This is a genomic window from Archangium lipolyticum, from assembly GCF_024623785.1.
Classification (GTDB): domain Bacteria; phylum Myxococcota; class Myxococcia; order Myxococcales; family Myxococcaceae; genus Archangium; species Archangium lipolyticum.
The window spans coordinates 57,672-115,342 of record NZ_JANKBZ010000013.1 but is presented as its reverse complement, the minus strand read 5'-3'; the positions used below and the strand labels follow the sequence as shown (position 1 = coordinate 115,342).

Here is a 57,671-nt window from a genome sequence, read left to right as displayed (position 1 = left end):
GATCCTTGGAGTTCAGGCCGCGCCCGTGGACGATGAGCACGCAGCGCTTGCGGGCACGGCGGCTCTCGGAGAGGAAGCGGTCCACGGCCTCCCTGGCCTCGGTCTGGGTCATGCCGTGGAGGTCCAGGCGCGCCTGCACGGAGAAGTCACCGCGGCGCAGCGAGCGCAGCAGCCGGGCATCGATGCCGGGGGCGGCGCCCTCGATGAACTCGTTGGAGTCGGCGACGTCGAAGGAGCCCTGTCCAGCGACCATCTCGGCCAGCTCGGCGAGGGCCTCGGCGTTCTCGTCGATGATCTCCGGGAGGCGGGGATTGGGAGTGGGGGCCTCGCCGCGCTCGGTGATCTGCTCCACGCCGTCCATGGCGGAGAGGAAGAGGGACAGGTCGTCCTCCTCCTGGGAACGCTTGGGCCTGGCCGGTTTGGGGGGCGGGGGAGGCGCCTGGGGCTTCTTGGGCGGCTCGGCCTGCTTCTTCTTGAGGTCCGCGAGAGCCGACTTGAAGGGGTTGTTGAAGCTCTCGCTCTTCTTCTTGGGGGAGCCGCGGTCGCTCATGATGCGTTTGTAATGCGTCAGGACGGGCCGTAGTTCAACCCGGTTAGCGCCCGGACAGCCAATCCCGGATGTGTTGGGCGACGGGCGGGAGCTGCTCCACGCGGCACCAGTCGATGAGCAGCAGCTGGCTCCGGGTGGCGATCGAGGCCAGCAGGCGGGCATCCCCCTCGACGTCCGTGGTGCTCTCCCTGCCGCGCAGGGCCAGGACGCTGATCCTTCCGCCCCGTTGCGTGCCGTACAGCATGAGCCCCGAGGCCAACTTCACGGCGAAGCCCCCCGCGATCAGCCCCGGCGCGCCCTGGAACGAGAGGCCGTCGAACCACGACGCGGACGGGCCCAGCGTGCTCCGCAGCTCATCCAGGGTGAGCCAGGTGCCCTCCAGCGGAGAGGGCACTGCCTTGCGGATGTGGATGGCGTCGAAGCCGGCACCCTTGAAGTGCTTGTTGTGGATCCGCGCGACGGCCCGCAGGTCGATCTCGGCGGAGGACTCGAGCGTGAGCGCCACGAACTCGATCTGCCGCCAGTCGTCCTCGTGCAGCTCGAGCACGTTCAGGCCCTGCTTCGTCGAGCCCTCTTCCATGGCGGGAATCGGATCGCAGAGGGTAGGCAGGGAGTAGAGGATGTCGCGCGGATTCACGGTGGCCGGGAGGCTCTTGGCCCGGAGCATGAGCCGCACGGTTCCCGTCTCGCGGAACTCGGCGGCCGTCCTGGGCTCGGCGGAGACGACCTCGTATGACTTGTCGTCGATCTGAAGGGCAGCGACGTCGTCGAAGCTCGGGGGCAGCTTATCGGCGGGCATCGCCGTCTCGCCGAGCGACTGTCCCGTGTTCGCGTCGATGAACCGGACCTGGATGGTGGAGTGCGTAGGCATCGGGAGACAGCGTAACCGCTGTCGCAGCCGGGCCCCATCGCTGTTGGCTACGCGAAAGTCACGAATCACGGCATTGACAGCATGCGGGGCTTGTTGTTACCTCCTGCCACACGTCTGGAGATTCTCTTGTCCTGTCCTGTCACCCGAATGCCGATGTCCATGGAGGCCATGCTCATGCGTGGCCCGGGCATGCGCGCGCTCGCGGGAGGATGGGTTTCCAGCCGTTTCTGAGCTGACCTCTCGTACCGAAGAGCCGCGGGTGCCCGGGTTTCCGACCTGAACAGCGCCCCGCGGCACGGCTACGTCCCGAGCTCCCCTCGATCGTCTGCCTTCCGCCGTGGGCCCCGGCTCTCCGACCCACGCAGTTCGCCGAAAGGAAGACATCCATGGGCAGTGAACACTCGCAACGCGCCGAGAGCAGTGGCTGGCGTGTGTATAAGTTTGGCGGTTCCTCGCTCGGCACGCCCGGACGGCTGCCGCGCGTCCTCTCCCTCATCACCGAGGCGCACCGTCCGCTCGCGGTCGTCGTGTCCGCGCTCGGCGATACCACCGACTGGCTGATCTCCGCGGCCCAGGCCGCCGCCAGGGGAGACACGGCGGGCACCGACGCGGACCTGGCGCGCGTGCGGAGCCTGGCCAGGAGCATCGCGGGTACGGTCCTGGAGGGCTCCGTCCTCTCCGCGCAGGATCTCACGGTGGAGCAGCTCCTGGCGCCCATCGAGCGGCTGCTCACGGGCGTGGGGCTGACGCGGGAGTGCACGCCGGCCACGCTCGACGAGGTGGTGTCCGTGGGAGAGCGCATCTCCTCGGAGCTGGTGGCGCGGGCGCTGACGGCGCGTGGAGTGCCCGCCCAGGCGGTGGACGCACGCACCTTCTTCGTCACCGACGAGACGGCGGGCGCGGCCCGGGTGGACATCGAGGCGAGCCGCGCGAAGCTCGCGTCCCTGGCTCCCGGGTGGAAGGGCGTGGTGCCCGTCATCACCGGCTTCATCGCCCGCTCGCACCAGGGGCGGACCACCACGCTGGGCCGCAATGGCTCCGACTACACGGCCACGCTGCTCTCGTGGCTGCTTGGGGCCCGGCAGGTGACGGTGTGGACGGACGTGCCCGGCGTCATGACGGCCGACCCGGCGCTGGTGGGCGATGCCTACCCCGTGCCGCGCATGACCTATGCGGAGGCGCTCGAGCTGGCCCACTTCGGCACCCGCATGTTCCACCCGCGCACGATGATTCCGCTGCTGGAGAGCGGGGCGGCGCTGCACATCCGCAGCACCACCGAGCCGGAGGCGCCGGGCACGTGCATCGACGCCGAGGGCAATCCGGATCCCCACCGGCCCACCAGCGTGACGAGCCTGGAGCGGCTGGCCCTGCTCCATGTCGAGTCTTTGCGCCCCACGCTCAGCGAGCCGCTGGGGCATCGCGTGTTGCAGGCGCTCGAGGCGGCGCGGATCACCGTCTGGGGAGGCACGCTGTCGGCGCTGGCGCCGTCGATCTCCCTGGTGGTGCCGCAGGCCCAGGCGCAGCGGGCGCATGCGGTGCTCGAGGCCGCATTGCAGGGCGAGCGAGACCGGCAGGAGGTGAGGGTGCCTCCTCCGCACGCGCCGGTCACGCTGGTGACCCTGGTCGCCGAGTCCATGGGCCACCGGCCGAACGTGGCGGGCCGGTTCTTCCACGCGCTGGGGAGCGTGGGGGTGAACGTGCGCGCCATCCTGCAAGGGGCGAGCTCGCGCAGCGTGTCGTGCGCGGTGGACGCGGAGGACACGGCGGTGGCGGTGCGCACCGTGCACAGCGCCTTCAACCTCACGGAGACGGAGATCAACGTCCTCCTGGTCGGCAAGGGCACGGTGGGCGGACGGCTGCTCGCGCAGCTGGCGGAGAACGCGAAGGCGCTCAAGGCCCGGCATGGTGTGGCCCTGCGGCTGGTGGGGCTGGTGGACAGCCAGCGTGCGCTCTTCGAGCCCGCGGGCGTGCCCCCCGCCGAGGCCCTCGAGAGGCTCGCGGAGGTCTCTCCGAGCCGGGGCGCTCCTCCGGACGTGGTGCCGCTGCTGGAGCGGCTGTCGCGCCTGTCCGTGCCCGTGCTGGTGGACTGCACCGCGGCGGACGGGATGGAGACGCTCTACGCGGCGGCGTTTCGACGTGGCATCCATGTGGTGGCGGCCAACAAGAAACCGCTCGCGCGTCCCTGGAAGGAGCGCGAGTCCCTGCTCACCCAGGCCCGCGAGCACTTCCGCGCCTGGCACTACGAGACCACGGTGGGAGCGAGCCTCCCGGTCATCGAGACGCTGAAGAACCTGGTGCGCACCGGGGACCACGTGGAGCGCATCGAGGGGTGCTTCTCCGGCTCGCTCGGCTCCATCTGCCACGCCCTGACGGAGGGCGTTCCCCTGTCCCAGGCGGTGCGGACGGCCCGTGCGAACGGCTACACCGAGCCCCACCCGCGAGATGACCTGTCCGGCCTGGACGTGGCGCGCAAGGCCCTCATCCTCGCGCGGGAGCTGGGGCTGGAGCTCGAGCTGGAGGACGTGGCCGTGGAGCCGCTCGTCCCGCGCGAGTACCTCCGCGAGGACGATCCGGATGCCTTCCTGCGAGCCCTGTCCTCGCTGGATACGGACGTGAGCGCGCAGGTGTCGCGCTACCGGGCGGCGGGCCGGAGTCTGCGCTACCTGGCGCAGATCCTCCCGAATGCCCCCGGGGGTCCCCGCGTGAAGGTGGGTCCCGTGGCGGTGGAGGCGACGCACCCGGCCACCGGGTTGAAGGGCGCGGAGGCGATGGTGTCGTTCTTCACCGAGCGCTACCGGGAGTACCCGCTCATCGTCCGAGGCGCGGGCGCGGGCGGCGACGTCACGGCGGCGGGCGTGTTGGCCGACATCCTGCGGCTCGCGCAGAACGTCCGAGGGAGGAGATGAACATGAAGATCGAAAGTCAGCTGGCGCAGATTGGTTCCGTTTCAGACTCGGTGACGGGCGCGGTCAGCGTCCCCGTCCATCACGCCACCGCCTTCCGGCATCCCCGCCTGGGGCAGAGCACGGGGTTCGACTACTCGCGGACGAAGAGCCCCACGCGGGCCGTCCTGGAGGAGGCGATCGCCCGGCTCGAGTCGGGGGACGCCGGCTTCGCCTGTAGCTCGGGCATGGCGGCACTCCAGCTCGTCTTCTCCCTGTTCGGCCAGGGCTCGCACCTGCTCGTCTCGCACGACCTGTATGGGGGAACGTACCGGCTGCTGGAGAAGGTGCTGTCCCGCTACGGAATCTCCGCGACCTACGTCGACACCAATGACCTGGACGAGCTCCAGGCGAACCTCCGGCCCCAGACGAAGGCGGTGTTGATCGAAACGCCCAGCAACCCGCTGATGCGGCTCACGGACCTCGACAAGGTCTGCCGCTGGGCCAGGGCGCGCGAGCTGACCTCCATCGTGGACAACACGCTGATGACCCCCTTCTTCCAGCGTCCCATCGAGCTGGGAGCGGACATCGTCGTCCACAGCGCCACCAAGTACCTGGGTGGACACAACGACGTGCTGGCGGGGCTCGTGGTGACGCGGGTCAAGGCGCTGTCCGAGCAGATCGCCTTCCTGCACAACTCCATCGGGGCCGTGCTGGGGCCGCAGGACTGCTGGCTGCTCATGCGCGGGATGAAGACGCTGGCGCTGAGGATGGAGCGCCACCAGGAGAACGCCCTCCGCATCGCCACCTGGCTGGCGGCGCATCCGCTCGTCGAGAGCGTCTTCCACCCGGGCCTCGAGAGCCATCCGGGTTACGCGCTCCAGAAGCGGCAGGCCTCGGGGAACACGGGCATCTTCTCCTTCAAGTTGAAGGACGCCCGCCTCGTCGAGCCGCTCCTGCGCCACGTCCGGCTGATCGCCTTCGCGGAGAGCCTCGGCGGGGTGGAGTCCCTGATGACCTATCCCTCGGTGCAGACCCACGCGGACATTCCGGAGGAGCTGCGCCGGCGCGTGGGCGTGGATGACCGGCTGCTCCGGTACTCGGTGGGAATCGAGCACGTGGACGACCTGATCTCCGACCTGTCCCAGTCACTCGACGCGGCCCGCCGGGAGGTCGACGGCGGCGCCTGTACCCGGTGAGGCAACCATGATCCAACTCAAAGAGACCCCTCGTCCCCGCCAGAAGCTGGCCACCCGGGTACTCCACTCCGCCTCGGGGGTGGATCCGCGCACGGGCGCTTCCAGCATCCCGCTGTACCAGGCCTCCACCTTCCACCACGCCTCGCTCGAGAACCCTCCGGAGTACGACTACACCCGCTCCGGCAACCCGACCCGCCAGGCGCTCGAGGACACCATCGCCGAGCTGGAGGGCGGTGTCCGGGGCTTCGCCTTCTCCTCGGGGATGGCGGCGATCTCCTGCGCCTTCATGCTGCTCTCCAAGGGCGACCACGTCATCTGCTCCGAGGACGTGTATGGCGGGACGTACCGGCTGCTGACGGCCATCCTCGGACGGATGGGCATCGAGACGACCTTCGTCGATACGACGGACCTGGACAGGCTCGAGGCCGCGCGCCAGCCGAACACGCGGGCGGTGTTCCTGGAGACTCCGTCCAACCCGACCCTGAAGATCACCGACATCGCCGCGGTGGCGGAGTGGGCCCGGAAGCAGGGCCTGCTGACGATGCTGGACAACACCTTCATGACGCCCTGTCTCCAGCGTCCCCTGGAGCTGGGCATCGACATCGTGCTGCACAGCGCGACCAAGTTCCTCGGGGGACACAGCGACGTGCTGGCCGGGCTGGCGGTGGTGGGCAACGAGAAGCTGGGCCAGGAGCTCAAGTACCTCCAGAACGCCCTGGGCGGCGTGCTGGGAGTCCAGGACTCGTGGCTGCTGATGCGCGGGATGAAGACGCTCCTGGCCCGGATGGAGTTCGCCGAGCGGAGCGCGCGGACGCTCGCGGATTGGCTGACCCGTCAGTCCTCGGTGACGCGGGTCTACTACCCCGGGTTGCCGGAGCACCCCGGCCGGGCCATCCACGAGCGGCAGTCCCAGGGCTACGGGGCCATCGTGTCCTTCGACGTCGGCTCCGGGGAGCGCGCGAGACAGGTGCTCGATCGCGTCTCGGTCCCCCTGGTGGCGGTCAGCCTGGGCGCGGTGGAGAGCATCCTGTCCTACCCGGCGATGATGTCGCACGCGGCCATGCCACGCGAGGTCCGGCTCCAGCGGGGAATCGGGGATGGGTTGCTGCGCTACTCCGTGGGCCTGGAGGCGGTCGAGGATCTCATCGCGGACCTTGAGCAGGCGCTCGACGCGGGATGATCACAACCCGCGCAGACGGCGGAGCTCCTCATAGGCTTCCTTGATCTCCTGGAAGCGGCGCGACGCCTGCTGGACGGCTCCCTGGCCGAGGTGGGCGACGCGATCCGGGTGGTGGGCGGCGGCGAGCTGGCGGTAGGCCTTCTTGATGTCCGCGTCGCTGGCCTCGGGGGTGAGGCCGAGCCGGGAGTAGTGGACGTCACCGTCGCCGAAGTGGCGCGCGGTGACGGAGCGGAAGTCCTCCTCGGAGAGCCCAAGTCCCTGGGAGACACGGCGAAGGGTGTCCTGCTCGGCGCGATGGAGGCTCCCGTCGACGAGCGCGAGGGTGTAGAGGGCATCGAGCAGCAGGAGGCGCTCGGCGGTGGGCAGCTCCTCGCGGCAGGCGGCGGCGGAGTCCTCCAGCGAGGGCGGCCGGGCGAGGTGCTCCTTGAGGTAGCGGCGGACGAGGCCGAGGGCCTCGGGGCCATACTTGAGCTCATCGGCGAAGTACTCGCGGACCACGCGCACCTCGTCGCGCACGACGTCCCCATCGGCGCGGGCCACCTCGATGAAGAGGGCGCACAGGTGGCGGGCGAAGTGGTCCTGCGCGGCGGTGTTGAGGACGGAACGGGAGAGGGGCTCACCTTCCCCGGCGGACTCGGAGGGCAGAAGGTGCAGCTCGTCGACCTGGTGGCCGAGGAAGATGCCAACGATGATGAGCAGGACGATGGGCAGGGGTCCGCCGATCAACATGCCGATGGCCAGCCCGAGCATCGCTCCGAGAACTTTTCCTGGTGCCACGTGTGCTTCACTCCCTTGACGGGAGTCAGTTTGACATAGAGTCCGCCGCGCTATGGCCCAGTTGATCGACGGAAAAGCGGTGGCGGCGCGGGTGCGGGCGGAGGTGAAGGCGGAAGTGGAGCAGCTCAAGGCCTCGCGAGGCCTGGTGCCGGGACTGACGGTGGTCCGGGTGGGGGAGGATCCCGCCTCGAAGATCTACGTCACCGGCAAGAAGAAGGCCGCCGAGGAGGTGGGCTTCAACTCGTGGGAGGAGCACCCGGACGAGAGCATCACCGAGGACGCGCTGTTGGCGATCATCGACAGGCTCAACAAGGATCCGGCGGTGCACGGCATCCTGGTGCAGTTGCCGCTGCCCAAGCACATCGACTCGGAGCGGATCATCTCGGCGGTGAGGCCGGAGAAGGACGCGGACGGCTTCCACCCGATGAACGCGGGCAAGCTGTCGCTGGGCAAGCCGGCGCTCAGGCCGTGCACGCCATTCGGGGTGATGCGGCTGCTGCAGGAGGTGGGGTGCAACCCCGCCGGCAAGCGGGCGGTGGTGGTGGGGCGCAGCAACATCGTGGGCAAGCCGATGGCGCTGATGCTGCTTCAGGCGGACGCCACCGTGACGGTGTGCCACCGCAAGAGCGACCTGAAGTTCGAGGTTGGGATGGCGGACATCGTGGTGGCGGCGGTGGGCGTGCCGGAGCTGATCAAGGGCGAGTGGATCAAGCCCGGGGCGGTGGTGATCGACGTCGGCATGAACAGGATGCCGGACGGCAAGCTCAAGGGCGACGTGGAGTTCGAGAAGGCCAAGGAGCGCGCGTCCTTCATCACGCCGGTGCCCGGAGGCGTGGGGCCGATGACGATCGCCATGCTGATGCGCAACACCCTGGACGCGGCCAAGGCTACGTGACCGGGTGGGCCGGGGCCTTGCACCCGGCCAGCCTTCCGGAGATCAGCTCCCGGACGAGCGCGGCTTTCTCCAGCTCCCGCCAGGCATCCAGCAGCCGCTCGGCGGGAGTTGGACTCGACGAGGTGCCGGGCCGTCTCCACGGTGCTGCTCTCTTGTTCTATGAGCTGGTGGTGGGATGCCTGGGAATTCCAGTCCCTTCACAGCCTTCCATCCATTGACAGACTTCAAGCGCGTGGGCGGGTGCTCTCTGGGATTGTATTGACTCATCCTCCACTTTCACTACGCTCCCCGTACGATTGACCCCCCCGCAATCGTAAAACCGCACAAAGCCCAAGTGTCAGTCCTTGGACACTTCAGTGAGGAAAAATGCGCCTTTGGAAGAATCTCGCCATGGCCGGTGCCCTGGCCGTGCTCGTGGTGTCGGCCGCCGCCACCGCCGCGGATGTCAAGATTGGCTTCGTGATCAAGCAGCCCGAGGAGCCCTGGTTCCAGGACGAGTGGAAGTTCGCGGACATCGCGGCCAAGGAGAAGGGCTTCACCCTCGTCAAGATTGGCGCGGAGGACGGTGAGAAGGCCCTGTCCGCCCTCGACAACCTGGGCGCGCAGGGCGCGCAGGGTGTCATCATCTGCACCCCCGACGTCAAGCTGGGGCCGGGCCTGGTGGCTCGCGCCAAGGCCAATCAGCTCAAGCTCATGACGGTCGATGACCGCCTGGTGAACAGCAAGGGGAAGCCGCTCGAGGACGTGCCGCACATGGGCATCTCGGCCACCAAGATTGGCGAGGCCGTCGGCCAGGCCATCGTGGATCAGATCAAGGCGCGTGGCTGGAACATGAAGGAGGTCGGTGCGATCCGCGTCTCCTACGACCAGCTGCCCACCGCGAAGGACCGCGTCGAGGGCGCCATCTCCGTGCTGAAGCAGAATGGCTTCGTGGCGCAGAACGTCTTCGACGCGCCGCAGGCCAAGACCGACACCGAGGCGGCGCTCAACGCCGCCACCGTGGTCCTCAACAAGAACCCCACCATCAAGAAGTGGGTGGCCTTCGGCCTCAACGACGAGGCCGTGCTCGGCGCCGTCCGCGCGACCGAGGCGGCCGGCCTCAAGGCCGGGGACGTGGTGGCCGTGGGCATCGGCGGCTCGGACGCGGCCATCAACGAGTTCAAGAAGCCCTCGCCGACCGGCTTCTACGGCAGCGTGATCATCTCGCCGAAGCGTCACGGCTATGAGACCGCGATCAACATGTACAACTGGGTGACCGCCAACAAGGAGCCGGAGAAGCTCATCCTCACCTCCGGCAAGCTCGCCACCCGCGACACGTACAAGGCCGTCCGCAAGGAACTGGGCCTCGAGTAGGAGTGGTCCCGGAGCGTGGCGCGGTGCTCCGGCGCCGCGTCACGTTTCCTGTCCGGCGAGCGGCGAGGGCGCATGACGGCCTTTCTCGAATTCAAGAGCATCTCCAAGAATTTTCCCGGCGTCCGTGCCCTCCATGAGCTGAGCTTCGCCGTCCCGGCCGGGCGGGTCATTGGCCTGCTGGGCGAGAACGGCGCGGGCAAGTCCACGCTCATCAAGATCCTCGGTGGTGACTACGTTCCCGATTCCGGGGAGATCCTCATCGCTGGCAAGGCGCACCGTTTCTCCTCGACGCGCGCGTCGATCGCGGCCGGGGTCACGGTCGTGCATCAGGAGTTGCAACTCGTCCCCGAGCTGACGGTGGCCGAGAACCTCATGCTGGGCCGCATCCCGTCGCGGTTCGGCGTCGTCAACTACCGGGAGCTGTTCGCCCAGGTGGGCAAGGTGTTGCACGACATCGGCATCGACGTGGATCCCCAGGCCAAGGTCGTGGATCTGTCGATCGGCGCCCGCCAGATGGTGGAGATCGCCAAGGCCGCCATCTTCGACGCCTCGGTCATCGCCCTGGACGAGCCCACGTCGTCGCTCTCCGCGCACGAGAGCGAGATCCTCTTCCGACTGGTCGACCGCCTGCGAAAGGCGGGCAAGGTCATCCTCTACGTCTCGCACCGCCTGGACGAGCTCTTCCGCCTGTGCGACGGCTGCGTCGTGCTGCGCGACGGCAGGCGGGTCGCCTGGCACGACACCATGGAGGGCCTGACGCGCGAGACGCTGGTGCGCGAGATGGTGGGGCGGGAGATCCAGAACATCTGGGGCTGGCGGCCCCGGCAGCAGGGTCCGGTGCGGCTCTCCGTCTCCGGGGTGAGCGGCCCGCGTCTGGCGGCCCCGGCCAGCTTCGAGGTCCGCGCCGGGGAGATCCTCGGCTTCTTCGGGCTGGTGGGCGCGGGACGCAGCGAGCTGGCGCGCATCCTCTACGGCGCGGATCGGCGCCATACGGGCGAGCTGCGGATCGACGGGAAGGCGGTCCGGATCGACCATCCCCGGCAGGCGGTGCGCGCCGGGCTGGTCCTCTGCCCCGAGGACCGGAAGACGGACGGCATCCTCCAGGGCCGGTCGGTGGAGGAGAACATCAACATCTCCTGCCGGCGCCACTTCTCGCCCTTCGGCGTGCTGAACATGGGCCGGGAGGCCGAGACGGCCAATGACTTCATCAAACGGCTGGGGGTGCGGACGCCTTCGCGCCTTCAGGACATCGTCAACCTGTCGGGCGGAAACCAGCAGAAGGTCATCCTGTCCCGCTGGCTGGCCGAGCGCGGCGTCAAGGTCCTCATCGTGGACGAGCCGACCCGTGGCATCGACGTCGGCGCCAAGAGCGAGATCTACGACGTGCTCTACCGACTGGCGGAGCAGGGTATCGCCCTCATCGTCATCTCGAGCGAGCTGCCCGAGGTCATGGGCATCAGCGACCGCGTCCTCGTGATGTGTGGTGGCCGCATCGCCGCGGAATTCCAGAGACCCGACTTCTCCGAGGAGAAGCTCCTCGCGGCGGCACTGCCCGACCGCTCAGTGGCTTGAGAGGATTTGAAATGGATCGCCTGAAACGCGTCGTGCTCGGGGAGCAGGGGCTGGTCATCCTGTTCCTGCTGGCCCTCGCGATCGTCTCCGTCACCGTCCCCAACTTCATGACCCAGCGCAACATCCTGGGTCTGCTGCAATCGGTGGTGACCATCGGCATCGTCGCCTGCACGATGATGCTCTGTCTGGCCTCGCGCGACTTCGACCTGTCCGTCGGCTCCACGGTGGCCTTCTCCGGCATGATCGCCGTGATGGTCTCCAACCATACCGAGAGCATCGGTCTCGGTCTCCTGGCCGCCCTGCTGGCCGGTGTGTTGGTCGGGGCCGTCAACGGCGTGGTGATCGCCCGGCTGCGGATCAACGCCCTCATCACGACTCTGGCGACGATGCAGATCGTCCGCGGTCTGGCGTTGATCTCCTCCGATGGGCGTGCCGTCGGCGTCGATGACCCGGCCTACTTCGACATCGCGCAGACGGACCTGTTCGGCGTCCCGGTGCCGATCATCGTCATGGTGCTCGTCTTCCTGATCTTCGGCTTCGTGCTGAACCGCACGGTCTTCGGGCGCAACACGCTGGCCATCGGTGGCAATCCGGATGCCTCGCGCCTGGCCGGCGTCAATGTAGGCACCATTCGCATCTGGATCTTCACCCTGCAGGGGCTGGTCTGCGCGGTCGCGGGCATCCTGCTGTCGTCGCGCATCACCAGTGGTCAGCCGAACGCGGCGCAGGGGCTCGAGCTGTCGGTCATTTCCGCCTGTGTCCTGGGCGGCGTGTCGCTGGCCGGTGGACGGGCCGCCATCTCCGGCGTGTTGGTGGGCGTCCTCATCATGGGCATCGCGGAGAACGTGATGAACCTGATGAACATCCAGGCATTCTACCAATACGTGGTTCGTGGCGTGATTCTGTTACTCGCCGTGCTGCTCGACAATTTGCGCACACGCTCCTCGGGGCGGCGCGTCTGAATTTGAGCTGTCGTGCGAAATCCATTGCGATAACCCTGTTTCTTCCTCAACTAATACCTGTTCCATGGTGCGGCCTCTCTATCGAGGCGTGAACGTGGGTCCAGGTGGTTGAGGAGGATCTGTGAAAGCTCGAGCACAGTGGAGGAGTGGGACGGAGTACCGGGCCACGGCTCTCAAGTGGTTCGCGGGCCTGGTTGTCGTCATGGCCCTTCCAGCCTTCGCGGCGAATCCCGCCGTGACTGTAAATATAGACGTAGGCTCCGGAAGGCATGACATCAGCCCCTTCATCTATGGCGTGGCGCATGCAAGCCAGGCCGAGCTGAATGAGCTCAATGCACCGCTCAATCGCAGCGGTGGCAATGCCACATCCCGTTACAATTGGCGATTGAATGCCACCAACCGGGGCAGGGATTGGTATTTCCAGAGCCTTCCCTATTCCAGCCCGGAGCCGGGTGGGGAAATGGATGCCTTCATCGCCAATTCCAAGGCCGGTGGTGCCGAACCCCTCATCACCCTGCCGATGTCGGGGTGGGTGGCAAAGCTCGGTCTCCTGCGGACACGTCTGGCCAGTTTCTCGATTCTCAAGTACGGCCTGCAGCTGGATCGCGATCTGCAGTGGTTCCCTGACGCGGGCAATGGCATCCGGCTCGATGGCCAATTCATCATCAATGATCCCAACGACGCCAACATGCCGGTGGATCCCTCCTTCCAGAGAGGCTGGGTGCTCCACCTCCTCGAGCGCTGGGGCCAGCCCTCGGCGGGTGGGGTGCGGTTCTACCTGATGGACAACGAACCGAGCCTCTGGCACGTCAACCACCGCGACGTCCATCCCACGGGCGCCACCATGCAGGAGGTGAGGGATCGGCTCCTGGGCCATGCGGCCGTGGTGAAGGACGCGGCTCCGGGGGCGCTCGTGTTCGGGCCGGAGGAGTGGGGGTGGAGCGGCTATTTCTATAGCGGGTATGACCAGCAATACGCCGCCGCGCACGAGTGGAGCGAGTTTCCGGATCGCGACGCGAACGGAGGCTGGGACTTCCTGCCGTGGTTGCTCGATCAGATGCGCCGGAACGAGCAGGCCACCGGGCGGCGGTTGTTGGATGTCCTCACCGTTCACTACTACCCGCAGGGCGACGAGTTCAGCAGCGACGTCTCCCAGGCCATGCAGCTCCGGCGCAACCGCTCGACGCGGGCGCTGTGGGACCCGGGCTACACGGACGAGTCGTGGATCCAGGACGAGGTCATGCTGATTCCCCGGTTGAAGGACTGGGTCGAGAGCTACTACCCGGGGACCCAGGTGGGCATCACTGAATACAACTGGGGCGCGGAATCCCACATCAACGGGGCCACCGCGCAGGCCGACATCCTGGGCCTCTTCGGACGCGAGGGGCTCGACTATGGCATCCGGTGGGAGTCACCGGCTGCCTCCACGCCCACCTTCAAGGCGATGAAGCTGTACCGCAACTATGACGGCCGGAAATCCACCTTCGGGGATGTGAGCGTTTCGTGCACCGTGCCGGACCCGGACTCCCTGTCGGCCTTCGCGGCCGAGCGCTCCAGCGACGGAGCCCTCACCGTCATGGTCATCAACAAGGTGTTGTCGGGAGAGACCCCCGTCACGCTGCGCCTGGCGGGCTTCCCGAAGGCGGGGAGTACGCAGCTGTGGCAGCTCACGTCGGCCAACACGATCACCCGGCTGGCGGATGTCCGTGCCTCGAATGGGCTCGTGACCGCCACTGTGCCCCCGCAGAGCATCACGCTCTTCGTCGTCGCGCCCAACGGGGGCGTCGACCCGGTCCCGCCGCCGGCACCGTCCAACTTCTATGCCCAGGCCTCCGGCCAGAGCGTGACGCTTCGCTGGACGGACAACTCGCGGACGGAGGACGGCTTCATCATCGAGCGGTCGCCAGAGTCCTGGCCGCTCCAGTTCGTCCAGGTCGGGCAGGTGGGCGCCAATGTCACGGCCTATGTGGACACCCAGGTCCCACCGGGCCGTTACATGTACCGGGTCAAGGCCTTCCTGGGGACGGCGTCCTCCGCGTACTCGAACATGGACGGTGTCCGGGTGAGGTAGGCGCTCCAGGGCGCACGGCTCCCGGAGCGGCCTTCCTCCTCATCCCGGCCAGTCCGTGCGCGACCGGCCGGGCAATGGCCCCCTTGCATGCAGGACCGCGGGGGGCCGTTTTTATAGAGCCGTGAGAAGCCAGAAAAACAGTGGTAACCTCCAATCCGAATGGAGTGTCCCAGCGAGACGACTCTGAGCGACTTCCTCGGGGGGGTTCTTCGGGAGGAGCGGCGGGCTCAGGTTCTCACGCACATGGAAGGGTGCGCGGACTGCCAGAGGGCCCTGGCCGCGGGAGCCAGCTCCCTGCCGGCTTCGCGGGCCCCTGGCGAGCCGGGCGCGGAGCTGGCGCCTGGAGCCACCTTGTCGCGCTACGTGGTGCTCGAGCGGATTGGCCAGGGCTCCATGGGCGTGGTGTACGCGGCGAGAGATCCCGAACTGGAGCGGCGCGTGGCCATCAAGGTGCTGCGCCCCGAGGGCCGCCAGGTGGAGGAGCTGCGGCGGAGGTTGTTGCGCGAGGCGCAGGCGCTGGCCCGGCTGTCGGATCCCCACGTCGTCGCCGTGCATGACGTGGGGACGTGTGGGGACGGCATCTTCGTGGCGATGGATCTGGTGGAGGGCACCACGCTGGCGGAGTGGCTGCGCCAGCCGCGCTCCTGGCGGGAGGTGCTGCACGTCTTCGTGGAGGCGGGGCGGGGGCTGGTGGCCGCGCACAGGGCGGGGCTGGTGCACCGGGACTTCAAGCCCGCCAACGTCCTCGTCGGCCGGGATGGGCGGGTCCGGGTGACGGACTTCGGGTTGGCCTGCTCCGTGGAGCAGTCGGAGGTTTCCGGCGAGGTCCCTTCGCCGGGAGCGCCCCTTTCCTCGGGGGGAAACGCGGAGCTCACCCGGACGGGCGCGCTGCTGGGGACGCCGGCCTACATGGCTCCGGAGCAGCTCCAGGGCCACAAGGCGGATGCCCTCTCGGATCAGTTCAGCTTCTGCGTGGCCCTCTACGAAGCCCTGTATGGAGAGAGGCCCTTCCAGGGCACCAGCTTCGAGGAGCTCGGACGGGCCGCTCGCGAGGGGCAGGTGCGTCCGGCCCGGCGTGACACCCGGGTGCCCGCCTGGGTGAGGCGCGTGGTGCTGCGAGGGCTGCGGCCCGGGCCCGAGGAGCGCTTCCCCTCCATGGAGGCCCTGCTGGAGGCCCTCACCTCGTGTCCCCGGCGCGTGTGGGGCTGGGTGGCCGGCTCCGTCCTCGCCGCCGCCTTGCTGGGCCTGGGGGTGTATTACGGAGGGGTCCATCGCCGGGAGGTGCGCTGCGAGCAGGAGGTGGAGCGGCTCGGCGCGGCCTGGAGCCCCGAGCGGCGGGAGAGGGCACACGCCGCCTTCCTCGCCACCGGCAAGCCCTTCGCCACCTCCGCGTGGGAGCGGAGCTCCTCGGCGCTGGACGCCTATGCCGCGCAGTGGCGCACGCTGCGCGCCGAGGCGTGTCTGGCGGCCGATGAAGGTGACACCTCGACGAGCGCCTCGCAGACGGCCGTGTGTCTCGACGCCCGGCTCTGGCAGCTCGCCGCCGTCACGGATGTCCTGGAGCGCGCGGACGCGGAGACGATCCAGCGCGCACAGCATCTGGTGGCCTCGCTCGAGGGGTTGGCCGCGTGCAAGGACGCTCCCGCGAGCGCGCTCCGTCCGCAGCCACCGGACGCGCTCCGCCCCCGAGTGGACGCGGTGCGACGCAAGCTGGCCGAGGCCAAGGTCCGCCTGGAGGCGGGCCGGTACTCCGAGGGGCTCTCGGTGACGGGCTCGCTCCTCCAGGAGATCCAGGGGCTGGACTACCGCCCGCTGGAGGCGGAGGTGCTCGTCACCCATGCCCAGCTCCAGGGCCTGGGCGGCAAGCTCAAGGACGCGGAGGAGAGCTTCTACCGCGCCCTGTGGGCCGCCGAGGCCGGGCGCGACGATGAGATGGCCGCGCGCGTGTGGATCTTCCTCATCTGGGCGGTGGGAGATCAGGCGGGACGTGCGGAGGACACGGAGCGGGTGGCCCAGCACGCCCGGGCCGCGGTGGAGCGGCTGGGGCGGGAGCGCTTCCCGGCCATGGCCGCGGACCTGAGTCTGCGCCTGGGCGTGATGATGCTGGGCCAGGACAGGCTGGAGCAGGCGGACGCGGAGTTCTCGCGGGGCCTGGAGCTCTCCAGGCAGTCGCGGGGCCCGGACAGCGTGCGCACCTCCTACTTCGTCTCCAGCCTCGGCCGGGTCCGCACCCGCCAGCACCGCCACCAGGAGGCGCTGGAGCTGTTCCGTCAGGCCCAGGAGCTGCGCGAGCGCCTCTGGGGACCCGAGCATCCCGCCCTGGCCCTCAACCTCAACAACATCGCCATCTCGCTGCTGGAGCTGGGGCGGCGCGAGGAAGCGGTCGACACGTGGCGCCGCTCCCTGGCCCTGCTGGAGGCCACCCGTCCTCCGGATCATCCCAGCTTCGCCGCTCCCCTCAACAACCTCGCCTCGGTCCAGCGCAGCCTGGGCCGGCTCGACGAGGCGCGGCGCGATCTGGAGCGGGCGCTCGCCATCTTCGAGCACAGCAAGGGGAAGGACCATCCCCATACGGCGACCGCGCTCAACGAGCTGGGAATGGTGGCCCAGGACTCCCAGCGGTGGGACGAGGCGCGCGCCTATCATGAGGAGGCCCTGCGGCGCGTCCAGCGGGCGCTGGGCCCGGACACGCCGCGAGCCGCCACGGCGCTGGCCAGCCTGGGGGAAGTCCACCTCCAGGCGGGCCGCTACGACGAGGCACGGCGTGACCTGACGCGCGCCCTGCGGCTGTGGGAGAAGGAGAGTGGCCCGGAGGGTGCTTCCATCACCACCGCGCTGCGTCCCCTGGCGCGGCTCGAGCTGGCCACCGGCTCGCCGGGCAAGGCGCTCGAGGCCTGCGCGCGCGCATTGGAGGTGGACGAGCGGGTGCTGGGCGCGGAGGCCCCGGATGTCGCGTTGGATCTGGCCTGCCTGGCGGAAGTGCACCTGGCGAGGGGGACCCCGGAGCAGGCCGTGCCGCTGCTCGAGCGGGCCCGGCTGCTCCATGGGAGCGCCCCGAAGGAGCCGTTGGATGCGGCGTGGGCCTCCTTTCTGCTGGCGCGTGCGCTCACGGAGCAGCGAGGGAGTCCAGACAGTGCCCGCGCCACCGCGCTGGCCGAGGAGGCCCAGACGCGGATGGAGGGACTGGGCCTCCGGGCCCGCGTGAAGCTGCGGCAGGTGGTGGCCTGGCGGCGAGGGGAGACACGATGAGAGAGGCAAGAGAACCGGAGTCCCTCTCGGCGCTGCTGCGAGCCCACGCGCCGCCGGAGCGGAGCGCCGCGCTGGAGCAGGTGGAAGGGCTGGAGACGCTCCTGCGTGAGCACTGGGCGGCGGCCCGGGCGCAGTGGCCCTCCATCCCGCTGGCGGCGGAGCGCTTCGTGCGGCACCTGGCCCGCCATCTGCCGGAAGGCTCCGGGGAGGCGCTGCGCCAGCTCCATGCCGCGGACCTGTACATGGCGTGCGCCTGCGCGGAGGGGGAGCGGCTGGCCCTTCACGCCTTCGAGGAGCATGTCCTCCGCAAGGTTCCCTCGCGCCTCGGCTCGCTCCCGGAGTCCACCGTGGACGAGGTGTTGCAGGTGCTCCGCGAGCGGTTGCTGCTGGGGCGCGGGGACACCCTTCCGCGCATCGCCGACTACTCGGGCCGGGGCCCGCTGCTGGCATGGGTGCGCATCATCGCCTCGCGCATCGCCGGAGAGCTGGCGAGCCAGCAGGGGCGCCAGGCGCTCTTCGACGAGCCGCCCGAGGTGCTCGCGAAGATGCTGGCCGCGGATGATCCGGAGCGGGAGCTGCTCCGGGAGGACTCACGTCAGGCGCTCGCCCAGGCCCTGCGCAAGGCGCTGGGGGCACTGCCCGAGCGGGAGCGGGCCCTGCTGCGCCTGCACCACCTCCATGGCCTCACCATGGACCGGCTCTCGACGATGTATGGAGAGTCCCGCTCGGGCGTGGCACGCCGGATCGCCCAGGCGCGCGAGCGGCTGTTGAAGCTCACCCGCGCGGAGCTGGCCTTCCGGTTGAACCTCGCGGGCTCCGAGGTGGAGAGCCTGCTGGGTCTGGTGCGGAGCCGTCTGGACTTCAGCCTCCACCGCTTCATGGACTGAGCGGGGAGGCGGAGGCTCAAGGGCAGACCGCGTCGTTGTCGTTGGTGGCCAGGCGCAGCTCGGTGAAGGTCAGGGCCAGGGCACCCGAAGTCGTCAGGGCGAGAGGAGACGTCACCGACGACATGTCCGCCCCCGCATCGCGGAAGCAGCTGAGCTTCACCTTGAGGGTGCGGAACTCCTTCGGCGGGACCTGGGTCAGCAGCTTCGTGATGTCGAGCGAGGCCGAACGGTTGCCGCCCGTCAGCGTCATCATCACCGGAGCCGTCGGCGCGCGGTCGAGGCGGTAGCGGATGGCGACGGCCATGTCACCGTTGGTCTGACGGACGAGGTCGACGGGCAGGCCGATGATGGCCGCGGTGGCCTGCTGCGTTCCGGACCACGTCAGGGTGCGGCCGTTCTCCTGGGCGCCAGCGTCGACCACCTGGACGGTGACGGCGCGGCTCGCGGTCTCGCCGTTGCCCATCAACGCGGGGCTGGAGCCGCCCGCCTCCGACAGCACCAGCGACCAGGGGGTGGCCACCTTGCCCGAGCCGAAGAACAGGTCCGTGTTCGAGGCGCTGATGGTGGGGCCCGGATCCTCCGACAGCATCCCCACCCGGGCGGGCTGGGCGTACGACAGGCCGTAGCCGTAGGGGAACTGCGGATCGTAGTTCGCGTCGCCCCGGTTCAGCGGCGTCTGCATGGCCTTCTTGGGCCAGGAGAAGGACAGCTTGCCGGTGAAGTCGCGCCGGGGCTTGCCGTTCTCGTCGCCGATCAGGACATCGGCCACGCCCTCACCCTGGGAGCCGGGCAGCCACGCGGCCACGAAGGCCTCCGAGGCGTTGATCTCGGGGTTGGTCCACAGGGGCCGTCCCGACAGGAACACGGACACCACGGGGATGCCCTGGGCCTTGAGCTTCTTGAGCAGGGCGAGGTCGGTCTTGCCAGCCGGCTGGTACTCGACCGTGGCGACGTCACCCTGGAACTCGGCGTAGGGATTCTCGCCGTAGACCACGATGGCGACGTCGGGCTTCTTCGTGAACGAGCCGTCCACGCTCAGCTCGGCCGTGCCGCCACCGGCCTTCAACGCGTCACGGATGCCGGCGTAGATGGAGTGCCCGTTCGGGAAGTCGCTGTTCGTGTTGCCGGTGCCCTGCCAGCTGATGGTCCAGCCGCCGCACTGCTTGCCGATGTCGTCGGCGGCGTCACCGGCCACCAGGACGTGGGCGGACGATTTGATGGGCAGCACGCCCTCGTTCTTCAGCAGGACGAGCGACCTGGCCACGGCCTCGCGCGCGACGGCCCGGTGCTCGGGCGCGCCGAGCAGCTCGAGCTTGCCCTCCAGCGGGCGCTCCGCCTCGAACAGTCCGGTCTTGATCTTGGCGCGGAGGATGCGGCGCACGGCGTCGTCCAGGCGCGCCAGGGAAATCTCTCCGCTGCGCACCTGGGCGAGCGTGTTGGTGTACAGCCCCTTCCAGCTGTCGGGGGCCATGTACATGTCGAGCCCGGCGTTGATCGCCTGCGGGCAGTTCTCGGTGGTGCTGCCGGGCAGCTGGCCGTGGGCGTTCCAGTCACCGACGACGAAGCCGTCGAAGCCCATCCGGTTCTTGAGCACCTCGGTCAGCAGGCTCCTGTTTCCGGTGTGCTTGACGCCGTTCCAGCCGGAGAAGGAGACCATCACCGAGAGGATGCCGGCGTTGATGGCCGGGGGATAGCCCGCGGCGTGGATGCGGATGAGCTCCTCCTCGTCGAGGTCGGCATCGCCCTGGTCCTTGCCGCCCTTGGTGCCGCCGTCGCCGAGAAAGTGCTTGGCGGAGCCGGCGATATGGCCCCGCGCCAGCGGCTGTCCCGGGCGCAGCTCGCCCTGGAGCCCCAGGGTCATCGGGCCCGCGTAGCTGGCCACCAACTCGGGGTCCTCGGAGTAGCCCTCGTAGGTGCGGCCCCAGCGGTCATCGCGGGGCACGGCCAGCGTGGGACCGAAGGTCCAGTCGATGCCGGTGACTGCGCTTTCAAGAGCGGTAATCGCACCGATGCGCCGGATCAGATCCGGATCGCGCGCCGCGCCCAGGCCGATGTTGTGCGGGAAGAGGGTGGCACCGGGGATGTTGTTGTTCCCGTGCACGGAGTCGACCCCGAAGATGACGGGGATCGGCGTGTGGCCCGGACGCTTCTCGAGCGACACGGCGCGGAACTCACGCGCGATCCTCAGCCACTCGGCGGCGGAAGCGCGGTCGTCACCGTTCGGTCCGGAGTTGCCGCCGGCGAGGATGGAGCCCAGCGGATAGGTCCGCAGATCCTCCGGCTTGATCGAGTTGATGTCTCCCTGGATCACCTGGCCGACCTTCTCCTCGACGCTGAGCCTGGCCAACAACGCCTCGACCTGGGCCTCGGTCTGGGGGTCGGTCATGGCCGCCGGGCTCTTGGTCTGGGGCCAGAGAGTGGGATGGGCCGTGGCTGGACCTTCTTCGGGCGAGAAGTCCGTCATGCGCAGGGGAGTGGTCATGCCTGCTTTCTAGTGCGGACACGTTGGTCTCTCGAAACAAAAAGACAGTCATGTCCCCGCGCTAGATGAGCTGGAGGATGGCGCGGCCGAAGCCCTCGGGATCGTCCTCGCTGAAGGCGTGTCCGGAGTCCTTCACAGTGACGACGGGAATTTTCGAGGCGGCCACACGGCGAGCTGTTTCGTGGGTGTCCGCGTCGCTGTGTGCACCAAGGATATATCCCTTTCTCTCGAGCGGCAGGGAAATGACGCGTGCCAGCATGTTCACCCCGTGGTGCACGAGGGACACGGCGCTCCGGTGGAACGCGAGGGGATCCGCCTGCCGGAGGTCTTCCCGGTACCAGGGGGAGGGCACCTGGCGGATCCACGCGTCCCAGTCCGGGTGGCCGTCACGTAGAAGACACTCGGCGAGCAGCACGGCCAGCGTGCCGCCCATGCGGACACGGGGAACTTCCGGTGGTGGGGTTGTCTGGTTTGGAAGAGGCTGTCGAGGAGCCCCTGGTGAAGGAGCTCCTCGCCCTCCGGGGTTAGAAGAAGAAGCTCACGCTCGCCTGCGCGTTGAGGGGCGCGCCGGGAGTGAAGTGGAGATCCTCACACCCCTCGAACGCATCCGCCTCGCCCGCGGGCCGCGTGCCGGCCGGGCAGCTCTCCGGCCCCGCCTCGGACGGCAGCCGCGAGACGTTGGCGAACTGGGCCTCGCGCCACTGGGTGTTGAGCGCGTTCTGCACGCTCACGTTCACCTCGTAGAAGGAGCCCCGGTAGCCCAGCGTCGCGTCCACGCGGGTGAAGCCCTCGGCGATGAGGAAGCGGTCCTCGGTGGCCGGGCGGTCGCCCAGGTGCAGCACGCCGAGCCGTCCGTAGAAGCCGGCCGGGTGACGGGCGGACACGCCGCCCGAGACGATGAGCGTGGGCGCGAGCGCGACCGCGTCACCGTTGCCGGCGTTCTGCACATAGGTGGCGCGCGACAGGGTGAGGTCCGCGTCCGCGAAGAGCCAGGGCAGCACCTTCAACCGGGCCTCGGCTTCCAGGCCCTGGCGGCGGGTGGCGCCGCGCGCCTCGGTGGCACCCGCGTCTCCCACCCAGACGAGCTCGCTGTCCAGGTCGAGCCGGAACACCGAGCCCGCCAGGTCCAGGCGGTCGAACAGCCGCGTGCGCGCGCCGAGCTCGTAGCCCCGGGCCCGCGTGAGCGGCGTCACCGGCTCGGGCTGGCGCACCACGCCGCGTGCGTCGTTGGAATGGAAGCCATGGCCGAAGTTCACGTACAGGTCGGTGTTGGCGAGCGGGCTGAGCACGAGGCTCGCCTTGGGCGAGACGCGCGAGGCCTGCTCCACTCCCGAGCTCTTCGTTCCGGGCTCGGCCATGTCCTCCAGGTGGTCGTCCACGTCGAAGCCGAAGGAGTCCGCGCGCAGACCGAGCACCGCCCTCAGCCACGGCGTGAAGATGATGTCCTCCTGCGCGTACACGCCGAGGCTGCCCTCGAGGATGCTCGCGTCCACCACGGTGGCCAGCCGCTTGCGTGCCTTGTCCTGGCTCAGGCCGTTCTCGATGTTGTCGGTGCGCACCTGCGTACCGATCGTGGTGTCGAAGGCGATGCCAGCCCACTTGCGCCGGAAGCGGTAGCTGGCGTTGAAGCCCAGCATCGTGCGCTTGTCGTTCTGCTCGATCATGTCCCCGTTCACCGGGTCGGCGCTGAAGAAGGTGAAGTTGGAGTAGAGGTTGAGCCGGTACTGCATGGCGTACGCCATGACGTTCACCTCGCCGTCATCGCGGGTGAGGGTGCGCCAGGTGGCGTAGGCGCTGTGGCGCTGCGAGTTGCCGCCCTCGGTGTCGTCCACCGTGCCGAAGCGATCCATCCGGCCGGCGCTCACCTCGCGCAGGGGAATCTGGCCGCTCGCGTTCCAGCCGCTCCCGTACGAGGTGAGTGCCAGTGACACCGTGGAGTGATCGGAGATCTGCCGCGTCACCTTGGTGAAGAGGCTGTAGCGCTCCATCCTCTCCGGGTTGAGGAAGGGTCCGTTGGTGCCGTACACCTGCCCGGCCACCACGGGGCTCCAGCCCTCCACCTCCGGAGCGGCGACGAACATCCCGCGCCAGGTGGAGAACGAGCCACCGCCCAGCGTCACCTGGCTGGACTCGAAGTCACGGCGCGTCACCAGGTTGACCGCGCCCGCGGTGGCGAAGTCACCGTCCTGAGCGAAGTAGGGGCCCTTGCGCACCTCCACGCGCTCGATGAGCTCGGGGATGATCCAGTTGAGGTCCGCGTAGCCCTGGCCGTGCCCGTGGCTCACCATGTTGACGGGCACGCCGTCCACGAAGAGCGCCACGTCCGTGCCGTGGTCCGCGTCGAAGCCGCGCAGGAAGTACTGGTTGGCCTTGCCTCCGCCCGCGTGCTGCACGGTGTAGAAGCCGGGCACCACCTGGAGGATGTCCGCCGGGCGCGGGCGCGGGCGCAGCATGAAATCCCGGTCCCGCACCGTGGAGGACGAGGCCGCCGTGAAGGGCCTCTTGGCCGTCACCGTCGTCCGCATGCCCGAGGGCTCCTCCGGCGGCGGGGGGGCGGCCACCGGCTCGGCCTCCGGGGGCTTCACGGGTTCGGGCAGGAGGCTCGGAGGAGCCGCGGGCTCCACCGGCGTGGAGGGGGGCGTGTTCGAGAGGGTGGGGGAGTCCGTTTCGGGGGACTGGGCGAACGAAGGAACAGCGGACGCAACTGTGGCGATCACGGCCAGCCTGGCCGCGTGAGTGGACAGCATGGGGGAACGACCTCGATGCGAAGAAGAGGAGACGAAGAAGACAGACCGACTCTGGGACGTCGGTGTCTCCTACGGCGCCTGGGGCATCGCGGTCGGGCGGAGCGGCTCGCCAGCGCGGGGACGCTCCTGGCCCAGGTGCCGGGTGCCGGCCTCGAGCCAGACGACCAGCATCCGGGGCAGCGCGAGCGCGGGCAGCGCCACCGCCTGGAGGTGCTCGACACTGCCGGGGCCGTGCGTGTGGCCCCGCGGGCTTCCCTCGTCTCCGTGCTCGCCCGAGGAGTCGTGCGAGTGCGGCTGGCTCTCGTCGTGCGGAGCGGGGAGCTCGGGGGGCGGCGGCTCGTGTGAGTTGAGCCGCTCGTGGGAGATCCAGCCTCGTGCGGAGGGTCTCGCGGAGGAGGGTTGCGCTCCCCCGTGTCCGTAGACGGCGTGGAGCACCGGCGCGAATGCCAGGCCGTACACGGCCACCAACAGGCCGAGTCTGCCGAGATCGCGACGGTCCTCCCTCGTCAACAAAGCGGTGCGCTCCTCACGGATGGGCTTGGGACGACCCTCACCCCAGCCCTCTCCCAGAGGGAGAGGGGGCCTACACGGATCCTCGAAGGATGTCGAGGATGTCTCGCCGCCTACTTCTCCCGCATGAACTCACGGATGTACTGCGAGAGCAGCGCCGGCTTCTCCAGGGAGACCCAGTGGTCCGCATCGGGGATGCGCTTGAAGGTGAGATCCCGCACGAGCTCCTCCAGCCCCTTCTGGCCGGACGGCAGCAGGTAGGTGTCCAACTCGCCGTGGATGAAGAGCACGGGGAACTTCACCTCGAGCTGCTGCGGCTTCAGCCCGTCCAACAGGTTGCTGCCGCCCTGGCCGCCCTGGCCGTCCGGCGGACCGATCTTCGCCGCCCGGTAGTAGTTGAGCCCGGCGGTGATGGCGCCCGGCTGCTTCCAGGCGGCGATCATCTCGGCCTCGTCCTCGGCGGAGAGCTGGGCGCCGAGCTGCCGGGCCGCCCCGAGCATCGCCTGCCGCCCGAAGGCGTAGTCATCGGCCATGATGGCCTGCTCGGCCTGGGGCGAGCGGAAGAGCAGCATGTACTGGCTGGCCTGCTGCTGGGCGGGGTTCTCGCGCAGGTCCCGGTTGAAGAGGGAAGGGTGCGTGATGTTGATGGTGACGAACCGGCGCACGTACTCGGGGTGGCGCAGCACGAAGCTCCAGCCCACCAGCGCGCCCCAGTCCTGCGAGACGAGGGTGAACTTCTTGATCTTCAGGTGGTCCGCCAGCGCGCGGATGTCCGCCACCAGGTGCTCGATGTGGTACGGCTCGACCCCGGTCGGCTTCGAGCTCAGGTTGTAGCCACGCATGTCCGGGGCGATGGCCAGGTGGTCCTTCCCCAGCTCCTCGAGCTGCTTCTTCCAGACGCCCCAGTACTCGGGGAAGCCGTGGAGGAAGAGGATGGGCTCGCCGGCACCGTGCGTGACGTAGTGCATACGGATGCCGTTGATGTCTGCGTACTGGTGCTCCATGGAGGTGCCCCCCTCGGGCCTGTTCGGGTGAGCGGCGAGGATAAAGGGGGGCACTGCGTGTCCGCTAGGTGAAGTGCTGTCGCACCTCGGGCGCGTTGAGCGTGAAGAGCATCCACGCTCCGATGGGGACGCCCATGCAGCAGGCGGGGGCCAGCGGGAGCATGGCCGTCACCGCGCCCACCACCACCAGGCCCCAGTTGCGCAGGCTGAAGGCGCTCCACGCTCCCCAGATGCTCAACGCCCGGGCGACCACCGCGCCCAGGATGGTGAGGATCAACGACCACGTCACCGGCTGGGCCTGTTGGACGACGGACGGATCCGCTCCCGTCGGCATCTGCACGCCGAGCGCCATGGCCACGAGCACCCCCACGCAGAAGAGGATGTCGAGCACGCCCACGCACAGCAGCAGGAACGCGGGCGGGCGCAGCCTGCGCAGCGCGGGCAGCCGCGGATCTCCCGGCGGGACATTCAGTCCGGGTCCACTCATGAGCGGGCCCTCAGCGCGCTCACGATCATCCGCGTCGCCGGAGACTTGTTGAGCGTATAGAAGTGGATGCCCGGCACGCCGCGCGACAGCAGCTCCATGCACTGCACCGTGGCGTGCGCCACGCCCAGCTGCACCAGCGCCTCCGGTTGATCCTTCACGCGCTCCAGCTGGAGCGTCAGCCTCATGGGCACCGTGGCCCCGCACATGCGCGTGAAGCGCTGCACCTGCTCGTAGTTGGTGATGGGCATGATTCCCGGGACGATGGGGACGTTGATGCCGATGCGGCGCGCCCGCTCCACGAAGTCGAAGTAGAAGGCGTTGTCGAAGAAGAGCTGGGTGATGACGAAGTCCAGGCCCGCGTCCACCTTCGCCTTCAGGTTCCGCAGATCCTCGTCTCGCGAGACGGTCTCCACGTGGCCCTCCGGATAGCACGCCCCGCCCAGGCAGAAGTTGAAATCTTCTTCCCGGATGAATCGCACCAGCTCGGTGGCGTTGCGGAAGCCGCCCGGCACGGGCTCGAACGTCTTCTGCCCCTGGGGCGGATCCCCCCGCAGGGCCAGCACGTTCTCGAGCTTCGCGTCCGCCAGCCGGCGCAGCACCTCGCGCAGCTCGTCGCGCGTGTGCCCCACGCAGGTGAGGTGCGCCATGGCCTCGATGCCCGTCTCCCGCTTGATGCGGGTGACGAGCTCCACCGTCTTGTCCCGCGTGCTGCCGCCCGCCCCATAGGTGACGGACACGAACCCCGGCTCCAGCGGGGTCAGATCCTCCAGCGTCCTCAAGAGGTTGGCGGTGCCCTCGTCGGTCTTGGGCGGGAAGAACTCGAAGGAGAAGCACGGATTGGACGGATTCAAACGATTACGAATCTTCATGACGCGAGCAGTCTAGAACGTCCCAGGTGCATCCCCGAGAGCCTTGATTGAGGGAGGTGCGCGGTTATAGTCCGCGCCGCTTTTACACCCCCCTCCCAGGAGAGAACACATGGTTGCCCGGCGTACGCCGCTCAACGAGGCCCACCGCAGGTTGGGCGCCCGGATGGTGGATTTCGTGGGTTGGGACATGCCGGTGCAGTACAGCTCCGTCATCGGCGAGCACGAGGCCGTGCGCACCGCCGTCGGCCTCTTCGACGTGTCCCACATGGGAGAGATCGAGTTCTCCGGTCCCGGGGCCCTCGAGACGGCCAACAAGCTGATCACCAATGATCTCTCCAAGGCCGCGGACGGCCAGGCCCTCTACGCCGGCCTGCTCAATGACCAGGGCGGCTTCGTGGATGACGTGGTGGCCTACCGCTTCTCGCCCGAGCGGATCCTCATCGTCGTCAACGCCTCCAACAAGGACAAGGACTTCGCCTGGATGCAGGCGCGCGCCCAGGGCGTGAAGCCGGTGGATCGCAGCGACGACTTCGCGCAGATCGCCGTGCAGGGTCCCAAGGCCGTCGGCCTGGTGCAGCGGCTCACCCAGGCGGACCTCTCGAAGATCGGCACCTACCGCTTCACCGAGGGCCAGGTCGCTGGCGTGCAGTGCATCATCTCCCGCACCGGCTACACCGGCGAGGACGGCTTCGAGCTGTACTGCGCGCCCGGTGAGGCGGAGAAGCTCTGGGAGGCGCTCCTGAAGGAGGGCCAGCAGGACGGCGTGAAGCCCTGTGGCCTGGGCGCCCGAGACAGCCTCCGCACGGAGATGAAGTTCTCCCTGTACGGCAACGACATCGACGACAACCACACGCCCCTGGAAGCGGGGCTGGGGTGGATCTGCAAGCTCGACAAGCAGGGCGGTTTCATCGGCCAGGACGTGCTGGTGAAGCAGAAGGCCGAGGGCGTGAAGCGCAAGCTGGTGGGCTTCGAGCTGACCGGCTCCGGCATCCCCCGTCACGGCTACCCCATCCTCAAGGACGGGCAGCGGGTGGGCGAGGTGACGAGCGGCACCATGGGCCCCATGGTGAAGAAGCCCATCGGTATCGGCTACGTGCCCACCGGGCTGGCCGCCGAGGGCTCGACCTTCGATGTGGAGATCCGCGGCCGCCCGGTGCCCGCCGTCGTGGTGAAGACCCCTTTCTGGAAGAAGTCCTGAGCATTCCCAAGCCCTGAGCACCCCTACCTGAGGAGCACGGTCATGGCCGGCAACATTCCGCAGAATCTCAAGTACACGAAGGAGCACGAGTGGGCCCGCATCGAGGGCAACCGGGTGGTGGTGGGCGTCACCTCCCACGCCCAGGAGGCGCTGGGTGACGTGGTCTACGTGGAGCTGCCCAAGGTGGGCGCCTCCCTCACCGCCGGCAAGCAGTTCGGCGTCATCGAGTCCACCAAGGCCGTGTCGGATCTCTTCTCCCCGCTCACCGGCAAGGTGGTGAAGGTGAACGATGCCCTGACGGACAGCCCCCAGACGATCAACTCGGACCCCTACGGGGCGGGGTGGATCGTCGAGGTCGAGCCCTCGGACACCAAGGAGCTGGCCGGCCTCATGGACGCCAGCGCGTACGAGAACCTGCTGAAGAACTCCTGACGCTTCCGGGTGAGAACGGACCTGCGTCGGCTGTTATGCACGGTCCCTTTTCGTTTCACCCGCACCGCGAGTGCTGATCTATGTCCTTGAACTGGAAGTACCAGGAATCGTTCGCCGACCGGCACATCGGGCCGGATGAGAAGGAACTGCAGGGGATGCTGAAGGCCGTGGGCGTGGGCTCGCTGGAGGAGCTCATCGACCAGACGGTGCCCGCTGCCATCCGCTCGAAGGAGCCGCTGAAGATGGCGGCGCCCCAGTCGGAGCACGACGCGCTCGCGGTGTTGGAGTCCATCGCGGCGAAGAACCAGCTGTTCCGGTCCTTCATCGGGATGGGCTACTACGACACCCAGACCCCGAACGTCATCCTCCGCAACATCCTCCAGAACCCGGGCTGGTACACCCAGTACACGCCCTACCAGGCGGAGATCGCCCAGGGCCGTCTGGAGGCGCTGCTCAACTACCAGACGATGGTGATGGAGCTGACGGGGATGGAAGTGGCCAACGCCTCCCTGCTCGACGAGGGCACCGCCGCCGCCGAGGCCATGGCCCTGGCGCTGCACACCCAGGGCGAGGGCACCGGAGGCGCCTTCTTCGTCTCCGAGACGTGCCACCCGCAGACGCTCGACGTGGTGCGCACCCGCGCCCAGCCGCTGGGTGTTGAAGTCGTGGTGGGCGACCACCGCACGGTGGACCTGAGCGCGAAGAAGTACTTCGGCGGGCTGGTGCAGTACCCGGCCACCGACGGCGTGGTGCACGACTACCGGGCCTTCGGGGAGAAGCTGCACGCGGCCGGGGCGCTCTTCATCGTCGCCACGGATCTGCTGGCGCTCACGATGCTGACGCCTCCGGGTGAGTTCGGCGCGGACGTGGCGGTGGGCAGCGCCCAGCGCTTCGGCGTGCCCATGGGCTACGGCGGTCCGCACGCGGCCTTCTTCGCCACGAAGAACTCCTTCACCCGCGTGATGCCGGGCCGCATCATCGGCGTGTCCACGGACGCCCAGGGCCGTCCCGCCCTGCGCATGGCGCTGCAGACGCGCGAGCAGCACATCCGCCGCGAGAAGGCCACGAGCAACATCTGCACCGCGCAGGTGCTGCTGGCCATCATGGCCGGCATGTACGCCGTGTACCACGGGCCCAAGGGCCTGAAGTCCATCGCCGAGCGCGTGCACGGGCTGACCGTGCTGCTGGCGCGGGGCCTGACGAAGCTGGGCTACGGCGCCAACTACGAGAACGTCTTCGACACGCTGCGTGTCGAGGCCGCGCCGCCGCACATCCGCGCCATCCTGTCGGCCGCCGAGGCCAAGGGGATGAACTTCCGCCGCATCGACGAGCGCGCCGTGGGGCTGAGCCTCGACGAGGCCACCCGCCCGGCCGACGTGGAGGCCATCCTCTCCGTGTTCGCCGGTGGCAAGCCCCTGGGCTTCACCCTGGAGGAGCTGGGCGCGGAGCTGCGCAGCACCCTGCCCGAGGGCCTGCGGCGCACCACGCCGTTCCTCACGCACCCTGTCTTCAACAGCTACCACTCCGAGACGGAGATGCTGCGGTACATCCGCCGCCTCGAGTCGCGTGACTTGTCGCTCACGCACTCGATGATTCCGCTCGGCTCGTGCACGATGAAGCTCAACGCCACCGCGGAGATGATTCCGGTGACGTGGCCGCAGTTCGGCAAGCTGCATCCGTTCGCGCCCAGCTCGCAGGCGGCGGGCTACCGCGTCCTGTTCGAGCAGCTCGAGCAGATGCTGGCCACGGTGACCGGCTTCGCGGGCGTGTCCCTGCAGCCCAACGCGGGCAGCCAGGGCGAGCTGGCGGGCCTGCTCGTCATCCGCGCGTACCAGCAGCACCGGGGCCAGGGGCACCGGGACGTGTGCCTCATTCCGTCGTCGGCGCACGGCACCAACCCGGCCTCGGCGGTGATGGCGGGCTACAAGGTCGTGGTCGTCAAGTGCGACGAGAGCGGCAACATCGACGTGGCCGATCTGCGCGTCCGGGCCGAGGAGCACAAGGACAACCTGGCCTGCCTGATGGTGACCTACCCGTCCACCCACGGCGTGTTCGAGGAGGAGATCAAGGAGATCTGCTCCATCATCCACGAGCGCGGCGGCCAGGTGTACATGGACGGCGCGAACCTCAACGCGCAGGTGGGGCTGACGAAGCCGGCGGAGATTGGCGCGGACGTCTGCCACATCAACCTGCACAAGACGTTCTGCATCCCGCACGGCGGTGGCGGCCCGGGCATGGGTCCCATCTGCGTGGCGAGCCACCTGACGCGCTTCCTGCCGGCGCACCCGGTCATCTCCACGGGCGGCAAGGAGGGCATCGGGGCGATCTCCGCGGCGCCGTGGGGCAGCGCGAGCATCCTGGTCATCTCGTGGATGTACATCGCGATGATGGGGGCGGAGGGCCTGACGAAGGCCACGAAGATGGCGATCCTCAACGCCAACTACATCGCCGAGCGGCTGCAGCCGCACTACCCGGTGCTGTACCGGGGCAAGCGGGGCCGGGTGGCGCACGAGTGCATCGTGGATCTGCGGCACCTGAAGAAGACGGCGGGCATCGAGGTGGAGGACGTGGCCAAGCGGTTGATGGACTACGGCTTCCACGCGCCGACGGTGTCCTTCCCGGTGGCCGGCACGCTGATGATCGAGCCGACGGAGAGCGAGTCGAAGGCGGAGCTGGATCGCCTGTGCGACGCGCTGATCTCCATCCGTGAGGAGATCCGGGAGATCGAGGACGGCAAGGCGCCGAAGGACAACAACGTGCTGAAGAACGCACCGCACACGGCGCGGGTGATCACGGCGCCGGAGTGGAACCGGCCGTACTCGCGAGAGAAGGCGGCGTTCCCGGCGCAGTGGGTGGTGGATCACAAGTTCTGGCCGGCGGTGGGTCGGCTGAACAACGTGCAGGGAGATCGGAAGCTGGTGTGCTCGTGCCCGCCGATCGAGGACTACATGTCGCCGGAGCCGTCCCGGGCGGCGTGACCCGCTACCACCACTGCCCCTCTCCCTCTGGGAGAGGGACGGGGTGAGGGTAGAGGAAGACCCGGGTTCGCTTCCTGAGTGAGACCCGGCAGCAGAGGGCTCGGAGCCGTGTAGCGGTTCCGGGCCCTTCGCATTTCGAATTGTGCGAAGGCGCCAATACGCTCTCTTTCCAAGATTCTGAGAGAAAAGAGGGCGTTCCATGTCCGTCCGTCTGTGATTGTGGCGCACAAACAGAACCAACACAGTGCGGCACTTACATTGGTGTCGGAGAATTCCGAGGACACCGGTCTGCGAGCCATGTTAAGGACAGTCGCGTCCGGAACCTGGTGCTTTGTTGAGCTCCACCCGCGAGTACACTGTCAATGCTGGTTATCGGGTGGCAGTGAACCGGGTCATGTCCGAAAGCGGAGGAGAGGGGAAAGATGAAACTCAAACGCAACAGCCAGAGCCCCGAGTGTCGTCAGCGGGAGCAGAGGCGTGGGCGGCTCTTCGTCGCGCTGATGGCGCTGGCCTCGGGGAGCGCTTGCGGCACGGTGGAGTCACAGGAGCCCGGTAACGGGGCGAAAGGGGTGAGCAACCTCTCGGAGCGCTGTGAGGTTCCGCCGCCGTTCACGGGCCACTTCGAGCCGGAGCTGCAGTGGAAGTGGGAGGGCAGCGAGGTCCTTCCTGCCTTCAAGCAGGTGATGATGCAGCCGGTGGTGGTGGACGTGAACCGGGACGGCACGCCGGACATCGTCTTCAGCACCTTCGACGGTGACTTCTACAACGAGAAGGCCCGGGCGAACGAGAACGCCAACGTGAACGGCGTGCTCCGGGCGGTGAGCGGCAACGGCGGCGCCGAGCTGTGGACGGTGACGAACGCGGAGTACCGGGTGAAGCCGGCGGCCAGCATCGCCGCGGGAGACATCGACGGTGACGGCGCGGTGGAGATCTGCGGCATTCCGGAGAACGGCCGCGGCATCATCTGCTTCGAGAACGACGGTACCTTCAAGTTCCGCTCGGCCCCGGACGCGAACGACTACAACGAGTGGGGCGGCCCCTCGCTGGCGGATCTGGACGGCGACGGCACCGTGGAGATCCTCGACGGCAACCGCGTCTACGACAACACGGGCGCGCTGAAGTGGGTGGGCGCGCGGGGGATGGATGGAGCCCTGTACACGGGCCCGATCTCCTTCGCGGCGGACATCGACCAGGACGGCAAGCAGGAGGTGGTCAACGGCCACACCGTCTACCGGCACGATGGCTCCATCAAGTGCACCAACATGCAGATGGAGGGCGGTGGCTACTCGGCCGTGGCCAACTTCGATGGCGACGCGGCGGGTGAGATCGTCGTGACGGGCCGCGAGAAGGTGACGCTGCTGGACGATGACTGCTCGCTGCTGTGGAGCCGGGACGTCCACTTCACGGATCCCGGCCAGGGCTTCCCCACCAGCCGGGGCCACGGTGGCGCGCCCAACATCGAGGACTTCGATGGCGACGGGCAGCTGGAGATCGGCCTGGCGGGTGACTGGAACTACACCGTCTACGGCGCCAATGGCGCGGTGAAGTGGACGCTGCCCATCCAGGAGTACAGCTCGGGCAAGACGACCTCCACCACCTTCGATCTGGATGGCGATGGCAAGCTCGAGGTCATCTACGCCGACGAGCTCTGGCTGCGCATCCTCGACGGCGTGACGGGCGCGGTGCGGTGGCAGACGCGCCACAGCTCGGGTACCACGTACGAGTACCCCATCGTGGCGGACGTGGATGGGGACAACGCGGCGGAGATCCTCGTGGTGGAGAACAACCACGGGGCCCCGGGCTTCAACGGCCTGCGCGTGTACCACGACACCCAGGAGGGCTGGGCCAACACGCGGCGCATCTGGAACCAGCACGCCTACTCGGTGACGAACGTCAACAACGACGGCACCATCCCCGCTCAGCCGGCGACCAACTGGCTCAACCCGCAGCTGAACACCTTCCGCTCCAACACCGCGGGCTTCTTCGGTGAGGGCCCGAGCCCCTACGCCGCCGCGGACCTGGTGGCCTCCATCGTGTCCTCCGGGTGCGAGAGTGGCACGCTGTCCATCAACGCGCAGGTGCGCAACCAGGGCCAGGCCGCGGTGGCCGCCGGGCTGAAGGTGGCCTTCTACAAGGGCAACCCGGCCTCGGGTGGCACGCTGCTCGCCGTGGGCACCGTCCCCAACGCGCTGGCCGCGGGCGCCAGCGCCGGCGTGTCCGTCTCCTTCACCTCCACCTCCACCGGTACCGCCGAGGTGTTCGTCGTGGCGGACGATGACGGCACGGGCCAGGGCCGCGACATCGAGTGCCGCGAGGACAACAACTCCGCCTCCGCGTCGGTGGACCTGACGTGCAAGGCGACCCCGTCCAACCTGCCGCCGGTGGCCATCTGCCGCGACGTCACGGTGAGCGCGGATGCGACCTGCCGCGGTGGCGCCAGCGTGAACAACGGCAGCTACGACCCGGACAAGGGGCCGGCGCCGCTGTCCATCAACGAGGTGCCCAACGCGTCCTTCGGTCTGGGCAGCCACCCCGTCGTGCTGACGGCCTCCGACGGTGAGGCGAGCGCCCAGTGCACGGGCACCGTCACCGTGGTGGACACCACGAAGCCGGCCATGGAGTGCCCGGCCTCGCAGACCATCGAGACGTGCTCGGCGGCTGGCGCCAAGGCCAACTTCTCGACCACGGCCGTGGACAACTGCGGCCCGGCGCCCGTCACCTGCTCGAAGGCTTCCGGCTCCACCTTCCCGGTGGGTGATACGGCCGTGACCTGCTCCGCCAAGGATGGCTCGGGCAACGCGACGTCGTGCGGCTTCAACGTGAAGGTGGTGGGTGACTCCACCCCGCCTGTGCTCAGCTGCCCCACCTCGCCGGTGGTGGTGAACACGTGCTCCTGCGGCGGCGCCAAGGCCACCTTCGAGGCCAAGGCCACGGACAACTGCGGCCCGGTGGCTGTCACCTGCTCGAAGGCTTCCGGCTCCACCTTCCCCGACGGCGACACGGCCGTGAGCTGCTCGACGAAGGACGCCTTCGGCAACGCGGCCAGCTGCCGCTTCACCGTCCGCGTGCAGCAGGGTGGTGACTCCGTGCCCCCCACGCCGGGCGCGGACAAGGGCTACGAGCTGTGGGCGCCCAACCACAAGTACGAGTACGCCCCCATCAAGCTGTCGCAGTGCGCCGCGCCCGCGAAGGATGCGTGCGGCAACCCGCTGCCCCTGGATCGCTACGGCCGCATCCTGCGCATCACCTCGGACGAGGTCGAGGACGCCAATGGCAACGGTGATGGCCGTACCTGCAACGACATGGTCATCGTGAACAACACGTCCATGCAGCTGCGCGCCGAGCGCGAGGGCACGGGTGACGGCCGCGTCTACACCGTCCACTACGTGGTCAAGAACGACGCGGGCCTCTCCACGGAGAGCACCTGCCGCATCTACGTGCCGCACGACCAGTCCGGCCGCGGCGCGGTGGACAGCGGCGCGAAGTTCTGCGTTGGTACCGGTTGCCCGGGGAACACGGCGGAGCACAGCCCGCTCTGCAAGTGAGCCCCGGTCGGGTGCAGTTCGGGTGAAGTAAGGGGAAGGGCCCGGAACCGATGGGAGGTTCCGGGCCCTTCGCTTTTTCACCAGGGGCAGTCGATGACTTCCACGGTGCGCGTCACGGGCGGCGCGGCGTTGCCCGCGCTGTCCCTCACCTCGTAGCGCACGGTGTACACGCCCTCCGCCCAGCCGTTCACGTACCCCGTCGTCCACACGGTGGGGGCCACGTTCCCGTAACACGCGTCCAGCGACTCCACCCAGGGGTCCACCCAGCCGCTCCCGCACGTGTGCGTCATCCGCGCGTCCCCCTTCAGCCGCAGCGTCGGAGGAGTCCGGTCCTCCACGTGCACCGAGCGGACGGCGCTCACGGTCCATCCCTCCGAGGTCCACGCGATGTACTGCACCGGGTAGGTGCCCTGGGCGCGCCAGTTCGGGCCCGGCCCGTAGGCGTCGTGGCCCGAGTTGTACGTATGCACCTCCAGTGGGCCGCACGCGTCCCACGCTCGAGCGCCTGGATCCATCCAGGGGTCCACTCCGCACTCCAGCGTCATCTCCCGGCCGTCATCGAGCTCCAGCGTGGGTGCTCCCGGGGCCACCGTGCAGACGGGGTTCGTGTCGAGCCCGATGATGAGGGGATCGTGATCGCTCGCGCGGTACGGCGTGGGCGCGTAGCGGTCATCGGTCTTGAACTCGGTGTTGTAGTCCAGCACCGGCGGCTCGTCCGCGTTGATGTGCCAGATCGTGATGCCGCGCACCTGCTCGGACAGGCTCGGTGTGGCCAGGGCGTGGTCCAGCTCACCCGACTGGCCCTCGAAGACGTAGCTATAGCGGCGTGCGGCCGGAATCCGCAGGCTCAGGTGCTCCAGTCCTCCGGCCACGAGCGTGCGCACCGGATCCTCCTCGCCGTAGGCGTTCAGGTCGCCGATGACGAGCACATCCGGATCGTTCGAGCGCCCCTGGAGCTCGGCGATGAACTGGAGGAGCTTGCGCGATTGTTCGACGCGCTTGAGGTTCCAGCAGCCCTGGCCCAGGTCCACGTCCCCACTGGTGGGGCAGGAGCCCTTGGACTTGAAGTGATTGATGATCACGGTGAAGTCCGAACCGTCCTGGCCGCTACCGTCCACCGGACGGAAGGTCTGCGCGACCGGATGGCGGTCGAAGATCGGGTCCGGGAAGCTGAGGGACTCGCCCACCCGGCTGACCGACCGGGGCTTGTAGATGAAGGCGACCTTGATGACGTCGCTCCCGGTGCCGGTGAGGGGATCGGGCACCGCGGCGTATTCGGGAGTGCCGCTCCCCGTGCCGTAGGCGGCGTTGAGCGCATCCACCAGATCCTGGAGGGCGGTCATGCCGTTGTTCTCCACCTCGATGAGGCCGACGATGTCCGCGTCCATGGCCTTCAGCGCCGCGACGATCTTCGCCTTCTGACGCGCGAACTCCACGGCCGTGTTGGCGCCGCGCGAGCCGAGCGTGGTGAAGTAGTTGAGGACGTTGAAGCTGGCGACCTTCAGCCGGCCGGCGAGTGGCTCTGGTGCGGCGGTGCGCGGGTTGGCGTTGACGAAGGCCGGAGAGAGGGTGGGGTAGATGCGGTACTCGCTGGACTCGTAGGCGAGCACGCCGGTCAGGCCTCGCACGGTGTCACCGACGCGGCGGGTGCCGTCCGGGCCAGGCGAGGACAGGAACGGGATGGGGGAGGGGTTCTGCCGTGAGCTGGCGTCATCGAGGAGGATGCGCCGACGGGCGTTCTCCTCGGGAGTGCTGCCCTGGCCATGGGTGGGGTTGAAGAGGCGTCCTCCACTGGACAGGAGGAGCGCACCGTAGCGGCCGAGGTCGAACGTCTCCGTGACGGTGAGCACCTGGGGATAGGTGACGAGCATGCCCTCGTAAGCCTCGAGCTCCGCCACGGAGCCCACCGGCAGCGCCACTGGAGTGGGGGGGATCCCGGCGCCGCTGGAGCAGACGAGGAGCTCCGTGACGAAGTCGAGCTCGGTGAGGGTGTCGCTGCCGGTGCGGAACTCCTTGACGGTGCCGCTCACGCGGACCCGGTCGCCCGTCCTCACGTCGATGGACGACAGAGGGTTGCTCCTGGGGACGTAGACGAAGAGGCCGTCGCTGGTGGAGGGATTGCCGTCCCCCTGGGCCGCCTGGATGAAGAAGCCGCTCCGCAGCTCCGCGGGCTGGAAGTCCCCGATGACGACGCCCTCGGTGGCCACCGTGCGCCCGGAGAGGGGACTGGTGGCGCCGCTGCCCTGGATGGACGGGATGGCGGTGAGGGGGACGCCATCCGGGCAGGCGTCGACAGCTTCCGCCCGCCCGGCCAGTGCGAGTACCAGGGCGGGGATGATCGCGACAAGTCGCCTCATGATTCCTCCTAAGGGAGAGCGGGTTCCGTCAAGATGTGACGGGCTCTCCGGAGGAACAGGTGCGACCTGCCCGAGCGGGCGAAGGTGCTGCCGTACAGCGGAAAGACCTTCGCCGGCTCGTGTTGAGAAGGATCCAACCCTGGTGGTGACCGGCGTCTCAGTTGTCGCCGAACATCAACTGTCGAACCACGGGCACGGGCGGGTAGCCGTAGGACACGACGGCGTCATGGAAACGCTGAAGGGTGAACTCCTTGCCCCAGCGCGCCTTCGCCTCCTCGCGCAGCTCCAGGAGCATCTTCTTGCCCAGCGCGTACACCAGATAGGTGGGATCGCTCGTGCCGCGGCGCGCCTCGCGCTCGGCGTTGGTGCGCGTCATGTAGGCCTGCTCTTCGAAGAAGCGCACCGCCTGCTCGTACGTCATGCCGCGCGTGTGCAGCGACAGGCCCACCTGGTAGCGCGCCAGCCGCTGAAGGTAGAGCGCCAGCTGGTTCAGCTTCAGCTTGTCCGCCTTCAGCCCCGTGCCGCCGTAGCCGGTCTCCAACATCATCTGCTCGGTGTACAGGCCCCAGCCCTCGCTGAAGGAGCCGCTACCCATCAGCCGCCGCACCTTCGAGTCCACCCGGTTCGTCCACAGGAATTGCACGTAGTGGCCCGGGTAGGCCTCGTGGATGGACACGAGCTCCAGCGCCTGGTGGTTGTAGAAGCTCATGTGCTGCTCTATCTGCTCGGCGCTCCAGGTCGGGTCCGGCGGCGTCACGTAGTAGTAGGCCTCGGTGGCGCGCGTCTCGTACGGGCCCGGGGTGCTCATGCTGGCGAAGGAGAGGGCCCGGTTGAAGCTCGGCGTCTCCGCCACCAGGGCCCGCACCTCGCTCGGGATGGTGATGATGCGCTTGTCCACCAGGTACTGGCGGATGCTCTCCAGCATCGCCCGCGTGGTGGGCACCAGCTCCGCCGGAGTGGGGTGCTCCTTGCCGAGCTCCCGGTACACGTCCATGGGCGCCTTCGTGGCGTCGATCCGGCGCGCCACCTCGCGGAACTCGTCCTGCGTGCGCTTGAGCTCCGCGCTCCCCCACGCCAGCAGGCTGTCGATGTCCTCGGTGACACCCTCCTCGTACTCCAGCTTCCGGCGGTAGATGGACTCTCCGATGGCGAAGTCACCGTTGGAGCGCGGCAGCAGGTCCTGCTTCAGGAAGCGCACGTAGTCCTCCAGCGCCGCGAGCACCTTCGCCTGCTCCTGCTTGAAGGCCTCCTGCAGGGCCGCGTCCTTCACCGGCGCGAAGGCCTGGGGCAGCGTCTCCACGAACAGCGAACGCGTCCCGCCCGCCTGCTGCAGCGCGATCTCCGTCCAGATCCTCGGCGGGTTCTTCAGCACCGCCTTGCCCGTGGCGAACACCGCGGGCAGCCGCGCCATGCGCGCCACCGCCGAGCGCATCCGCTGCTCGAGGGGCGCGAAGTCCCGGTTGATGAGCTGGTAGACGGAGCCGGAGGCGAGGCCCAGATAGGTGTTCGGGTTGCGCTCCCAGCCCCGCACCTCCTCAAGCTCCAGGATGCGGGCCTTCAGGTTGGACTGGAAGATGTCGTAGTCGGCCCGGTCCAGCGGAGGCAGCGCCGAGCGATCCACCTGCTGGGGCAGGGCGGCGAGCTCCGTCTTCAGGAAGGCGAGCCAGTCCAGCTGCTCCTGGGGAGTGAAGCCGGCCAGCTGGTCATCGTAGGTGTGCAGTCCCCGGGCCGTGGCGGCCATGGGGAAGCGGCGGAACTGCTCATCGAAGTGCGCGTCGACGATGCGGCGCAGGGCCTGCTGGGCGGGGGAGAGCGCGGGAGCCTCCGCCTGGGCGGCGGGGCGTGTGGTGGCACAGGCGGACAGCAGGACGAGCAGCGCCGCGATGAGCGCGCGGGGGGACGAGACGTGCAATCAACACCTCCGGAAGGTGCTGGAGCCTCGCCCACCCGCGTCGCCTCCACAACCCGCGAATGGCCGGTTGCGGAGGCGCGACTCAGCAGTACGCCACGGTTCTCGTGGTGGTGAAGAGGAGGATGGGACGGAAGAGCTCATCGAGCTCGTCGTGCGCGGCGGCGTTGCGTCGTGCCTGTTCCGCGGCGTTGCGGAGGTCCCTCCTTCCCCAGAGGAGAAAGCGCGCTCCCAGGAACGCGAAGGTGGTGACGAAGACGGCGGTTTCGAATCTCATGAGCCAGGCCCTCCCTTTCGTGGGTTCATAAGGGAAGGGTCCTGGATCTCGCTTTGTGACGGAAGCTGGGGCCGCCGGTGAGCGGGCAGGGGAGCGCGAGGGCTCACCGGGCGGGCTCCACGTGCACCACCACGTCCACCACCTCGGGGAACTCGGCCTGAAGCCGGGTCTCCACGGCGTCGGCCAGCTCGTGGGCCCGCGCGGTGGTGAGCTGCGGATCCACCTCGATCTTCAGGTCCACGTACACCGTCCCCTCCATGCCCCGGCTGCGCACGTCACGGCACGAGCGCACGCCCGGTACCTGGAGGGTCAGGTTCATCACCTTCTGCGGATCCAACCGCGCCGTGTCCGAGAGGATGCCCACCGCCTGCTTGACGATGCCCCACGCCACCCGGGCCACCACCACCAGCACCACCAGCGTGACGATACCGTCCGCCTTCGGATAGCCCAGCCACACCAGCCCGATGGACACCAGCACCGCCAGGCTCACGCCCACGTCGGACAGCGTGTGCCGCGCGTCCGCCAGCAGCAGGGGGCTCTTGAGCTTCTCTCCCTGCTGGCGCTCGATGCTCGTGACGGCCAGGTTGACCAGCAGCGTGCCCCCCATCACCCCGGCCATGAGCGGAGTCACCTGGGGGTGCCGGTCGTGCAGCAGCGAGTCGAAGGCCATGCGCCCCAGCTCCAGCATGGCGATGCCGATCATCGCCCCGATGCCCAGCGAGGCCAGGGCCTCGAACTTGCCGTGGCCGTAGGGGTGATCCTCGTCCGCCGGCCGGGAGGCCACCGACATGGCCACCAGCCCGAGCACGTTGGAGCCTCCGTCGATGAAGGAGTGCACGCCGTCGGCCGTCACGGCGGCGGAGTCGCTCAACAACCCGAAGACGAGCTTGGCCAGCGCCACGGCCCAGTTGGCCACGAGGATGGCGGCGAGAACGTTGCGAATCTTGCGGTTGCGCTCGACGAGCAGGGGGGCGTCCACGCGGCGCACCCTAATGCGTCAGTTGGGCTGTCGGAAGAGGCGCATCCGCGGGCCGCCGCCCATCTCCATGAAGAATCCGAACGAGAAGCGGACCTTGGAGTCGTTCTCCAACAGGCCCGGCGGCGGGTTGGGGAAGGGCTGCGCCCGCTTGAAGGACTCGACGGCCTCCAGGTCCAGGAAGTCCAACCCGCTGCTCTTCTCGATGGTGATGTCCGCCACCTGTCCGCGCTCGTCCAGGGTGACGCTGAGCAGCGTGTAGCGATCCTTCCCGCTGTAGGTCTGGCCCGTGGGATCCCTCCGCACCAGCGCCGCGTTCGGATTCCACTGCGTGCCCACGCTCTGCTTCACCCGGTTGAAGAAGCTGGCGTACTTCCACTCGCGGGTGTTGAGGAAGGTGCCCTCGCCCTCCTCCACGTCCTTGAGGTGATCGTTGGGCGCCCCGCCGATGATCTGATCCATCACGGCCTGCGACGGCATCAGCCTGGCGATGCCCGGAGAGCCCACGCGGCCCTCGGAGCCGTCCTCGCCCTCGCCCGAGCCCACCTGGATGCGCATCCGCTTGGAGTTGCCGACCACCTCGTCGCTCTCGTTGCGGTTGGCCACGTCCATGCCCGGGCCCGGCGCGTTGGGATCCTGCTTGAGGGCGATCTCCTGCTTGCGCTTGGCGTCGGGCAGCTCGAAGGCGGGCTTCTGGCCGCCCTTGTTCATCGGCGTGTCATCCGCGCCCAGGCCGTTGTTGCCCGCCACCTGGCCGCTCTCCTCGCTCACGCCCGAGCCCTCGCGCGCGCTGCGCGCCGTCGTACGCGGCATGGCGTTGCGGTAGTGGGCCGTCTGCTCCTTGGCGCGCGTCTCCTTCTCCACCTTGTTGTTCGTCTCGGCGAGGTGCTTGGCGTCCGGGGCCTCCTGCTGATTTCCCGGAGCCACATCCACCACCTGCCCATCCGGGCGCTTCTCCGGCTCCTTCTTCTTCTCCACCGGCTTGCTGGTCTGGGGAGCGTTGGGGTTCGGAGCCTGCTGCCCCCGGTTCTTCGCCCATTCCTGGGCGCTCAGCGGGCGCATGGCCACGGCGCTCGCGGGCTTGGAGGGCCGGGGAGGAGCCGGCTGAAGGGCGGCGAAGAGGATGAGGACGCCGAAGAGGGCACCCTGGGCCAGCAGGGCGAGCAGGAAGGCAATGAGGTAGCGGACGGGGTCATTCCGTCTCCGCTTGCGCCTGTACCCCTGCTCTGGAACCGAAGGACCTGTCGACACGCGTGCTGATCATAACCCCCGAGCGTGCTCGCTACTCCCGAGTCGTTTTCGAGGTGACATCCCGGATGTGGATTCCCTCTCCCTCTGGGAGAGGGTCAGGGTGAGGGTAATCCTTTTCGGTGCCCTCATGAAGCACCGACGCTCAATAGATGGGCGCGACCTCGGCACCATTGAAGTAGAAACGGAGGATGTCCCTGTAACGCTGGCCGGCCTCGGCGCGGCCGATGGCGCCCGTCTGGCACATGCCCACCCCGTGGCCCCAGCCGCCGCCCCGGAAGCGCCAGCCGGTGAGGTGGCCCCCGGCATCCCGTTCCTCCTCCACCAGGGCCATGGCGCTGTTGAGCATCCCGAAGAGGCGGCGGATGTTCAGCTCTCCACGCACCTGGGTGACCCCGCGCTCGCCCGCCAGGGTGAGGGAACGTGCCCGGCCGGACACTCCCCGCTCTCCCAGACTCAGCGCGTGCACCGGGCCGATGCCGAGGTGCGCGGTGAGCGCGTTCACCTGCTCCACGCTGAAGCGCTTCTCCCAGCGGTACTTGCTCGGCTGCGCGAAGCTGGAGAGCCGGCAGGCGGTGGGCAGCTCCGCGCGCAGGTACTCGGCCAGCGAGCCGGGCGTGGGCAGGCCCTCCGTGGGGCCCAGCACGTCGGGTCTACCGCGCAGGCTCGGGTTGGGCGGGCCTCCCCAGACGACGTCATTGTCCTCCGTGTGGCCGCCACACACCGCGCTGTACACCGAGTCCACCAGCCGCCCGTCCGCCGAGAAGAGCCCCTCGCCGCGCGTGGCCTCCACCGCCGCGCTGGTGCTGGCCGCCTCGCCCGAGCGGCCCTTGTACACCGCGCAGTGCTGCTCGGAGCACAGCAGGAAGGGATCCGCCAGGTGCTTGATGCCGACCTTGGCCAGCACCTCGCCGCGTGCGGTCACCGCCTGCGCCTTGAGCGCCTCCGGGTGCGCCCGGGCGTAGATCTCCGAGGGCACCAGCCCCTTCAGCAACTCCTCCAGCTTCACCAGGTTCACGACGGCCAGCGTCCCGTGGCGATCCACGACGATCTGCAGCGCGCCCCGGAAGCTCCGGTCCTCGAAGCCGTGGTTGTCGTAGCCGACATCGTGCTCCACCTGCCGCACGTCGAAGCCGGCGTCCTCCAGCGTCTCCGCGTACACGGTGTCCTGTGCCAGCCCCATCACGTTGCCGGCCTCGTCGCGCACCTCGAGGATGGCGCGTGAGGGGGTGCGGACCTCCTCGAAGAGGTTGGTGCGCACGCCGAACTGCCGCAGCAGCTCCGCCTGACGCTCGGGAGCCTGCTTCGGGGTGAGCTCCTCGTCCAACAGCAGCAGGTAGCGCCGGTTGTCGATGACCTTCCCGGCGATGCCGTAGAGAGCGCCCAGCACGTGCACGCGCACCGCCAGGCCCCGGGCCTGCCACTGCGCCTGCGCCTCCGACAGTCCCGCCTTGTCCCGGAAGGGCAGCTCCGCGAGCTGGATGCGCGCGGACAGCTCCGCGGGCGTGCCGTCCGTCGCGCGCACCGTCCAGAGCGAGCCCGCGGGGGCCTCCAGCATCCGCTCCGTCTCCCCACCGAAGCGCAACCGCATCCGTCCCTTGGGAGCGAAGCGGACCTCATGGCGGCCCTGCATCAACCCGATGGGCACCTGCGGATCCCCGCCCCGGAAGTCGAGGCGCTTGAGGCTGCCGGGCGTGGGCAGCTCGTCGGGAGATGGCGCGGCCTCGGGAGGCGGAGCCGGACGCTCGCGCGTGGCGGCGGGGCTCGCGACGGAGGGCGCGGGAACGGGGACCTCGGACCGGAGGGGCTCCCTGGCCGCGGGAGGCGCGGGCCGTCGTGGAGCGGCGCAGGTGACGAGGAGGAGCGCGAGGAGCGGTGGACCGGCCTTGAACAAAGCCCCCCGACGGTACCCGTGGATGGAGTCGTCCGCCACCTCCTGGCAGGAGTCCAGGCGGGCAAGGGGCGGGGGTGGCGAATACGGGAGACCCTGACAGGGGTTCCCCCTGCTCATGAGAATCCAAGGAGGCAAGATGAGGAAGACTCCAGCGGCTTTCCTGGCCGCCTGCTCGCTGACCCTGGGCCTCTGGGCCTGTGGTGGTGCCGGTTCCCCGGAGGGGGACGGGCAGCCGGGCACGCCGGACAACGCTCCGCGCCTCGATTCACCCGCGTCCGTCAACAAGGACCCCGGTGAGCCGGCCCCCATCGGCGCGCAGCCCGTGGAGAACACGCCCGTGGCGGACCTGCCCTCGCACGAGGGGCACTCGCCCATCGCCGAGCCCTCGCCGCAGCCGGGGCTGACCAAGAGTCCCCCCGCGCCCGCTCCGTCCCGCTTCACCCGGGAGTGGGTGGTGAGCCCGTCCGGCAATGACACCGGGAACGGGAGCGCGGCCCAGCCGTTCCGCTCCATCGCCAAGGCCATTTCCCAGGCCGGTCCGGGCGAGGTCATCCGCGTTCTCGCGGGCACCTACGCCGAGCGCGTCGTCCTCGGAGACAACGCCAAGGCCGGCTCGGAGGGTGCACCCATCACCCTTCAAGGTGAAGGCAAGCCGCGCATCGTTCCGGGTTCGGGCTCTGGAGGGCTCGTCCAGTTCCGGCGGCCGTACTGGGTGGTCGATGGCTTCGAGATCGACGTGCAGCGGCAGCCCGCCTACGCGGTGACCTTCCAGGGGAACGTGAAGGGCTCGGTGCTGGCCAACTCGGAACTGCACCACGGTAGCTCCGGCGCGGCCGTCACCACGTACGACAACGCGACCGGGGCGACGATCGAGAACAATCACATCCATGACTTCGTGAAGAACTCGGGCAACCAGGACTCGCACGGCGTCGTGTTGCAGCCCACGTCGCGCGACATCACGGTGCGCAACAACGACATCCACGACAACTCGGGTGACTCGGTGCAGTGCCTGGGGCCCGAGGGCTTCAGCTCGCTGCCGCCCGCGGACGGGCTGCTCGTGGAGAACAACCACTTCTATGCCAACCGCGAGAACGCGGTGGACATCAAGACGTGCCACAACGTCACCATCCGCAACAACAAGATGCACGGCTTCAAGCCGAGCTCCACGGCGAAGGGTGACGCGGTGGTGGTCCACTACTCCGCGCGCAACGTGACGATCGAGGACAATGAGGTCTACGACTCGGGGAAGGGCATCTCGGTGGGAGGCAACCACGAGGGTCCGGTGCCGAGCGGCGTGGTGGTGCGGCGCAACCGGGTCCACGACATCACCAAGGAGGGTGGTGGCGAGGGGACGGGCATCCGCTTCGAGAACTCGGAGGGCGCGGTGTTGGTGAACAACACGGTGACGCGCGTGGCGGGTACCGCGATCATCATCGGCCATGGCACCGGCGGACCGACGAGCAACCTCACGTTGAAGAACAACCTGGTCTCTGAGTCGCCGGTGGCGGTGGATCTGGGTGGCCAGTGCCCGGGGCTGAAGGCGGGGAACAACCTGTTCCCGTCGGGAGCGCAGTTCAAGCGGAGCGGTACGCCGGTGGACCTGGTGGGCTTCCAGCAGGCCGCGGGTGACAGCACCTCGAGCGCGGGTGACGCGGGTGCGGCTCCGCCGACCTTCGGGCCGACCTCGGCCGCGGTGGACCAGGGCGGGGACGTGGGTCTGCCCTACTGCGGCGGGGCTCCCGACATCGGTGCGGTAGAGACCGGCTGTTAAGGAACTCCGCGGCAAGCTCTTGGGTTCCGCATGCTCCCTCTCCCTGCTGGGAGAGGGCGGGGGGTGAGGGTCGTCGCCCGCGGCCCTCCCCTCATCTCATCCCGCATCACGACGAGCAGCGGCGAACTGTCCCTTGCGGACAACCCCATGGCCATGAGCCGCTGTCGTTTCGGGGACAACCGCGAGTCCACGAGCCAGACATCCGGACGGGCTCTGCTAGACTCCCTGTTCCCAATGACTTCCGTCGAGCGTACTTCCAGCCGAATGAACCGTGCTTGGGTCCTCGGAGGTGCTGTGGTGTGGGGGGTGTTCGCATCCGGCTGTTCGGCTGGAGCCCATTCCCTGGCAGACCGCACCACACTCCTGGCCCAAGCGACTGCGACGGACTGCCGCCCCGGGGACTCGACGATGGTTTGCTGCATCAAGAAGCACCCGTATGACCCTGCGGGAGCCTGCGGTGCCATCGCATCGGACATAGAGGACGCGATAAAGGCCGGGGCGAAGGTCGAGACCGCTCTACAACGCGGAACGGACGAGGGAGCGGGTGAAGGAGCGGAGTCGGACGACCCTGACGAGGGATGGCGGGAGCACTGCCGAGACACCTACGTCCTGTGCAAAAGCCAGAAGAAACCGCGTTGGGTGGGCCCGTGCTACGACTGCTTCAGGTTGTGTGAGGGCCAACACCAATGGCCCTTCCAGATGTGCTGGCAAAAGGCGAGGTGATGCAGGGATGGGTGAGCCCCATGATTGGGACGGGGTGCTTGGGCTGTATGCCAGGCTCGAGCGGAACGAACCGATAGAGCTAAACACTGACGTGCTCGACCTCTGCCGGCGAGTGGCGCGGGACGTAGCTGTCAACCATGACGAAGCGGAACGCGCGTTGCTCACCCAGGTGGGGGCGGAAACGCTCGTGCGAGAGATGCGTCGCCGGATTTTCGAGGGAAGTCGGCGGCTATCCCGGGCGCTCGTTGATTCCGCCCGCCACAAGAGAGCAGGGGACGTAGCCCGAGCGCGAGCGGTGCTGGATGGTGTGTTGGCTGTCGAGGTCGTGCCGCTCTACCGTGAACAAGCCCAGATCGCGCTTGATTATGTGGACGAACCAGAGGACGTGGACGACCCGGAGGATTGAGAACTCGGCGGACGGCGAGTGATTACACCCGCCTCACCTCGCGGATGATGCCAGTCGGCTCGGGCTCTCCCACGGCGATGAGCTGCTCGAGCTCTCCGCGGATCAGGAACTCGGCCTGGGCGCGGAAGAAGGACGTCTCCTGGAGCACCTCGGATCCGCGCGTCAGTCCCAACAGGGTCATGACGGGCCGGAGCAGCCGGATTCGGACCCCGGACTCGTCCGAGGCCGAGTCATCCAGATTGCCCAGATCCAGTGAGGCGACCAGTGCCGCGGCCAGCGCGCTCGACAGCAGCTTGTCCGCGGCGCCGTGCTCCCGGGCCCACGCCCGTGTCACCAGAGTGATTTCACAGGAGCGCCGCTCGAGGAACCCGTGCGCGCGCTCCCCTCGCAGGAAGGCGACCACGGCGACGTCGGCCTGCGCGGGAGGCCGGAAGAAGCGCACCGTGCGCCCCTCCAACATGTAGTCATCCCCCCGGCGCAGCGGGCGGCCCGGAGGCGACTCGACCTCCACCACCTCGCCCTGAACGCCCTTCGGAAGGACGAAGTCCACCTGTCGCCCGTTGGCGGGCCAGCGGTGCGTTCCTCCATGGAAGGAGGCCTGGCGCAGCGCCGTCAGGTCGTCGCCCTCGGGCAGCGCCAGCTTCAGCCCCAGCGCCGACACCTCGAGGAGCTGGGTGTCTTCGTTCGAGGGACCCAGGGATGGCCCGGTCACCACGTCGACATCGTGGGGAATCGCGGGCCTGAGCGCGTCATGGAAGTAGGACTCGATGGAGACCAGCATGAGGGGCCGTCCTCACTTCTGTGGAGGCTGGAACAACGGATGGGCATGGGTTCGCGGGCTCGTCACGCGCAGCCCGGAGAGGGTCAGCTCCCCGGAGATCCGCGACTGGACGATGACCTCGAGTGGCGGAGGAGCACCACCCGCCGGAATCGCGGGAGGCGGGAGCGCCTCGAGTGCTTTTACATCCAGGGAGACGAGCCCCGTCTCATCGGGTGTCACGTCGAGGAGCTTGTTGCCCCAGCGCAGTTGCACGCGAGGAGGCGGCGGTGGCTCGGTGGCGGGCGCTCGCAGCCGCGGGCGGGTGAAGGCCCAGGGCTCTCCCGTTCGCGGCAGCCAGGGGCCCGTGTCCCCGATGCGGTAGAGCGCGGCACGTGGCACGAGCACCCCTGAAGCAGGCGCGCTCCCAGACTCGCCCAGGCTCCAGAGGACATCTCCCTCGGTGACGGTGAGCACCGCCCACCAGGTCGCGCCGTCGAGCGCGACGGGCTCGGGCAGATCGAACGGGACCCAGCGGTAGGGCCAGGGCGCGTCGTCCTTCTCCTCGAGCGCGAACTCCAGGGTGGCGCCCTTCAGTGGCTTCTCCGCCGGACGGTCGTGCGCATCGGCGAAGAGACTCAGCGTGCCCTTTACCCCTCGGGTGAGCGGGCGCAGGTGGAGGTCGAGCCCCACGAGCGAGCCTCCCTCCACGGGGGGAGAGAACGCTTGAGCGGCGGCGTACCCGGAGCCGCACAGGTGGGCCAGGGAGGGGAGGGGAGGTGGCCGGGGAGCGAGTGGGAGGTGCTCGTCGCGGGGTTGGTGCCGCACGACGAAGCGCACCTCCCTCAACACCCGTGCCGGCACTCCGTCGATGCGGCCGACGACCTCGCCGTCGCTGGCAACAGGAAGCTGGAGCGAATCCACTCCGCCACTCCACGTCTGGATGACCGTGGCGGTGTCCATCGCGAGGTGGAGCCGCTTGAGCTTGCCAGCGGAAGAGGAGCGAAGGGAGATGGTCACCCGGCCGCCCTTCAGGTCCGCGGGCCAGGCGCGCTGGAGGGCGGTGGTCAGGTTGTCCCCCAGTGTCATCTCCTGGAGGGGCTGAAGCGGCGTCGCCTGATGGAAGAACATCACGCCCGGCTCGACGAGCACCGTCAGGTCCGAGGGGCGCGCGGCGGCCTTCACCACCACGCCCGAGATCTTCGTGGCGGCCATCACCTTCGGCGCCGTCGGACCCGAGGCGCTGGCGGCGTCGACGAGCTCCACCATCAAGCGGCTCGCCATGATGCCCGGGAGCGACTGCCCGGTGCCCCCCAGCGCGACGGTGTCAGAGGGCGTGGGCGGGTACCACGGTCCCCCCTCGGCGACACTGAGTCGGCCCTTGCTCCGGGGTGTCTCCGCGGTCTGGATGACCAGGGACGTCAGGGGCCGGCGAGTGCCCCAGTCCAGGCTGAACCATTCGATGGGCTCCTCTTTCAAGAGCTGGTTCTTGCTGGTGCTGGTGGCGAGGGTGGCTCCGGGGACGAGGTCCACCGTCTCGTCGTCCCCGGGGGCCTGGAGCGTGAGCGAGGCGCGCAGCAGCTCCACGCCGGGCGGAACGTCGAGCACGATGGACCGGCCCGAGGGTCCTACCGGCATCAGGTTCGGCTCGGCCTTTCCGCTGTCGTCCAACCTGGCAATGACTTGCGCGTCGCTCATGGAGTGTCTCGTGGCTCGTGACGGTTGGAGTCAAGCGCTCAGCTGGCCGCCGGCGGGAGGGCCTGCGCGTCCTCCGCGGGCTTCGGCTCCGTCTCCTGCAACTCCTTGAGGACTTGCATGGCCCCCTCGATGCGCAGCAGCGTCTGGGTGAGGTTGGCCCGCCGGGCATCCAGCTCCGCGAGCATCTTCTGACCGGACTCGTACTCGGACTTCAGGGTGTTCATCCGCTCTTCGATCGTGTTCTTCATGGTTCTTCCTTTCGTTCACGGGTGTGACGCCACCAGGGCTCACGGGCCAATCGCAATGAAATGGAAATCGCGGGGGGTGCCGTTTCCCGCCCCATCGCCGGTCTTGATGCGCACCTTGGTTTCGTCCATGAGGACGATCACGGCATTGTCCAGGGTGTTTCCACCCCTCCCGTCGCCGGTGTACTGCTGGGTGGCGACGACCGTGGGCGGACCGTTGAACCTCCTGCTGAACACGATGTCGCAGAGGCCAGGGGCGACCCACGCGGCCGAGAAACCCGCTCCAATGATGCCACCGCCCCCCCGGACGAATCCCCGGATGATCCGCGACTGCTCCGGGCTGGCCACGGCCAGGGCATCCTGGCTCATGATGTAGAAATTGCGCGCGGCGGCATCGACGTAGTCATCCACGGCGGTGTTGCCGTCCCGGAAGTGGAAACGGCCGTTGGTGGCGTCGATACGGCTCCAGTGGCGGTTGGCGTGGTGGAACCGGATGCTGGGAACGACATCCGGGGGATTGGTTCCCGCGCTCTGGAACAGCTCCAGGAAGACGACCTTTCCTCCCTGGGGAAGGTTCCGATGGATCCTGACGGCTCCGTTGCCCCGGGCCTGCAGGTTCAGATCCTGGTGGTCATTGGTACCGGTGGCGTAGAGGGTGTTGTAGCCAATCCCGATTCCCTGTGTGCCATTGGAGTGCCGGAACTCCGCACCGCTGGCCTCGCCGAACTCACCCGTGACATACAAGACCCGGTTCTGGGGATGGCTGCCCGAGCGGGGAGCGCCCTGGATGTCCAGCTTGGACCCGGGGGTCGTCGTGCCGATGCCGACGTTGCCGCCGGCGCTGATGTGGAGCCGCGGGGTTCCGAAGCCTTGCCCGTACTCGGCATCTCCGCCGTCCTCGGTGATCTGGAACCCGGTGGACTTGTCTCCTGTTTCGCCACGCAGATGCCAGTTCTTGTTCCGGCTGCGCAGCATCATCGCGGCTCCGTCGTTACCCCCCGTGGTGCGGAGCACGAGCGCGACACCCCAGGAATTGGAACCCGTCTGACGCACCTCCATGGTGGCGTGGTCCTGCGTGGAGCCCGGGTAGTCGACCGTGAGCTTCTTGTTGGGAGCCGCCGTGCCGATGCCGACGTTGCCATTCCCGGACACCCATAGCTTGTGATCGTCCGGCCCGTTGAAGGCCACGGAGAAGGCATTGCCAGCGCGCGTGCCAACGTCCCAGTAGGCGCCACTGGCGACTCCGCCACTGCGGCCATAGCGGATGGAGGCCCGGTTTTCCCGCCAGGGGATGTGGGGGTTGGAGATCATGATCCCCGCCGCGCCCCCCGAGCCGATGGTCACGAACTGCGTGTTGCCGTCACCCCACTCGGACGTGGTGTTGACGACGAACTTGTTCCAGGTGCCGACTCCCGGAACGATGACTTCCATCGGGTTCAGGGCGCGGAGCATTCCACCACCCCGGGCCTTCAACTGCAGGTCCTGGTTCGCGTTCGAACCGGAGGCATAGAGGGTGTTGTAGCCAATCCCGATTCCCTGTGTGCCATTGGAGTGCCGGATCTCCACGCCGTCGGCCTCGCCGAATTCACCCGTGACGTACAGGGCCCGGTTCTGGGGGTGGGTGCCCGAGCGGGGGGCGTTCTGGATGTCCAGCTTGGACCCGGGGGCCGCCGTGCCGATGCCGATGTTGCCATTCCCAGACAACCACAGCTTGTGATCGTCCGGTCCGTTGAAGGCCAGGGAGAAGGCATTGTCGTTGCGCGCCCCGACGTCCCAAAAGGCACCGTTGGGGGCTCCGCCACTGCGGCCGTAGCGGATGGAGGCCCGGTTGTCCCGCCAGGTGACGTGGGGATGGGAGAGCATGATCCCCGCCGCGCCTCCGGAGCCGATCGTCACGTATTGCGTGTTTCCGTCACCCCACTCGGACGTGGTCTGCACGACGAACTTGTTCCAGGCGCCGGCTCCCGGCACGGCGACCTCGAGCTTTCCGGTCACAGCCAGCGTGCCGGAGATATTCCCTCCGGTGATGGGCATCTTCTGCTTGTCCAGGGCGTTGAGCCGCTCGAACACGTCGACGTTCTTCACCGTCAGCCCGACCGCGGCATCCACCTGATTCACCTTCAGGGTGGCGGTGGGCGAGATGCTGCCGCCGTCGAGCAGCGCCCCGGAATCTCCACCCTTGTGGGTGTGCGTGCGGACCTCCTCACGCATCTTGCGCTGCATGTTGTTCCAATCGTCCGAGGTGATCGGATCGCCGGGATTGGCCGTGTAGAAGGGCTCAGTCATGGTTTGAACCTCGAGGTGTTGAAGCGGGTGCTATCGAAGAAGCCGGACCAGGTGAGACGGGAGTCATCGGGCTCCGCGACCTGTTCCGTGAGGATGAGGTTGGGTGCGACGGCGACGGGGGAGTCGGTGGCCCGGGCCTCCTCGGTGAAGGACGTCGTGAGCTCCATCAGGGCGGGGCTCTCGCCCAGGGAGACCTCTTCGGCCGGCATCGGCAGCATGAGCTCGATGCGCCAGCGCACCCCGGCGGCACGGCCGTAGGTCAGCGCGGCCGCGAGCTCCCGGACCAGGCCGGGCAGTCCCGGCACCGTGCCATCCTCGCCGGGCACCTGGAGGTGCGGCGGCACGTAGTCCACCGGGATGCTCAGCGTGAAGGTCGCGGGGGCGAGCTCGAGCCAGTTGAACTGGAAGTCGGCGCGGGGCGAGGGCTTGCCTTCCGGGATCAACGCCAGCGCCTTGTCCAGATCCAGGCCCGGCGTGCCCCGGAGGTAGGACGTGAGCTTCGCGCGCGTCAGCGTCTCGTAGCTCCAGTGATTCCGTCCCGGCACGAGCGGGGGCAGCTCGTGGTCCTGCTTGAACACGGCGAAGCGGGAGTCCGGGGCGTCGAAGCGGGCTCGTGGGCCCTGGTCCTCCCTGCCCGAGAAGCGCGTGGGATGCGCCACGATCACCGGCTCCTTCACCGGACGGCCGTCGAGCAGGGGGACGTACTTGTCGCGCAGCGTGAGGGTCTGTCCCTTGGGAACGAGCCCCAGGAAGATCACATCGAGCCCGGACTCCTCGTGGTGCAGCAGGGGGATGGGGATGTCGGCTTCGACCGCCTTCAGGCAGATCTCCGGGATGGCCTCCTCCAGGCCGTTGTTGGTCGTGAGGAGCTGCTGTCCCGCGCCGATGCCGAGGAACCGGGTCGATGCGGGCGTGAGCGGTTTGTCGGCGAGGGTGACGCGCACCTCACGCGTCGAGCCATCCGACTCCGGCACCTGGAAGGTCCCGATGGCGACCTCTCCCTCCCAGGAGAGCTCCGGGGGCTGCTGGGCCATGTACACCAGCGACACCAGCCCGAGCAGCGACGGGGCCGTGCTCAGTCCGGTGCGATGCAGCTCCACGAGCGAGGCGATGCGCTGGCGGAAGTAGGTGTCGCTCTCGCCCCGGCGGGGCACGAGGCCGTAGAGCGCGCCCAGCCGGCCCAGCTCGCTCGCCGCCTTGACCGAGAGCGAGTCATCCGGGTGGAAGCCCCGCGCGAGCGTGTACCACCGCGAGCGCATGAGGCGCGTCAGCCAGAGCTCCATCTGGCCGAGCTCCTGACCGAGCGTCTCGAAGAAGCGGTTGAGCTGCCTGCCCGTCTGGAGGACTGGCGGGAGGTAACCCACCATCCGTTTGGCGCGCTGTTCCGGACTCATCCCAATCCCACCATCTCGGCTCCGCCGAGCTCCATGCGCGTGCCCTGCTCCAGGGTGAGGGCCTCCTGCTTCCCGCTGGACTGCGCCAGCACCTGGGCGAGGCCGTCATCCGGGGTGACCACCGCGGAGAGCAGCTGCTCCACCTCGGCCTGCTGCTTGAGCGTCATCTGGAGGTCCTCCCAGAGGATCGCCTGGGGCTTGTTCGTGGCCTGCGCCTCCTTGGCGAGCCGGGCCGCGTACTGCTCCACCGCGCCGCGCAGCGCCTGGCGGATCTGCTCGGGCGTGCGCGGATCGGTGCGCCGGGCGGAGACGACCAGGTCGATGCGGTAGATGGACGGCAGCAGCCGGGAGATGAGCGGCGGCTTCTTCTCCAGGTCGATCGCCACCGTCTCGAGGTTGTCGAGCCGCCAGTCACGATCGGGCCCGTACTCCCGGCTCTTCGCCTCGAGGACGAGCGCGGACTTCTGGGGATCGTCCCGATCGACTCCCCAGACGTAGGTGAGCACGCGCAGGCCGTCGATGTGGCGGACGGCCGGGTTGGCGTAGAGGACGGCCTCGAGCTTGCGGCGGCGCACCGTCTCGCCCGCGGGCAGGCCCTGGGCGAAGCGGGAGAGGGATTGCTGGAGCTCACGCCGCAGCCGGTCGAACGCGGCCTCGTCCAGGTCCGGATCCGCGGGCTCCACCTGGAGCTCGACCTGGAAGTAGATGGTGCGCGCGTACTGGAGCCGCACCTGGATGCCGGCGGCCTTGGTGCCACGGATGGCCTCCCAGACCCGCTGGACGCCGCCAGCGTCCTGGCTGAAGTCGGGATCTCCCACCAGCACGTCGACCACCCCGGCGGGAGCGTCTGGCGGCTCGCGCACGGTCACCCGCTGGACGCCCTGCTGGCGCACCGCGGAGGCGATGGCCTCGAGCGTGCCCTTCTCTCCATCCCGCAGGGCGGTGCGGGCCCGGGCGCGAAAGCTCTCGTCCGTCTCGTCCTCGCCAGTGCGGCGGATGGGCGTGCGGTTGGTGACGGCCTCGATGCCCAGCACGGGCCGGGGCATCACGATGAGCTTGCCGGGGTCGATGACGGGGGGCGCCTTCTTCGCGTCCTTCGTGTCGTCCTGGACCTGCTGCACCCGGACGGTGACCCGCATCTCTCCCCGGCGCAGCGTCGCGTCCTCCAGGGTTTCGAACAGGGGCAGGGGCGTGGAGTCCGAGGGCAGGCCCGTCACCAGCCGGCCCGCGGGAATGCCGATGTCATCCGGCGCGGGCGAGTTGCGGCTGAACTCCACCTCTCCGGTGAGCCGGCCCGCCCGGGCACGGTCGATGCCCAGCACGGCCACGACGTTGTCCAGGGCATCGCCCTCGGCCGTGTCGAGATAGCCCGAGCGGTGGGCGAGCTCGAGCATGGCGTAGAAGGTGGCCATCTCCCGGGCGTAGGACTCCGCCAGGGTGCGCGCCATGCTCCCGGTGTTCGTGTCGAGACCCGGCCCGAGGTTCGACAGCAGCCGGTCGACGATGGCGCTGAACGAGGTATCGAGCGATTCGAGGCTCAAAACGTAATCTCCCAGGTCATCTTCATGACCATGTTGGCGCCACGGTTCACCTGCGCGAACTGCACGCGGTTGAAGAGGATGGGCGCGGTGCCGTTGCCCTGGGTGATCTGGATTCCCGCCTCGGAGAGGGCCTGGGGTTTGTCATTGGCGGCCAGGGTGGGGACGGGCAGGGTGGCCGACACCGTGGCCCGGACGACGCTCGTCCCGTCTCGCGTGAGGAGCTCCACCTTGGGCGAGGGATCCACCGCCTCGTCCACCTTGGTCTTCAGCGCGGTGTCCGCGACGTTCGCGGCCTCCACCCCCGTGCCCACCGCGATGGCCCAGCGCGTGGGCAGCGCGTTCACCTTCCCCATCAGGAGGTTGGCCAGCAACTGCTTGCCCGCCGTGGTGATGAGGTTGTTGACCCGGCGCTGTTCCACCAACGCTCCGCTCGTGTCGAGCAGCTCGATGGTCAGCACTCCGTTCATGCCTGGCTTTTCACTGAGGTCCATGGTGCTCTCCGAAGTCGTGTCTTGGATTGAGTGACGGCCGCTCGTGCTCACCCGAGGTCGAGCGCGAGGCCCAGCTCCACTTCGTCGCCGGTGATGGCCCGGACGCTGGCCCGCACATCCACCGCTCCCGGCAGATCGGGACGGGCGCTGACGCGCAGGGACGTCACCTCCTGGACGCGGGGATCCTCCTTGAGCGCCTGGCGCACGTAGCGGCGCAGCAGCTCGAGGTTCTGGCGATCCAACGGCTCGCCGATGAGATCCGCCACCCGGCTGCCGTAGCGGCCATGGCCGAGCTGCTCCAGGTGCCCCCGGTAGACGATCAGCCGCATCGTCAGGGCCTGGACGAGGTTGTCCTTGCCGCTCACCGTGGCCGCCCCGGTGTCGGTGCTCCAGTCGAGGTCGATCTCGCCCGTGTCCTTGAAGGCGAGCTTCAAGTCTGTCTTCAGCTCGTCCGCCATCACACCAACCTCCCGGGCCCGGCGGTGGCCGCGGGCGTGCACGGAATGCCCGGGGTCACCTTGAGCCGCGTCATCATCTGGGTGAGCGCGTTGGACAGCGTCTCGGCGATGGCTCCGGCCAGGTCCGGTGCGTTCTGTCCGCGCATGCCTCCCGATTGGAGGAAGCCCAGGACGATGGGCTGGAGCATGGGCTTGGCGGGCGCCGCGCCCATGAGGTTGCCCGGAGCCGTGGTGGTGAAGCCGGCGATGGCCATCCCCGGCGCCACCTTCACCTGCGTGGTGAAGAGGGTGAGCGCCTGCTCGATGGACTGGGCGATGGCCTTGGCCAGCGCGCTCTGCTTCTCACCCCGGATCTTGTTCGAGGCGAGCATGCCCATGGCGATGGGCTCGATCATCGACGCGCCGGGTCCTCCCGCGGGCGGGGGCAGCAGCGTCCCCGGCCCCGCCGTGCTCCCGGAGCCGGCTGGAGGCGGCGCCGCCGCGGGGATGCCGGGCGCCACCATGGCCAGCGAGACGAACAGGGTGAAGGCCTGCCCGCAGGCCTGGCCCAGCGCGGCCGCCAGGTCCGGTGCGTTCTCGCCCCTCAGGCTCGCCGACTGCATGGCTCCCTTGGCGAGGTTCTCGATCTCGGATGCGCTCGGTGCGGGCATGGCTCACTTCGCCTTCACGCTCTGCGAGCCCTTGAGCGCCTCGCCCGTGAAGTAGCACTTGTGGCTCTTCTCGGTGATGACGCCACTGCCACTGCTGCCCAGGTCGATGTTGCCGGACGCGTCGATCTTGCAGTCCTGGCATTTGAGCTCGACGTTGCCGTCCACCTGGATGGTCAGGTCCGCCTTGCCCTGGATGGTGATGACGTCATCCTGCTTGATCGTCACCACGTTCTCCCCGGCGGTGAAGACGATGGACTGATCCTTGTCGATGGCGATGGAGGTGGTGCCTCCCGGAGGGGCGACGACGCGCCACTCGTCCGCCTCGTGCACGGGCGGGTTGACCTCGTCCGAGTAGAGCCGGCCCGCCACGATGGGGCGGTTGGCGTCCCCTCCCACGTAGGAGATGAGGACCAGCTCGCCCGCGCGCGGCGCGCTCACCATGCCGATGTGCGGGGTGACGATGGGCACCTTCCGCAGCTCCACGCCGCTCTCGCGCAGCTGCACGTTGCACTCATGGTTGTTCTCGTCCCCGTCCGCATGGGGGAAGGAGCTCGTCACCACGCCGATGTCGCCGAGGCGCAGCGACGCGAGCTCGTCGCGGATGAGGGCACGGATGATGGTCACGAGGTCGCTCATGGAATCGCTCCCGCGGGGAGAAGGGTCTTGTTCGCGGCTGCTGGGGCTGGCGCTGCTGGGGCATCGAGCTTCTGCTGCATCTCTCGAAGCCTCCTGGCGAGGCCCTGGACGGACTCCCGCAGGTGCACGAGGGACTGCTCCGGCAGGTAGCCCTTCAGGATGACCTCGGCACCACGCCGGATCTTGTCCGCGAGATCGATCGCCGCCCGGGATGCGTCGATCACGGGCGCCAGTGAGCCGAGCCCCATGTCCTGCATGTCCTGGCCCGAGCTGCTCGCCAGCTCCTTCACCTGCTCGAAGGCCGGGTCCAGGGCCTCGAGGAACGCCGGGAGGCGTGCCACCTGCTCCAGCTTCTCGATCCACCCGACGAGGATCTCCAGCACCCGGGCGAGCGCTTGGAGCCCCACCTTCACCGGCTGGCCGATGCCGAGCTTCTTCACCAGGTCCACCAGCGCCTCGACCGTGTCGGTCTCGAGCAGCTCCTTGAGGGCGGTGATGAGCCGGGCGATGCCGTCGATGATGTCCGCCGTGGTGGTGCTCACGGGTTTGCCCCCATGTCGAGATCCTTGAAGGGCCCGAGCGGATCGAACTTGCCCACCGACTCGCCGAGCGCCGTGGCCTCCTGGACCACGCGCTGCAGCTTCGCGAGGAAGTCACCCGCGCCGGCGATGGCCTTGATGAGGCTGAGCGCCGCGCCAAGGTCGATCCCCTTGAGCTTCTGCATGAGGTTGACGCCCTCTGCGGCGAGCTTCTGGATGAAGCCGCCCAGGCTGCCGGAGTTCTTCAGCGAGTCGATGAAGCCACCGATCGCCCCGGGATTGGTCTTGCCGAGTGCGCCGAGGAGGTTGCCGAAGTTCTCCCCGCTCAGCTTGTCCTGCGTCTGGGTGACGACGGAGCCGAGCTCGTCCGGGCTCAGGTGGGCGAGCACCTCGGGGTTGCTGTCCACGGCGTCCATGAGGGAGTCGGGGTCCTGCAGCACGGCGGCGGCGTCGGTGGAGCCCTGGGCCCAGGTGGCGGCATCCTCGGCGGCGGCCTCGTCCACGGCGGCGGCGCCAGCGTCCTCGGAGGCCGGCGGCTCCACGTACTCCTTCACCTTCAGGAAGAAGCTGTAGCGGCTCTCGTGGCCGGCGAGCTGCTTCACCTGGAAGTCGGCGATGAGCACGTCCGTCAGATCGGCACCGGCGATGGCGTCCGCGGCGAACGACATCGGCGTGGCCTTCATCTGCGCCTGGCGCAGCTCCTCGAGGGCGGCCT

General features: G+C 68.6%; 44 protein-coding genes (2 of these 44 cut by a window edge). 16 read left to right on the top strand and 28 right to left on the bottom strand.

Annotated elements, in window-relative coordinates; all coding sequences use genetic code 11:
• Both NR810_RS26625 and NR810_RS26620 read right to left on the bottom strand, forming a co-directional pair.
• Positions 1–550, bottom strand: the 5' portion of a protein-coding gene (locus NR810_RS26625; RefSeq protein WP_257456405.1) for a Smr/MutS family protein. The gene continues 134 nt to the left of window position 1, outside the view; 550 of the gene's 684 nt are visible here — the first part of the coding sequence; the start codon lies at positions 548–550; its stop codon lies off the left edge, out of view.
• Positions 551–593: 43 nt separating this feature from the next.
• Positions 594–1,421 (bottom strand): hypothetical protein, encoded by an 828-nt coding sequence (locus NR810_RS26620; protein WP_257456404.1) that lies wholly within the window; start codon positions 1,419–1,421, stop codon positions 594–596.
• 386 nt (positions 1,422–1,807) lie between these two features.
• Here NR810_RS26620 and thrA point away from each other — a divergent pair, with 386 nt between their 5' ends.
• Genes thrA through NR810_RS26605 form a run of 3 tightly spaced genes read left to right on the top strand, consistent with a single transcriptional unit; the run spans position 1,808 to position 6,682 of the window.
• The gene (thrA, locus tag NR810_RS26615) at positions 1,808–4,327 is read left to right on the top strand and encodes a bifunctional aspartate kinase/homoserine dehydrogenase I (RefSeq protein ID WP_257456402.1); all 2,520 of its coding nucleotides are present in this window, start codon (positions 1,808–1,810) and stop codon (positions 4,325–4,327) included.
• A 2-nt stretch (positions 4,328–4,329) separates the two neighbouring features.
• A complete protein-coding gene (locus NR810_RS26610) occupies positions 4,330–5,502 on the top strand; it encodes a trans-sulfuration enzyme family protein (RefSeq protein ID WP_306818538.1) in 1,173 nt (390 codons plus the stop codon).
• 7 nt (positions 5,503–5,509) lie between these two features.
• The gene (locus NR810_RS26605; RefSeq protein ID WP_257456398.1) at positions 5,510–6,682 is read left to right on the top strand and encodes an aminotransferase class I/II-fold pyridoxal phosphate-dependent enzyme; all 1,173 of its coding nucleotides are present in this window, start codon (positions 5,510–5,512) and stop codon (positions 6,680–6,682) included.
• On the opposite strand, the gene NR810_RS26600 is transcribed toward NR810_RS26605, so the two are convergent.
• The gene (locus tag NR810_RS26600) at positions 6,683–7,459 is read right to left on the bottom strand and encodes a TerB family tellurite resistance protein (protein WP_257456392.1); all 777 of its coding nucleotides are present in this window, start codon (positions 7,457–7,459) and stop codon (positions 6,683–6,685) included.
• 52 nt (positions 7,460–7,511) lie between these two features.
• Here NR810_RS26600 and folD point away from each other — a divergent pair, with 52 nt between their 5' ends.
• From folD to NR810_RS26565, 7 genes are all read left to right on the top strand, one after another.
• Positions 7,512–8,354, top strand: a complete 843-nt coding sequence (gene folD / locus NR810_RS26595) for a bifunctional methylenetetrahydrofolate dehydrogenase/methenyltetrahydrofolate cyclohydrolase FolD (protein ID WP_257456390.1) — start codon at positions 7,512–7,514, stop codon at positions 8,352–8,354.
• A 390-nt stretch (positions 8,355–8,744) separates the two neighbouring features.
• Positions 8,745–9,707 (top strand): arabinose ABC transporter substrate-binding protein, encoded by a 963-nt coding sequence (locus tag NR810_RS26590; protein WP_257456389.1) that lies wholly within the window; start codon positions 8,745–8,747, stop codon positions 9,705–9,707.
• A 72-nt stretch (positions 9,708–9,779) separates the two neighbouring features.
• On the top strand, positions 9,780–11,279 hold the full coding sequence (araG, locus tag NR810_RS26585) for an L-arabinose ABC transporter ATP-binding protein AraG (RefSeq protein ID WP_257456388.1): 1,500 nt from the start codon (positions 9,780–9,782) through the stop codon (positions 11,277–11,279).
• Positions 11,280–11,290: 11 nt separating this feature from the next.
• Positions 11,291–12,241: an L-arabinose ABC transporter permease AraH gene (gene araH, locus NR810_RS26580; RefSeq protein ID WP_257456387.1), complete on the top strand. Its 951-nt coding sequence runs from the start codon at positions 11,291–11,293 to the stop codon at positions 12,239–12,241.
• A 121-nt stretch (positions 12,242–12,362) separates the two neighbouring features.
• Positions 12,363–14,312 carry a glycoside hydrolase family 44 protein gene (locus NR810_RS26575; protein WP_257456386.1) on the top strand — a complete coding sequence of 650 codons (1,950 nt, stop codon included), beginning with the start codon at positions 12,363–12,365 and terminating at the stop codon, positions 14,310–14,312.
• A gap of 159 nt (positions 14,313–14,471) precedes the next feature.
• Positions 14,472–17,561, top strand: a complete 3,090-nt coding sequence (locus NR810_RS26570) for a serine/threonine-protein kinase (RefSeq protein ID WP_257456384.1) — start codon at positions 14,472–14,474, stop codon at positions 17,559–17,561.
• Complete coding sequence (locus NR810_RS26565; RefSeq protein ID WP_257456382.1) at positions 17,558–18,448, top strand: sigma-70 family RNA polymerase sigma factor; 891 nt, start codon at positions 17,558–17,560, stop codon at positions 18,446–18,448. Before NR810_RS26570 ends, NR810_RS26565 begins: the two co-directional genes overlap by 4 nt.
• Before the next feature lie 16 nt (positions 18,449–18,464).
• Here the strand turns inward: NR810_RS26565 and NR810_RS26560 are convergent, their stop codons facing one another.
• The 7 genes from NR810_RS26560 to metF all read right to left on the bottom strand — a co-directional run bounded on the left by NR810_RS26560 (position 18,465) and on the right by metF (position 26,547).
• Positions 18,465–20,930, bottom strand: a complete 2,466-nt coding sequence (locus tag NR810_RS26560) for a glycoside hydrolase family 3 protein (protein WP_257456381.1) — start codon at positions 20,928–20,930, stop codon at positions 18,465–18,467.
• A gap of 61 nt (positions 20,931–20,991) precedes the next feature.
• The gene (locus tag NR810_RS26555) at positions 20,992–21,363 is read right to left on the bottom strand and encodes an alpha/beta fold hydrolase (protein ID WP_257456380.1); all 372 of its coding nucleotides are present in this window, start codon (positions 21,361–21,363) and stop codon (positions 20,992–20,994) included.
• 91 nt (positions 21,364–21,454) lie between these two features.
• Complete coding sequence (locus NR810_RS26550; protein WP_306818536.1) at positions 21,455–23,677, bottom strand: TonB-dependent receptor; 2,223 nt, start codon at positions 23,675–23,677, stop codon at positions 21,455–21,457.
• Positions 23,678–23,746: 69 nt separating this feature from the next.
• Complete coding sequence (locus tag NR810_RS26540) at positions 23,747–24,187, bottom strand: hypothetical protein (protein ID WP_257456379.1); 441 nt, start codon at positions 24,185–24,187, stop codon at positions 23,747–23,749.
• A 113-nt stretch (positions 24,188–24,300) separates the two neighbouring features.
• The gene (locus NR810_RS26535) at positions 24,301–25,191 is read right to left on the bottom strand and encodes an alpha/beta fold hydrolase (RefSeq protein ID WP_257456378.1); all 891 of its coding nucleotides are present in this window, start codon (positions 25,189–25,191) and stop codon (positions 24,301–24,303) included.
• A 64-nt stretch (positions 25,192–25,255) separates the two neighbouring features.
• On the bottom strand, positions 25,256–25,678 hold the full coding sequence (locus NR810_RS26530; RefSeq protein ID WP_257456377.1) for a hypothetical protein: 423 nt from the start codon (positions 25,676–25,678) through the stop codon (positions 25,256–25,258).
• Positions 25,675–26,547 (bottom strand): methylenetetrahydrofolate reductase [NAD(P)H], encoded by an 873-nt coding sequence (gene metF, locus NR810_RS26525; RefSeq protein ID WP_257456376.1) that lies wholly within the window; start codon positions 26,545–26,547, stop codon positions 25,675–25,677. Before metF ends, NR810_RS26530 begins: the two co-directional genes overlap by 4 nt.
• Before the next feature lie 109 nt (positions 26,548–26,656).
• On the opposite strand from metF, the gene gcvT reads away from it, so the two are divergent.
• From gcvT to NR810_RS26505, 4 genes are all read left to right on the top strand, one after another.
• Positions 26,657–27,745 (top strand): glycine cleavage system aminomethyltransferase GcvT, encoded by a 1,089-nt coding sequence (gene gcvT / locus NR810_RS26520; RefSeq protein ID WP_257456375.1) that lies wholly within the window; start codon positions 26,657–26,659, stop codon positions 27,743–27,745.
• A 42-nt stretch (positions 27,746–27,787) separates the two neighbouring features.
• A complete protein-coding gene (gcvH, locus tag NR810_RS26515) occupies positions 27,788–28,177 on the top strand; it encodes a glycine cleavage system protein GcvH (RefSeq protein ID WP_257456374.1) in 390 nt (129 codons plus the stop codon).
• An 80-nt stretch (positions 28,178–28,257) separates the two neighbouring features.
• Complete coding sequence (gcvP, locus tag NR810_RS26510) at positions 28,258–31,155, top strand: aminomethyl-transferring glycine dehydrogenase (protein ID WP_257456373.1); 2,898 nt, start codon at positions 28,258–28,260, stop codon at positions 31,153–31,155.
• Between the two features lie 422 nt (positions 31,156–31,577).
• Positions 31,578–34,700 (top strand): FG-GAP-like repeat-containing protein, encoded by a 3,123-nt coding sequence (locus NR810_RS26505; protein ID WP_257456372.1) that lies wholly within the window; start codon positions 31,578–31,580, stop codon positions 34,698–34,700.
• Positions 34,701–34,777: 77 nt separating this feature from the next.
• On the opposite strand, the gene NR810_RS26500 is transcribed toward NR810_RS26505, so the two are convergent.
• From NR810_RS26500 to NR810_RS26475, 6 genes are all read right to left on the bottom strand, one after another.
• Positions 34,778–37,057, bottom strand: coding sequence for an ExeM/NucH family extracellular endonuclease (locus NR810_RS26500; RefSeq protein WP_257456371.1), 2,280 nt, complete (start codon positions 37,055–37,057; stop codon positions 34,778–34,780).
• Positions 37,058–37,214: 157 nt separating this feature from the next.
• Positions 37,215–38,969 carry a DUF885 domain-containing protein gene (locus NR810_RS26495; protein WP_257456370.1) on the bottom strand — a complete coding sequence of 585 codons (1,755 nt, stop codon included), beginning with the start codon at positions 38,967–38,969 and terminating at the stop codon, positions 37,215–37,217.
• 82 nt (positions 38,970–39,051) lie between these two features.
• Positions 39,052–39,243: a hypothetical protein gene (locus NR810_RS26490; RefSeq protein WP_257456368.1), complete on the bottom strand. Its 192-nt coding sequence runs from the start codon at positions 39,241–39,243 to the stop codon at positions 39,052–39,054.
• Between the two features lie 103 nt (positions 39,244–39,346).
• Entirely contained in the window at positions 39,347–40,231 is an 885-nt protein-coding gene (locus NR810_RS26485; RefSeq protein WP_257456366.1) for a cation diffusion facilitator family transporter, read from the bottom strand.
• Positions 40,232–40,240: 9 nt separating this feature from the next.
• Positions 40,241–41,470, bottom strand: coding sequence for an energy transducer TonB family protein (locus tag NR810_RS26480; RefSeq protein WP_257456365.1), 1,230 nt, complete (start codon positions 41,468–41,470; stop codon positions 40,241–40,243).
• Positions 41,471–41,612: 142 nt separating this feature from the next.
• On the bottom strand, positions 41,613–43,478 hold the full coding sequence (locus NR810_RS26475) for a SpoIID/LytB domain-containing protein (RefSeq protein WP_257456364.1): 1,866 nt from the start codon (positions 43,476–43,478) through the stop codon (positions 41,613–41,615).
• A gap of 19 nt (positions 43,479–43,497) precedes the next feature.
• Between NR810_RS26475 and NR810_RS26470 the strand changes: the two genes are divergently transcribed.
• Together NR810_RS26470 and NR810_RS26465 are read left to right on the top strand one after the other, a co-directional pair.
• Positions 43,498–45,132, top strand: a complete 1,635-nt coding sequence (locus NR810_RS26470) for a right-handed parallel beta-helix repeat-containing protein (RefSeq protein WP_257456363.1) — start codon at positions 43,498–43,500, stop codon at positions 45,130–45,132.
• A gap of 730 nt (positions 45,133–45,862) precedes the next feature.
• A complete protein-coding gene (locus NR810_RS26465; protein WP_257456362.1) occupies positions 45,863–46,261 on the top strand; it encodes a DUSAM domain-containing protein in 399 nt (132 codons plus the stop codon).
• A gap of 22 nt (positions 46,262–46,283) precedes the next feature.
• On the opposite strand, the gene NR810_RS26460 is transcribed toward NR810_RS26465, so the two are convergent.
• The 12 genes in view from NR810_RS26460 to NR810_RS26405 are tightly spaced (at most 47 nt apart) and all read right to left on the bottom strand, a layout consistent with a single transcriptional unit that may run on beyond the window.
• Positions 46,284–47,042 carry a hypothetical protein gene (locus NR810_RS26460; RefSeq protein ID WP_257456361.1) on the bottom strand — a complete coding sequence of 253 codons (759 nt, stop codon included), beginning with the start codon at positions 47,040–47,042 and terminating at the stop codon, positions 46,284–46,286.
• Between the two features lie 12 nt (positions 47,043–47,054).
• Positions 47,055–48,716 (bottom strand): hypothetical protein, encoded by a 1,662-nt coding sequence (locus NR810_RS26455; protein ID WP_257456360.1) that lies wholly within the window; start codon positions 48,714–48,716, stop codon positions 47,055–47,057.
• Positions 48,717–48,754: 38 nt separating this feature from the next.
• On the bottom strand, positions 48,755–48,964 hold the full coding sequence (locus NR810_RS26450; protein WP_257456359.1) for a hypothetical protein: 210 nt from the start codon (positions 48,962–48,964) through the stop codon (positions 48,755–48,757).
• Between the two features lie 39 nt (positions 48,965–49,003).
• The gene (locus NR810_RS26445; RefSeq protein ID WP_257456358.1) at positions 49,004–51,247 is read right to left on the bottom strand and encodes a hypothetical protein; all 2,244 of its coding nucleotides are present in this window, start codon (positions 51,245–51,247) and stop codon (positions 49,004–49,006) included.
• Positions 51,244–52,641 (bottom strand): hypothetical protein, encoded by a 1,398-nt coding sequence (locus NR810_RS26440; RefSeq protein ID WP_257456357.1) that lies wholly within the window; start codon positions 52,639–52,641, stop codon positions 51,244–51,246. Before NR810_RS26440 ends, NR810_RS26445 begins: the two co-directional genes overlap by 4 nt.
• Positions 52,638–54,182 carry a baseplate J/gp47 family protein gene (locus NR810_RS26435; protein ID WP_257456355.1) on the bottom strand — a complete coding sequence of 515 codons (1,545 nt, stop codon included), beginning with the start codon at positions 54,180–54,182 and terminating at the stop codon, positions 52,638–52,640. Before NR810_RS26435 ends, NR810_RS26440 begins: the two co-directional genes overlap by 4 nt.
• Positions 54,179–54,673 carry a hypothetical protein gene (locus NR810_RS26430; RefSeq protein ID WP_257456354.1) on the bottom strand — a complete coding sequence of 165 codons (495 nt, stop codon included), beginning with the start codon at positions 54,671–54,673 and terminating at the stop codon, positions 54,179–54,181. Before NR810_RS26430 ends, NR810_RS26435 begins: the two co-directional genes overlap by 4 nt.
• 47 nt (positions 54,674–54,720) lie before the next feature.
• On the bottom strand, positions 54,721–55,131 hold the full coding sequence (locus tag NR810_RS26425) for a GPW/gp25 family protein (protein ID WP_204219778.1): 411 nt from the start codon (positions 55,129–55,131) through the stop codon (positions 54,721–54,723).
• Complete coding sequence (locus tag NR810_RS26420; RefSeq protein ID WP_204219777.1) at positions 55,131–55,781, bottom strand: hypothetical protein; 651 nt, start codon at positions 55,779–55,781, stop codon at positions 55,131–55,133. The genes NR810_RS26425 and NR810_RS26420 overlap by 1 nt, the downstream gene beginning before the upstream one ends.
• 3 nt (positions 55,782–55,784) lie before the next feature.
• Positions 55,785–56,417, bottom strand: coding sequence for a hypothetical protein (locus tag NR810_RS26415; RefSeq protein ID WP_257456347.1), 633 nt, complete (start codon positions 56,415–56,417; stop codon positions 55,785–55,787).
• Positions 56,414–56,959, bottom strand: coding sequence for a hypothetical protein (locus tag NR810_RS26410; protein ID WP_257456346.1), 546 nt, complete (start codon positions 56,957–56,959; stop codon positions 56,414–56,416). The genes NR810_RS26415 and NR810_RS26410 overlap by 4 nt, the downstream gene beginning before the upstream one ends.
• Positions 56,956–57,671, bottom strand: partial view of a hypothetical protein gene (locus tag NR810_RS26405; protein ID WP_257456345.1) — the 3' portion only. Its footprint extends 175 nt past the window's final position; the window shows 716 of its 891 coding nt (coding positions 176–891); its start codon lies beyond the right edge, outside the window — the gene reads right to left on this strand; its stop codon occupies positions 56,956–56,958. Before NR810_RS26405 ends, NR810_RS26410 begins: the two co-directional genes overlap by 4 nt.

Excerpts from the sequence above, each read along its gene's own strand:
- NR810_RS26620 (WP_257456404.1), bottom strand. The coding sequence starts at position 1,421 with ATGCCTACGCACTCCACCATCCAGGTCCGGTTCATCGACGCGAACACG.
- thrA (WP_257456402.1), top strand. The coding sequence starts at position 1,808 with ATGGGCAGTGAACACTCGCAACGCGCCGAGAGCAGTGGCTGGCGTGTG.
- NR810_RS26610 (WP_306818538.1), top strand. The coding sequence starts at position 4,330 with ATGAAGATCGAAAGTCAGCTGGCGCAGATTGGTTCCGTTTCAGACTCG.
- NR810_RS26605 (WP_257456398.1), top strand. The coding sequence starts at position 5,510 with ATGATCCAACTCAAAGAGACCCCTCGTCCCCGCCAGAAGCTGGCCACC.
- folD (WP_257456390.1), top strand. The coding sequence starts at position 7,512 with ATGGCCCAGTTGATCGACGGAAAAGCGGTGGCGGCGCGGGTGCGGGCG.
- NR810_RS26590 (WP_257456389.1), top strand. The coding sequence starts at position 8,745 with ATGGCCGGTGCCCTGGCCGTGCTCGTGGTGTCGGCCGCCGCCACCGCC.
- araG (WP_257456388.1), top strand. The coding sequence starts at position 9,780 with ATGACGGCCTTTCTCGAATTCAAGAGCATCTCCAAGAATTTTCCCGGC.
- araH (WP_257456387.1), top strand. The coding sequence starts at position 11,291 with ATGGATCGCCTGAAACGCGTCGTGCTCGGGGAGCAGGGGCTGGTCATC.
- NR810_RS26570 (WP_257456384.1), top strand. The coding sequence starts at position 14,472 with ATGGAGTGTCCCAGCGAGACGACTCTGAGCGACTTCCTCGGGGGGGTT.
- NR810_RS26565 (WP_257456382.1), top strand. The coding sequence starts at position 17,558 with ATGAGAGAGGCAAGAGAACCGGAGTCCCTCTCGGCGCTGCTGCGAGCC.
- NR810_RS26560 (WP_257456381.1), bottom strand. The coding sequence starts at position 20,930 with ATGACCACTCCCCTGCGCATGACGGACTTCTCGCCCGAAGAAGGTCCA.
- NR810_RS26555 (WP_257456380.1), bottom strand. The coding sequence starts at position 21,363 with ATGGGCGGCACGCTGGCCGTGCTGCTCGCCGAGTGTCTTCTACGTGAC.
- NR810_RS26550 (WP_306818536.1), bottom strand. The coding sequence starts at position 23,677 with ATGCTGTCCACTCACGCGGCCAGGCTGGCCGTGATCGCCACAGTTGCG.
- NR810_RS26535 (WP_257456378.1), bottom strand. The coding sequence starts at position 25,191 with ATGGAGCACCAGTACGCAGACATCAACGGCATCCGTATGCACTACGTC.
- NR810_RS26530 (WP_257456377.1), bottom strand. The coding sequence starts at position 25,678 with ATGAGTGGACCCGGACTGAATGTCCCGCCGGGAGATCCGCGGCTGCCC.
- metF (WP_257456376.1), bottom strand. The coding sequence starts at position 26,547 with ATGAAGATTCGTAATCGTTTGAATCCGTCCAATCCGTGCTTCTCCTTC.
- gcvT (WP_257456375.1), top strand. The coding sequence starts at position 26,657 with ATGGTTGCCCGGCGTACGCCGCTCAACGAGGCCCACCGCAGGTTGGGC.
- gcvH (WP_257456374.1), top strand. The coding sequence starts at position 27,788 with ATGGCCGGCAACATTCCGCAGAATCTCAAGTACACGAAGGAGCACGAG.
- gcvP (WP_257456373.1), top strand. The coding sequence starts at position 28,258 with ATGTCCTTGAACTGGAAGTACCAGGAATCGTTCGCCGACCGGCACATC.
- NR810_RS26505 (WP_257456372.1), top strand. The coding sequence starts at position 31,578 with ATGAAACTCAAACGCAACAGCCAGAGCCCCGAGTGTCGTCAGCGGGAG.
- NR810_RS26500 (WP_257456371.1), bottom strand. The coding sequence starts at position 37,057 with ATGAGGCGACTTGTCGCGATCATCCCCGCCCTGGTACTCGCACTGGCC.
- NR810_RS26490 (WP_257456368.1), bottom strand. The coding sequence starts at position 39,243 with ATGAGATTCGAAACCGCCGTCTTCGTCACCACCTTCGCGTTCCTGGGA.
- NR810_RS26475 (WP_257456364.1), bottom strand. The coding sequence starts at position 43,478 with ATGAGCAGGGGGAACCCCTGTCAGGGTCTCCCGTATTCGCCACCCCCG.
- NR810_RS26470 (WP_257456363.1), top strand. The coding sequence starts at position 43,498 with ATGAGGAAGACTCCAGCGGCTTTCCTGGCCGCCTGCTCGCTGACCCTG.
- NR810_RS26465 (WP_257456362.1), top strand. The coding sequence starts at position 45,863 with ATGGGTGAGCCCCATGATTGGGACGGGGTGCTTGGGCTGTATGCCAGG.
- NR810_RS26460 (WP_257456361.1), bottom strand. The coding sequence starts at position 47,042 with ATGCTGGTCTCCATCGAGTCCTACTTCCATGACGCGCTCAGGCCCGCG.
- NR810_RS26455 (WP_257456360.1), bottom strand. The coding sequence starts at position 48,716 with ATGAGCGACGCGCAAGTCATTGCCAGGTTGGACGACAGCGGAAAGGCC.
- NR810_RS26450 (WP_257456359.1), bottom strand. The coding sequence starts at position 48,964 with ATGAAGAACACGATCGAAGAGCGGATGAACACCCTGAAGTCCGAGTAC.
- NR810_RS26445 (WP_257456358.1), bottom strand. The coding sequence starts at position 51,247 with ATGACTGAGCCCTTCTACACGGCCAATCCCGGCGATCCGATCACCTCG.
- NR810_RS26440 (WP_257456357.1), bottom strand. The coding sequence starts at position 52,641 with ATGAGTCCGGAACAGCGCGCCAAACGGATGGTGGGTTACCTCCCGCCA.
- NR810_RS26430 (WP_257456354.1), bottom strand. The coding sequence starts at position 54,673 with ATGGACCTCAGTGAAAAGCCAGGCATGAACGGAGTGCTGACCATCGAG.
- NR810_RS26425 (WP_204219778.1), bottom strand. The coding sequence starts at position 55,131 with ATGGCGGACGAGCTGAAGACAGACTTGAAGCTCGCCTTCAAGGACACG.
- NR810_RS26420 (WP_204219777.1), bottom strand. The coding sequence starts at position 55,781 with ATGCCCGCACCGAGCGCATCCGAGATCGAGAACCTCGCCAAGGGAGCC.
- NR810_RS26415 (WP_257456347.1), bottom strand. The coding sequence starts at position 56,417 with ATGAGCGACCTCGTGACCATCATCCGTGCCCTCATCCGCGACGAGCTC.